The organism is Streptomyces piniterrae, assembly GCF_005048155.1.
In the GTDB taxonomy this organism is placed as follows: Bacteria; Actinomycetota; Actinomycetes; order Streptomycetales; family Streptomycetaceae; genus Streptomyces; species Streptomyces piniterrae.
Genome location: NZ_SUMB01000004.1, coordinates 56,485 through 114,155 on the forward strand (window position 1 = coordinate 56,485; position 57,671 = coordinate 114,155).

Sequence of the window (57,671 nt, forward strand, 5' to 3'; positions counted from 1 at the left end):
CGAGGCAGGCCGATGGGATTGGGGAACGGCAGCACGTTCGCCTCCACCACCTGCCGGGCGGGGCCCTCCAGGGCGGCGAGCAGCGCGTCCGCTGTGCGATCGGCGAGGGGACGCAGAAGCCGCGCGGCCAGGCGGTCGGTGGTCTCCTCGATCCGGGCACGTTCCTCGCCGCCGTGAACAGTGGCTCGCGCCTCCGCGTCCAGCAGGCCCCTGGAGCGCAACCGGTCCTCGGCGGCCGCCCACTCCTCCTCGCTCCAGCCGCGGTCCAGGCGAATGCCGTCCCGAGGAACCCGGTCGGTGGCGGCGGCCATCACCAGGGCCTCGCAGCCGTCCAGCCCATGGTCGGCCAGCGCGGCGGCATGCGCGTCGCCCCGGAACTCGCGTAGACACGTGGTCAGTTGCCACAGCCGCTCGACCGGATCATCGTGGTCGCACCTTGCGCGGTTGGCGGCGAACAGCGGTCGGGCGAGTGGCGGCGCGTCCTCCACCATGGCCGCAAGCGGTGCGGCCAGCTTCGCGGCGTGGTCGTCGATACCGGGAACAATCGCTCGCAGCGCCGCCGCGGCCCGTCCGGCCCGTTCGTCGACGATCTCCTCCGGGGCGACGGTGGACCAGGCGGCGGGCAGGGCACGCGCCACCATGCCTGGTGCGAAGACGGCGAGTACGGCGGTCGCGAGCGAGGATTCCACCGCTCCCATGGGTGCCAGGCGGGCAGCGAAGTAGCCCATCCAGAAGCCTTTGAGGCCCAGGGCTTTACCCATCCCGCGGCACTGTTCATCGAAGTAGATCACTGCATGAAGTGGTTCGGTACGCTGCCACAGCGTGCGGGCTCTGAGCTCCATGCCCCCGGAGGTTACCGTCAGGTATGTGTCGTCCGCTGCGGTTCGGATCTCCGGGGCCGCGAGGACGGCGAAGACGAGCCAGGACACGTGAGAGCTGAAGGTGGATACCGAGCACCGGCACACGGCGATCCAGCTCCCCGAGGGGCCCTGGTGGGACTGGGAGGTCATCGCCTGGGACACCGGCCAGTCTGAAGCGGTATGGATTCCGGTGCATCGGACCCGAGCGCCCACGCGAGCGCCCAGACCGGGTCCGGGGGCGCAGGGCGCAGGACTCCCGCAAGAACCACCCCGACTGAGCGCAGCCGTCAACGGGTGACCTGACCAGCGTTTTCACAACACGGCCTGGGTGCCGGACCGGCTCGCACAGGAGCCACCAGCACACCCAAGGAGCTGCCCCGGCTCTCGTCATGCGGGCTGATCGGACGCGGTCGCGAGCACCCGATCGGGGCAGTTCCGCCGTACGGCGGCCGCGCTTCCCCGGCCGCCGGGTGGCCGCCCGCCCATGCTGTCCGAGTCCCGGGCGTCCCCCACCCGGGTCCGGCCTACCGAAGGACAGCTCGAAGCATGGCAATCACCACCACCGACCATGCGGTGCCTCACAAATCCCAGCTCCCCCTCAACAGCGGCCAGACCGTGAACCTCTTCGTGCGGGAGCGCGACGGGACGCGGCCGGGCGGCGACCGGACGGCCGTGCTCATGGTGAACGGCCGCAGCGTCCCGGTCCTGCCCGGCGCCGACCTGGGCACCGGCAAGTACAACTGGATGCTGTCGCTGGCCAAGGCGGGCTTCGACGTGTTCGCCATGGACCTCCAGGGCCACGGCCGCTCACCCCGGCCGGATGTGATGCAGCAGCCCTGCAACACCTCCAAGGCCCAGCAGCAGGTGCTGCTCGGCGGCAACCCGCTGACATCGGTATGCACCCCGGTCTACGACCGTCAGCTCGGCGATTCCCGCAGCGACTGGTCCGAGGTGCACACCGTCGTCGAGTTCATCAAGAAGCGGCACGGCGTCTCGAAGGTCGCGCTCATGGGCTGGTCCGCGGCATCCCTCGCGCTCGGTCCGTACGCCATCCAGAACCCGAAGAACGTGACGAGTCTGTTCCTGCTGGCGCCGGTGTTCGGACCCAACTACCAGGCGAGCGCCCCGGGCACCGACTGGGATCCGCCCTTGCCGCTGCCCGTGTCGGGCAGCACCGATGCCAAGTGGGGCTTCCCCATGAATCTCCTCAGCCGGGAGGGTTTCGAGAGGGCCTGGAACAGGGAGCTGGGCTGTCCCGAGCAGCGGGAGGAGGGCATGGTCGACACCGTGTGGGACGCGATCATGGACAGCGACATTTTCGGCAGCAACTGGGGCGCCAAGAAACATGGGGTGCCGCAGGGAGTGCTGCGCTTCCGGAACGCCTTCTGGTGGGGCTGGAACAAGACCGGGGTGAAGGTGAAGAAGATCCTCGGTAACAAGGTGCCGGTGCTCATCATGTACGGGGAGCACGACAGGACGGTGAACAGCGCAGTGGGCGCCGACCCGTTCCTTTCGGTGCCGGAGCTCTACAAGGCCATTCCGGGCAAGCGCAAGCTGATGTTCAAGGTGGCCTGCTCCGGCCACCAGCTGCAGTGGGAGCCGGCGTCCGCGCATCTGCACCGGCTGTCCCGCAAGTGGCTCAAGCACACCGCTGTCGACGGGCACACCACCGGCAGCTTCGAGATGGACGAGGACGGTGACTGCACCCCCGTGCCCTGACCATCCATGGCAGGCCGGGATCTAACCGGGGAAACGGGCGCCCAGCTCGTGGAGGAAGGCCACAGCTGTCCGGGTTCCGCGGTGGAAGCAGCTGATGGAGAGTCGTTCGCCCGGGGCGTGCATCCGATCGTCGGGGAGGGCGAACCCCATGAGTACGACAGGCAGGTCGCGCCGGCGTGCCAGTTCGGCCACGACCGGGATCGTGCCGCCGGAACGGAGCAGCACGGGGCGGCGGCCGAAGCCCTGCCGGAGGGCCGCGACCGCCGCCTCGACAGCCGGGCCGCGGGTGGGCAGTTCGACCGGCGGTGCGGCGGACAGGCGACGCAGGCGGACCCGGACTCCGGCGCGGGCTGTCGCTCGGAGGTGCTGCCGCAACGCTTCCTCGACCACAGCGGGATCCTGGAAGGGGGCCAGGCGCACATTGATACGGGCGGTTGCCGAGGAGGGCACGATGCTCTGCCTTCCGGGGCCGGTGTAGCCGGCTTGCAGACCGGTGATGACGCAGGCCGGCCGGATCGTGGTGCGCTCGTACGCCGACCATCCGGGCTCAACCGTTCCCGGGCCCGGCCGGTGGGCGCGGGCGAGGGCCAGGAGTTCGTTGTCGGACGGTCCGGACCGGGCCGATACTCGGCGGGCGGACTCGGTCAAGGCTCGCGTTCCCCATCGTAGTTGCGGCAGCGGCGTGCCGTCGGCCAGGTGGAGGCCGGCGACGATCCGGCACAGCTCGCGGGCGGGGTCGGCCAGCGCACCGCCGTAGGTTCCGGAGTGCACGTGGGTGGTTGCCCCGTTGACGGTGAGCTCCAGGTTCAGCGAGCCCCGCAAGGAGACGGTGAGCGCCGGCGTGGTGGCGTCGCGCATCCGGGTGTCGCTCACCACCGCGACATCCGGCTGCCATCGGGCCCAGTGCCGGTCCAGAAAGGCCGGCAGGTGCGGGCTGCCGGCCTCCTCCTCGCCCTCGAAGACGCAGCGGACGTTCACCGGGAGGCGGCCGACTGAGGCGAGCCAGCTCTCCACGGCGGCGACGTGGGTGAGCAGTTGCCCCTTGTTGTCCGAGACGCCGCGTCCGACGAGCAGGTCGCCGCGCCGTGTTGGGCGGAACGGCGGGCTCGACCAGGCGGCGAGAGGTTCGGCCGGCTGCACGTCGTAGTGCCCATAAATCAGCAGGGTGGGGCGCCCCGGCCGGTTTCCCCAGCCGGCGGTCACCACTGGGTGACCGCCCGTCGCCACGACGCGGGCGTCCTGCAGCCCGGCGCGGCGTAGCCGGCGGGCCAGCAGCCGGGCCGCCCGCCGGACATCCGAGCGATGCGCCGGCTGGGTGCTGACGCTGGGGATGGCGGCCAGTTCGACGACGTCGTCCAGGAAGCGGGCCCGGTGGCGATGGGCGTACCGGAGGGCGGCGGCCAGCGGGGCGGGCGTCCCCATGCGGGGCACCACCCGGGTGGGCTCATCCCAGGTCAGCGGCGGGGCGGGCCGCCTGACGCCGGTCACCGGCGGTGGGCGCGGGGCAGCGAGCGCCCGGAGGCGGGCCGAGCCACAGCCACGCCCACTATCGCGGCACCCGGGTGCGGGGGCGGCGGTCCGCCGGCATTCCACTGCCCCGGTACACGCCGAGTCCGCCCCTTCGGCTGTGCGCCGGCCGAGTGCTGCGCCGGGGGACGGCGTCGGCGCCCGCGGCGACACCGACGGGCCGGTGCCGGTCCCAGGGCAGCACCCGCTCGGCCTCGGTCCTGTTGGCGAGGCCCAGAGACTGGGCGGAGGTGATCCATTCCTCCGCGCTCTCGGCGATCTCCAGCAGCAGGGTCTCGAACTCGGCCCTAGTGGACTCGAGGATGTGCGGTGCGGCGAGCCAGCGCATCACCTGGCGTCCGGTGACACCCATACGCTGGCGCGGCGAGGTGACCAGCCGCTGGTCGAAGTAGCGGATGAGGACTTCGTCGACCACATCCCAGGCGTTGTCCGCGCCGAACAGCTTCTTCACGTCTTCGGAGCCGAGGATCCGGAATGCCTCGTCGAGCAACTGCATGACTTCCACGCGCAGCACGTTGAGGTGGCCGTAGGAGGTGAACTTCAGGTTGTTGCGCAGGTCGAGACCGGCGCGGCGGACGATCGCGATGCTGCCGAAGCTCGGGTCGTATGCGCGCATCCGGATCACGTCCGAGATGCGCTTGTCCCGCCAGAACAGCGCTACCTGGTTGTTGAAGTGGGTGAACAGCGTGTGGAAGTCGGTGTTGGGACGGGAGCCCGCCGCGCCCGCGCCGCGCCCGTAGCCGAGGATCCGCCGGTAGGCGGCCATCCGGTCCTTGCGGGTGTAGCGCAGCACATCGCGCCGGTCGAACTTGTACAGGCCGAAGGCACCCGGTCCGTCCGACAGCCGCAGCGCGCCGCCCTGGAACAGCTCCTGGAGTTTCTGCACGACCTTGAACACGCCGATTTTCTCGTGTTGGTAGAGGTAGTAGAGGTCGCCGACCGCGTGGACGCGCTCCGAGGCGACTGTCTCGTCGTAGGCCTCGACCCCCGACGGCATACGTGTCGCGCCCAGCTCCTGTGCGGCCTGCGGGCCGAGGCCGGTCAGCTGTGCCAGGCCTCCGTCGGGTGGCGCGGGTTTGGCCTGGTCGGACTTCTCGACGTTCTGGAGCATGTCGTCGAGTTGCTTGACCAGCGCGTCGCCGAGTTGTGGATTGACGGTGAGTTCGTTGGCGAGGCGGCTGGCGACCTGCTGGCGCAGCGCGGCGACGCGGTCGTAGAGGTCTCGGTACTCCTGCTCGGTGGCCATCGGGTTCTCCTTCGTCCCGGGTGCCGGTCGGTGGGACGGGCCGGCTACTTCTGCTTCGGGCGGCGGGCGGGTGCCTACGCGTCCTTGTTGGCAGCCTTCTTGGCCGGCTGTTTTTCGGCGGCTTTTTCTACGAACACATGGATCCAGTCGTCCACCTGCACCGGGGGCCAGGAATCGCCGGGCCTGCTCTCGTAGACCGCGAGCTCGTAGGGGCCCGGTGTCAGCGGGTATTCACGATTGTGCTTGCACAGGTCGAACTCGACCCGCAGCTGCCCCGAGCTGTCGTCGCACGACTGGGGTGTCCCTTCCAGGATGTCGCCGCCGGGCTCGAGGATGGCAACTTTGTGCAGGCCGGGCAGGAAGCCCGATCCGGTCAGCAACAGCTGCTCTTCGCGCCCGAGTTGGAGGACGTTGGGTTTGGCGTTGGCGATCCTGACCGTGATGTGTCGGTGCACGGTGCGTGCGGTGTCCCGGGCCTGGCGGAGGTACTGGTACAGCTCCAGGACGGCCATCTGGACACGGGCGGAGTAGAAGCCGGGCGGCTTGTGGCCTTCCGGATCCATACAGACGACGATCCGGCCGTTGCCAGACGGGTAGGCGCTGAGAATGTGGCATAGCAGGAGCCTGGACAGCTGGTCGAGTACGGGGGAAACAGCCATTTCCACCGCATCCTTGCCCCCGCTCTGGATGACCTTCTTGGCCTCGTGCGTCGCGAATTCATGGATCCAGCGCAGCAGGCCTTCAAGGGTGAGCGAGGTGTCCTTCAGCGGGATCGTCTGCCGTTCGCCAGCGTTGAGGTAGACCGAGTCGAACGCGGACCACACCGACTCCACCTGCCCGCTCACCGCGGCGAGCTCCTGGGAGAGCAGGACCAGGGTCGTGCCGAGGAAGCCGCCGGTGGTGCCCTGCCCGATGATCTGGGGACGCTGCTGCTTCCAGCTCGCATGGAGGGAGAGCACCCAGTCCTGCAGGGTGAGGAAGCTCGTCTGGATGCGTTCCTCCTCGATGGTGTTGACGTTGTCCCCGGTGAGTCCGAACTGCTCCCTCAGGGCCGCGAGATGGCTGCCTGCCGGAAGGCTCTTGGCATCGGTATACGCGTACTCGCTCCCGTTTCCGCATCCGGGGCTGCCGGCGACCGACGGCAGACCGGTGAGCAGCGACAGCAGGTTGTCCACGCGCTCGGGCCTGATGATCGGTGATTCCAGTTCCCTGAGGAGTTCCTCGAGTTCGTGGCGCACCAGGGAGCGGAACGCCTCGGCGTCCTGCACGTCCGGGTCGACCCGCAGCGGGACGAGGGAGTCGAGCAGGGGCAGCGCGTCGCGCACCGCGGTACGGGCTCGTGCGGCGAGCGACGCCTGGCCGCCGGTGACCTGGCCCAGATCCGCCTGTACGGCGTGGCCGCGCGGGGTCCAGACGGCCTCGTTGTGGCCCTCGACGCGTTTGAGCTGGAAGCTCCCGGTCAGCGCCGCGACGAATCCCTCGACGTCCTGGCCGCGTGCTCGCCAGCCCAGTACGTCGCTGATCGTCTGCTCGGCCAGCCGGCCCAGGTCCCCGTCAGCCGATCCGGTGGTGGCGCCGGGCCGGACCTCCTGGGTCAGCACGGGGAACGGGGATTCGCCTTCTGCGATGTCGATGCAATTCGGGGGTTTCGCGTTCATCTCGACCTCCCTCAATGGGTCATGACTACGTCGTCGGTCGCCGCGTCGGCCAGCTCACCCAGGCAGCGCAGCAGGATCGTGTCCACCGCCCGCAGCGGCTCGGCGCAGCGGGCGATCCCGGCCCGCAGCCCGTGGGCCCACGCCTGCCACTCGTGGCCGGACTCCCGGCGCGCGGCGCCCTGGACGGCGCGGAGCACGGCGCCGACGGCCCCGAACGAGCACAGGTCCTCGTAGTAGCGGCGCCGCATCCGATCCAGCGGGCAGGCCGCCTGGGACAGCGCATGCCCCGGGGCCGGGCGGTCCAGCTGTGCGAGGGCCTCGTCGAGATCGCCCCGGCCGTCCGCGATCACCTCGGCGATTCGGTCCGCCGCGGCCAGCCCGGCGCCGGGCGGGCGGTCCTCGTCGGCGGTTACGGCCAGTTCGCGCCAGGCGGTGTGGAGCCGCTGCACCGCTGCGCGGAGTTCCTGGACTTCTCGGGTGAGACTCATGGGGTCACCGCCTCGCCAGTTCGCTGAAAAAGTTGCGCATGAGCCGCTCGTGGCCCGCCAGGCCGCGGTCCGCGGCGAAGCGCACCGCGCCGATGAGGAAGCGCTCGGGTACCACGCCGGGGTCCACTCCGCGGGCCAGCCGATCGGCGGCCTCTTCGACCATCGCCTGCTCCTTCTTCTCGAACCTCAGCACCGACGCGAGAGTCCGGTTGCCCAGTGACGGGAACGGGGTGTAGCAGACCGCATCCACGACGGCCGGGACAGCGGTGGGCGCGGTGCGCAGCAGTGCGGCCGGGATGGACGAGCGGGCGGGGTTCGGGTAGAGCCGGCGCCACATCCGCTCGTACTGCGCCGCACGGTCGGTGAAGCCCATCCGTGCCAGCAGATGTGTGGAGAGGAATCCGCGCAGGTACGGGGTGGGGTGGACGCCTCCGGGCACGTAGCCCAGGGACAGCTCGGGCGAGCGCCCCACCACGTCGAACAGCGACCCGACGATCTCCGGCCCGCCCAGCAGCAGGCCGGAAAGGTCGGCGTAGATCTCCCGGTTCCAGTGGGTCCAGGTGGCTGTCACGCCGGGTGGGAGGCCTGCCGCACGCAGCCGGGCCTGGATCGCTCGCGGGACGGTGTGTTGAAGTCCCAGGTCATTCTGCAGGTTGTGGCTGATCTCGTGCAGGACCGCGCCGAGCGTCCAGGGGTTGACGAGCCGGTGGTAGGGCAGCTGGATGAGCGGGAACGGGTTGAGCCGGCGGCCCAGCCGGCGCAGCGGGATGCCCCGGCGGAACGTGGCAGGGGAGAACCCGGTGCGCATGTAGCTGAACGGCGGTGGCGCCGGGATGGACCGCGCGGTGCCCAGTCCCAGGTAGGCGTACTGGTAGCAGTCCAGCGCGATCCGGTCGCAGCCGAGCAGCCATTCGGCGTACCGCGACTGGCGTTGGCCGAACAGTTCCAGGTAGAAGTCCCAGATCCGCTCGGTGGCGCGGACCCAGTCGTGCGCCTTGGACTTCAGGCGCAGCAGCTCGGTCAACTGCCGAGGGGTGGGCTGCTCGACGGCGGCCTCGGCGGCTATGCGGACGGCGCTCGTCATCGTGGACAGCGGGCGGCGCAGCGTGGACAGCAGCTCGTTCACCGCCTGGATGTGGCCCTCGCTCGGGGCCTGGTCGCCGGTGCCGAACTCCGCGCGGGTGAACGGTCGCAGCGCGGCCAGGTGGCGTTCCACGTTGGTGGCCTGGCTGGACAGCCAGGGACGCAGTGTGGGCTGGGCGGCGAGCAGGCGTATGGGCTGGGGCCGCCGAACGGGCCGGGGCTGCCGTCCGGGCGCGGGCGACGTGAGGGCGTACCGCTTCGGTGCCGCCCGCGTGGCGGTCCCGTGGGCCGCCGCCGCGCTCCGCCTGGGGCGGGACGCCTCGGTCCGCCGCGTGCGTGTGCCGCGGTCGTCAAGCACGGACACGTCGACGCCTGGGGGTGTGGATCGGCTCCAGGTGCGGGGACAGGGGGCCGCAGCGCGGCGTCCCCTCCCGGAACCGGGCATGGCGGCGCTGGTCGAACACGCGGACCGCATGTCTGGCGCGGCGCCGAGTGGCCGGAGATCCGAGCACCCGTTGGCTCATCCGGGCCAGTGTGCGCACAGCCATGTCGCCGCTGAGCGGTCGGCCGCTCTGTACCTGGTCGGCCAGGCTCTGCGCGGTGCGCTGGAGGATGACCGGGACGGTCTCCACCAGCCGGCGGGTCGCCGGATCGCGGCGCAGCTGTCGGGTCATCCGGGCGGCGCCACGGATGAGTTGAGGCGCGTATCGGCCGACGAGTCGGGCGGCGCGGGGCACGAGCCGGGCCGCGAGCGGCACCATGGCTCCGATGAACGCCTCCGCCTCGGCCTCGCTCTCGGCGCGGCTGGCGGCTCGCCCCAGATGAGCCATCAGTTCGGCGTCGGGGTAGATGCGCCGGACGGGGTTGACGAAGCCCTCCTCCTCGGTCTCGGCCTCCGCTTCGGCTTCGAACTCGAACTCGTACTCGCATTCCCGTTCGAACTCGCCCTCGGCTTCGCCTTCACCCTCCCCCTCCCATTCGGCTTCGTACTCCCCCTCCCACTCGCCTTCGAACTCGCCCTCCATCTCCTCTTCGAATTCACTCTCGAACTCATCCTCGAATTCGAGCTCGCCCTGAACTTCCGGGTAGCGGGTCATGTTTTTCAGCCTCCTCAAGTCACTGGCAGTCCGCGGCGGCACTCAGCGCATTCGCCCTGGTACGCCCCCGGGCGCGCGGGTGATGGTGGCGGTGCGCGTCGTCGGCCTGGCGCCGCGCGGCACCCGTACGTCGGTCACCACGCGGACCAGCCGGCTGGGCCGGCCACCACTGCCGGGCACCCGCACCGGGGTGACCACCCGCATGGTGGAGGCGCCGGCCCGCCGGGGCACGGCCCCTCCGGGCCGGACAGGGAGGGTCCGGGTGCGGACGGGCACGCCGCGGGTCACCCCGCCCGGACGAAGGCCGCGGGGACGCATTCCGTACGACGCGCCGCGGGTCGAGCCGTGGGCCGCGCCGCGCAGGGCGCCGCGGCTCTGGACGGAGCCGATGCCGCGCTGGTTGCGGAGCAGCGCATGGCGGCAGCGCCGCGGGCTGCCCAGTACGCGGGCGGTGTGCACGGCCATGGTCCGCGCCGCGGTGGCGGGCGTGATGCCGGCGCCGCGCCGCGCCCTCCGCAGCAAGGTGCGGCCGGTCTCGTCCACCAGAGTCGGGACGATGCGGATGAAGGGCCTGGCGCCGCTGCCGTGCAGCACCCGGGTGATCACGGCGGCGCCGCGCACCAGAGCGGGGAGAACCGACTCCAGCGCCGCACGGTCTCTCGCCGACAGCGAGCGTACGGCCGCCGCTCCGGCCAGCGCCTCGGCTTCGGCCTCCGATGCCGCGGCGGAGGCCTGCGCCGCCATGAGTTCGGCAGCGGCCTGGCCGGCCGTGAGCGGTTTGTTCGCGGCCTCGCGGTGGGCCGCCTCAAATTCGCCCTCGTCCTCCAGCTCGCCTTCCAGCTGGGAGGCGATGGCACGGGCGGCGAGTCCGGCGGCCGGGCCGCCGACGGCGGTGGCGACGAGCGGGCCGGCGGTCTTGGCGATGGTTCGCAGAATGGGAGCCGCCCGGCGAATCATCCGGCCGACTCTCCTGAAGAACTCCTCGCCCTCGTCCTCGTACTCGGCTTCGAGTTCGTACTCCTCCTCGCCTTCCCCCTCGCCGAGCAGGCTGCCTGCCGCGCGCACCAGGCCGCCGAGGAACTCCTCGCCCTCCCCCTCCTCCTCGTACTCGCCTTCAAGCATGGCCTCTAGCTCGTCTTCGAACTCGCCTTCGTACTCGCCTTCGAGTTCCTCCTCGGCTTCGAGTTCGTACTCCTCCTCGCCCTCACCGAATCGGCCGACCCCGGCGCGCAGGGAGCCACCGTGGAACTCCTCGCCCTCCTCCTCGAGTTCGTACTCTTCCTCGCCCTCCCCCTCGCCGAGCAGACCGGTGACGCCGGAGACAACCCTGTCGAGGAACTCCTCGCCCTCCGGAAGTGCCTGAATGTCGTGGTGTCGCGCCATGGCGGTAATTCCTCCCTGCAGTCGCGATGTCACCGCCAGTACACAAGAGGGAGGGCGTCGGCGTAAGTCGCACCTTCTCCGTACCGTATTCGTGCTACTCGATTCAGGTTCCGCCCGGTATGGAGATGCGACGCGTCGGAGGCTCGGTTAGAAAGATCCACAGTGGCCGGAACAGATGGCGGCCGTCGTCTCGGAGAGTCTCGTATGCCCGACATCGTGACCACATCGCCCCTGGCCGGCAAGGGCCCCCGGGCCGCCATGACAGGGCGGAACGCCGGCATGTGCCCATCCTCGGAACAGGTCGAACCGGAGCACGACGTGCTGGTTCGGAATCTCGTCCTGGAGCTGGCACGCAGAGGGGCGGAGCTGGACCCCGCAGGCTCCGCCAGTGACGGGTCCGGGCAGCAGACACTGCTGGACGTCGAGGTGGGCGAGGTCCGCTGCGTACTCACCAGGAACCGGGCGAGCGACCACCGGCCCACACCCGCACAGGAGCTGAGCCCGCGAGAGATGGAGATCGCCCGACTGGTCGGCATGGGGCACACGAACAAGACCATCGCCGCGGTCCTCGACATCAGCCTCTACACCGTCTCGACCCACCTGCGGCGGATCTTCGCCAAGCTCGGCGTGTGCACCCGTGCGGCTATGGTCGCGACGCTCTCCGGTGACCTGGACCGACCCGACAGCCCCTGAGTGACGCCCAGGCCACTCGCACACCGCACTCAGGCGACGAGCCCCTCAACTGAGTGCCGACAGAAGTGGGCTTGATCCGCCTCGACAGACATTTGGCGGGCATCCGAGTCCAAGTCCAGGGGGCTGACTCCCAAGGCCCGGCCATGCGACACCGGCCCGGCGAACCTTCCCGGGGCTGCTGTTGATCTGCGGAAAAAACCTCTCCTGATCCGCGGCAAAATCTCCCCGAGCAATTGCCCGATCCACCAAGTCGCCCTCCAGGCAACCCAGTTGGGGCCTCACCCCAAGAGTGGAACCATTCCGTCGGGTCGAGTTCATCTACGGGTCCCTGGTGCACCGGGCCTCCGTTCGCGCGCCCTCTCTAGGTTCCTTGACCGGCCGACTGTGACGCCGGCCACAGCACTCATCGAGGAGAGTGGTAGCACGTGTCCAGAACCATGAAGAGGAATGCCGTCCGCGCATCGCTCGTCACCACCGCACTGGTCTCCGTGCTCGCGGGTTCGGGGGCCGTCGTGCCGTCGGCCGCCGCGCCGAAGCCCGACAACAGCACGACCGCGGCGAACGCAGTCCTGGCCGACGAGGTGCTGGTCGGCGCGGGCGACATCGCCAACTGTGGCACCGCGGGTGACGAGGCCACCGCCAACCTGCTGGACGGCATCGCCGGCACCGTCATGGCCATCGGCGACACCGCCTACCCGGACGGCACCGCCGCCGACTACACCAACTGCTACAGCCCGACCTGGGGCCGGCACAAGTCCCGCACCAAGCCGGCGACCGGCAACCACGAGTACCACACCTCTGGCGCCTCCGGATACTTCAACTACTTCGGTGCCGCCGCCGGTGACGCGTCGAAGGGCTACTACTCCTACAACCTGGGCTCCTGGCACGTCGTCGCGCTGAACTCCAACTGCTCGATCGTCTCCTGCAGCGCCGGCTCCGCCCAGGAGCAGTGGCTGCGCAACGACCTCGCCGCCAACACTCAGCCGTGCATCGCGGCCTACTGGCACCACCCGCGCTACACCTCCGGCTCCAGCCACGGCCCCAACACCGCCGTCAAGCCGCTCTACCAGGCGCTGTACGACAACCATGCCGATGTGGTCGTCACCGGTCACAACCACAACTACGAGCGGTTCAACCTGATGGACGCCAACGGCAACCTGGACACCACGAACGGCATCCGGCAGTTCGTGGCCGGCATGGGCGGCACCGGTCTGGGCGGCTTCGGCACCATCCAGCCCAACAGCCAGGCCCGCAACAGTGACACGTGGGGTGTGCTGAAGCTGACCCTGCACGCCGGCAGCTATGACTGGCAGTTCGTACCGCAGTCCGGCAAGACGTACTCCGACAGCGGTACCAACTCCTGCCACTGACCAGCAGTTCCTGTGGGTGCCCTCCCGGCCGGCCGGGAGGGCACCCTTCCTCGGCGCATCCCACACATCCCGCGCATCCCGCTGCCAGTGGCCGTCACACGCCCCGGTACACACCCCGGAGGTTCGCCCACCCATGTATCTGTCCTCGATCGGCCGACCGGCCGCCGGACGCACCGACTCCCCTGATCCCGCCGAACGCTCGGGCAGACGCAGGCTGCGTGTGGTCGGCGCGAACGTGTTCGCGCTGGGCGCGGTCAGCCTGGTGACGGATGTCTCCGCCGAGATGGTCGCGGCCGTCCTGCCGGCCTACCTGGTCTTCGGGCTGTCCATGAGCCCCTTGAGCTACGGCGCGCTCGACGGGATCTATACGGGTGCCACCGCCGTACTGCGGCTGGTCGGCGGATATGTGGCCGACCGGACCCGTCGCCGCAAGACGGTGGCCGGCATCGGTTACGCGATGTCGGCGGCGGCGAAACTCGGACTGCTCGCCGCCGGACGCTCGGCCGGTGCGATCGGGCTGGTCATCGCCTTCGACCGGACGGGCAAGGGGCTGCGGACAGCACCCCGCGACGCGCTGATCACCCTGTCCACCCCACCCGAGTCGCTCGGCCGTGCCTTCGGGGTACATCGAGCCATGGACAGCTTCGGGGCATTCCTCGGCCCGCTGGTCGCACTGGCCGTGCTCGCCGCCGCGGGGGCGGGCTCCTTCGACGCGGTCCTGTTCACCAGCTTCTGCATCGCGGTGCTCGGCGTGCTGCTGCTCGTGCTCTTCGTACGCGACCGGCACGACGCCGCCCCTGGCGCGACCGGAACCACGGCCGTCTCCCCGCGTGCCGTAGTGGAGTTGCTGCGGATGGCTCCGGTGCGCAGACTCACCGCGGCCGCCTGCCTGCTCGGCTTCTCCGTCATCGGTGACGGCTTCGTGTACCTGCTGCTGCAACGACGCGAGGACCTGGCCCTCGGCTGGTTCCCGCTGCTTGCGGTGGGCACCAGCCTCGTCTACCTCCTGCTGGCCGCCCCGATCGGGGCGCTGGCCGACCGGGTCGGCCGGCTGCCGGTCGTCCTCGGCGGCTACGCCGCACTGACCGGGGTGTACCTGCTGCTGTTCGGCCCGTTGCACGGCTGGCCGCTGCTGATCCTCGTACTGGGCCTGTACGGCGTTTTCTACGCCGCCACCGACGGTGTGCTGATGGCCCTCGCCGGTCCCGTACTGCCCGCGGGGCTGCGGACCACCGGCATCGCACTCATCCAGACGGGGCAGGCGCTGGCCTACCTGGCTTCCTCGGTACTGTTCGGGCTCGCCTGGGAGTTGTGGGGCCCAGAGTCCGCGAGCCATGTCGCCGCTGCCGTCGTCGCCGTCGCCGTACTGGCCACTGCACTTCTGCTGAACGTCCGGTCCGACAACGGATCCGACAACGGACCGATCGCTGGCGACGGCGCCGGAGCGACCGTTTGAGCGAGCACACCGTCCCGGGTACGGCCCACATCTAGGAGTTCCAGTTCTCCTCCGCCTGTACGCCCTCGTGACCGACGGGAGGCCTACGCGGCGCCGCTCGGCGCCAGCACGCGCTCGACGAACCAGACCAGACCGATGACGCCTACAACGACGGCCACGCAGACGTGGGCGACGGTCGACCAGGAATACCGGCGGCGCGTCAGCAGGAGCAGCGGGAACAACAGCAGAACAATCGCGAGCTGTCCCAGCTCGATGCCGAGGTTGAAGCTCAACAGTGTGACGAGCAACCGGCCGCCGGAGTCGTCGGTGAAGCTCAGCGCCCCGGCGAAGCCCAGCCCGTGCAGCAGGCCGAAGCCGAACACGATGAGGGTGCGGTGCCGCGACTCGCCGCGCGCGATGTTCTCCACCGCGACATACACGATGGACAGTGCGATCAGCGGTTCGACGATCTCGGACGGAACCTCGACCCACCCCAGCGCGGCCAGGGCGAGCGTCACACTGTGCGCCACGGTGAAGCTGGTCGCGAGCCGGACAACGCTGCGCCATCCCTGCGCGCCGAGCAGGAGGAGCACCAGGAAGAGCACGTGGTCGACGCCGAGCAGGATGTGGTCCAGCCCCATGAACACGAACCGGCCCATCGACGGCAAGAAGCCCGTCTCACCGGCTTGTGATTCGCGTGGCCCGGCGTCACTCTGGCCGGCTTGCGATTCGCGCGGCTCGGCGTCGCTCCGGCCGACCCGCAGTTCACGATGGCCGGAGTCGAAGACATCGCTCCCGCCGGAGCCGCCGAGTTCGTAGTCGACCATGTTGGTGTGCTCCGCGCCGATGGCGTCCGCCTCGGAAAACACCCCGTAGCGCACGGTGAACCCGCCGCTCGCCGAGCCCGGACAACGATAGGTGAGATGCAGGCCGGCATAGAGGAACTGCTGCCGCTTCGTGATGCCCGTGTCTTCGAGTTCGGCGGCACAGGATTCGCCGTCGTGGGCGACGGTCAGGCGGGCCGCGAGGTACGACGCAAGCTGTGCGCGGTGAGACTCGAGAAATGCCTCGCGCTTGGCGTCCTTGGCTCCACGCGGGAGCTTGCCGAGGTCGGCGGCCTTGGTGAGGGTGTCGTAGTCCAGTTCCAGCTTGTAGCGCACCAGTGACCCGTCCTGGCGGATCGTGGACGTACCGTCCGTCGTCGGGACATGTGCCGAGGCCACCGAGCTCGTCAGCGACATCAGGATTCCGGCGAGAACTATGGCCCCCAGCGCGACCCGGAGCACGCTGAGCATTCGGCGGGAGGTGCCTCGCAGGTCTGGTGGCGGAGCCCAGATTGTCATGCCGAGGAGCAGAGCGCCCCGAGGAGGGGAGCGCACATCGTGCGTATTTCCCGGTCTCGACGGCTGGTTGAATTCTTGGCGGTCCGCGCGGCGACCGGCCCCCGGGGCAGATGGCCTCCTGGTGGCTGCTCACCTCACCTCGCCGCTCATGAGGTAGCGAGGGAGGAGATGGACCACCGTCGATCGTTCAACCACCGGCCATCCTGTGACCCACATCTCATCACCGGGCCGTCCGCCGGCATCCCTACCTTCCGTGAAGCCCCCACGACGTCAAAAAGCGGAGGGCTTTCGCATGTTCAGACACCGAGCGGCCAGGGCTGCGGCGACGGTCGCGGCTGTCAGCACAACGGTCCACACGACTACCGACACCGAGGTGACCGTATGAGCGAGCAGACCACGATCGACGCCGAGACGCCGCAGCAGAGCCCGCCGCCCGCGCCGCCCCGGTTCGGGCGAGCCGCTCGCATCACCACCACGGTGGTCGCCACCGTCGCGCTCGCCGGTCTCGCGATCGGCTACGTCCACTTCAAGGGGTCACCGGAAGGGGCAGAGGCCCCCGCCACGGCACAGGCCGTGTCGCTGGCGCCGGGCCCGCGTCTGCTCACCCTGATGAGCACCGGGCAAGTGACCACGACAGACAAGGGCGACCCGGGCGGCACCCGCGCAGTGTCGAAGACCAAGTGTGACCGCATCTACGCCGCATCGAGAACCGTCGCCTGCCTCTACGCCGACGGGACGCTCGGCACCGTGACGATGCGCATTCTCGACGCGGACCTGAGGGAACGCAAAGCCATCCCGGCCAGCGGCATTCCCAACCGGGTCCGCGTCTCGAACAGCGGCCGCATGGTGTCCTGGACGGCGTTCGTCGGCGGCGACAGCTACGCCACCCTCGACTTCGCCACCCGCACCGGGATCTACGACACCAAGACGGGAACCCTGTTCAAGACACTCGAAACCTTCGCCGTCACCAAAGACGGCAAGCCGTATCAGTCGATCGACATCAACTACTGGGGTGTGACTTTCACCGACGACGACAACACCTTCTACGCGACCATGTACACCAAGGGCCACCGCTACCTGGTCCAGGGCGACTTCGCCGCGCGAACCGTCCGCACCCTGCGCGACCACGTTGAATGCCCCTCGCTCTCGCCCAACGGGACCCGGATCGCGTTCAAAGCACCCATCAACGGCGACTCGACCCGGGGCTGGCGGCTCTCCGTGCTCGACCTCGCCACCAACCGGGTCACCCGCACGGCCGAAACCCACAGTGTGGACGACCAAGCAGCCTGGCTGGACAACTCCACCCTCGCCTACGCCCAGCAACACAGCGACGGCACCAAAGACCTCTGGACCGTACCCGCCGACGGCGCCGGCAAGCCAAGGCTGCTGCTGCGCAACGCCCACTCCCCCGCCGCGCTCGGCTGATCACGCCCGACTGCGTCAAGGTGCTGCGCATGGACGAGCTGCCGGTTGAGGAGGAGACACATCGGACTGCCGAGGTGCCGCTGATGTATCTTCCACGGCACCGTTTCCGTCGCCGCTGTTCGTCTCCGGCTTTCGGTCGTGACCCGCCGGACAGCCGCGGAATCGCGCCAAAGGCTCCTCGGCCTCTTGCCTCGCATCCGTCAACGCCCGCGTTGGCCGATCGTCAAGGGGACGTTGATCGAGGCTCCTTAACGTTTCCGGCGCATCGATCGCCGATAAACCGCGAGGTGAAGTACGCATGCTGTTCCGCACGCGAGGCAAAGGCAAGGTCTCTTCCTTATACGCCGGGGTGAACACGCCCCGGCGGCGGACCGCGGTCATGGCCGGGGTGCTCGTAAGCGTGTCCGTGGTGGCGCTGGGGCCCGCTTCCGCGGCGCCGCAGGGTTCCGGGGAACCGACGAAGGCCGCTGCGCAGGCGGCTCCGGCAGCCGACTCGGCGCGTGAGCACTGGCAGCCGCCAACACACCGGGACGGGGGCCCCGGGGATCCCGGGACGGAGCCCGGCAAGATCAACACCGACTACCTGATCAGCGAGGTGTCGCCGGCGCAGTTCAGGGGCTACTGGTACCAGTCCCACATCAACGGGGTCAGTGTCACGTGGGTGGCGCCCTCGGGGCGGGATCCGTACAACACCTGGGACTGGATCGAGATCCTGGACAGCAACGGCAAGCGCGTCACGTGGGACTGGGCCTGCGGCAACGCCAACTGCGGCGCGTACGGCTCGACCCTGATCGACGCGAAGCTGACGAAGGGCGCGGAGTACAGGGCCCTCTACTACAGCGACGGAGGCCGGGTCACCAAGGGCACGCTCCAGGCCGAGTTCGAGTTCTGGGCCTGACATGGGAGACACAGAAGAGATGACGCGAAGGGTTGACCGGGCCGAACGGTTCACACGCGGGCCGGTACGGCGGCGATTAGTCAGCGCGGCCGTGGTGGTCTCGGTCCTTGCGGGCACGCTGGGGGTGGGTGGGGCAGCGGTCACCTACGGTGCATCGGCCTCGCCCGGGCAGGGTCAGAGCATCCAGGCCACGTCACAGGAGCAGGCGCAGCCGAGGGAGGGGACGGAGGACGAGGAATTCGCCGACCTCTACACCCGCACGGTCGCGAACGTCCGCAATGCCATGCTGGGGGAGCAGAGCGTCCGACGGCCCGGGGCCGGTCACCTGATCCAGAACCCCGACCCCGAGGTCATGCAGTCGATCAACATCGGACGGTTCGCCGAGGACGAGTTCATCGGGGGCCGCATGGTCCGAGGAGTCTTCCGCCGGTCCGACAACTATCTGCTCGGGTTCTACGTGGAGAACAGGGACGCGACCAGCCGCGTCCTCTACACGTTCACCGAGCGGGTGAACGGCCGCACGCGGGACATGGTCCCGGAAAACCTGTTCCCGCGCGTCCGCAGGGAGCACTTCGGCTGGGGCATCCAATACCGGGGCCTCGAGGCGATCACTGTCAGCCGGAGCCGCCTGCGGGATGCGGTGCTCGAGATCTACCATCACGACCCGAACACGAGCACCCACACGATGGAGGACAGTGTCCAGGCGCTGGCCGTGGCCCTGGCGGAGGGGGCGCGATTCCAGGTGATTCCCGCGCAGATCGCCCAGGCCATCCGCGGCAGGTCGGCCTGGACCGTGGGCGGCCACGCGAGCGAGATCAGGAACTGGGACCACGGGTCCCAGGCAGTCCTGCAGGCACGCGCCGCCGACCCCACCGGTAATGGCGAGGTGTGGCAGCAGCGCCGTCAATACGCCTGGAACGGGGCCCAGGTGCTGCTGACCGCGCTGGATCTGGCCCGCCGGCTCTACTTGATCAAGCCGCCGACGAGGAAGGGCTGACGTTCACGGCACCACACAAGGTGCTCGCCAGGAGGGCTGCCGCCGTGTTCCACCGCGATCCGTCATGGCCAGGCGACGGCGCAGCCCTCCCCCCCCCCCCCCCCGAGGGCACCGGGAATGCCGGCCGTCGACTCGTGCGCCGTCGGCCTGTCGCCCTCCCTCATTTCGTTCGCCTTTATGGTGAGTACGACTGTCCCCTGACGTCCCCGTTCGAGGAGGCCGGCTGACATGGTGACCGTCCTCGGCGTCGACGCGTGCCCGGCTGGATGGCTGGCGGTCCGGCTCCACGACGGCCGCTTCGCGGAGGCGCGGGTCGTTGCGACCCTGCGCTCCCTGCTGGCCGGAGCCGCTGCCGGCAGTGTCGCGGTGGTGGCCGTGGACATGCCGCTGGGGCTCCTCGACGCCGGGTGGCGGCGTGCGGACACGGAGGCGGCGGCCCTGCTGGGACCGCTGCGGAGCAGCGTCTTCCGGGTGCCGCCGCGCGCCGTGTGGCAGGAGGAGGAGTACGACGGCGCGCGGATCCGGTGCCGTGAACTCACCGGGGCCGGGCTGAGCCGACAGACCTGGGGGCTCGCGTCCAAACTCCGTGAGGCGAACGCCTGCTTGGCGGAGCCTGGGGGCGACCGGCTCTACGAAGTGCACCCCGAAGTGTCGTTCCGGGCCCTGGCGGGCGGGACAGCACTGCTGTCCCGCAAGAAAAGTTGGGCGGGGCAGATGGCACGGCGCTCGCTGCTCGCCGCGGCCGGCATCGTCCTCCCTGACGACCTGGGGGACGCGGGGCGCACCCCGCCGGACGACGTGCTGGACGCGGCCGCTGCCGCGTGGACGGCCCACCGGATCGCCCGCGGCCGGGCGCACTCCCTCCCGGATCCGCCCGAGCACGATGCGGGCGGGCGCCCGGTCGCGATCTGGTACTGAGCGGCCACTACGCCGGGTCAGGGGTCCGGGTGTGGTGGTCCAGCAAGCGGGTGAGCAACTGCACGAACTGGCCGCGTTCGGCCGGGCTCAGCGGCGCGAGCAGTTCGTCGTGGAGGTCGTCCAGGACCTTGTCGAGGCGACGTAGGTGACGGCGGCCTCGGGCGGAGATCGTGATGACGTTGCGGCGCCGGTCGTCGGGATCCGGCGCCCGCTCGACGAGGTCACGCTCGGCCAGTTCGTTGAGCACTCCGACCATGTCGCTGCGGTAGATACCGGTGCGCCCGCTCAGCGTCGCCTGACTGCCCGGCCCGAAATCCTGCAGTGAGGCGAGCACGGCGTAGTGCCATTTGCGGGCGTCGACCTGAGCCAACCCCTCGTTGATCAGCCGGTCCGACCGTGCGGTCAGCTGCGACAACAGTCGGCTCGCCCGTCGGCGCAGCCTGTCGGGCGTCTTGGGCGCGCCGTCGTCGGGCAGGTCCGCGGCTTCGGCTCTGGTCATGGCGCCCATCCTACTCATTGCGTTAGTCCGACTAACGATGTACCGTCGCTCCCGCCGAAAACGTTAGTGCCATAAACGTTTGTGCCGTTAACGTTAACTCGGTGAACTCCAAGGAAGGAAGATTCGCTATCCCCACGAAGACGCTGCAGATTCCCACCACGGACGGCCAGGCCGACGCCTTCGCCGCCTTCCCCGACCACGGCGATCGGCACCCAGGGGTGCTGATGTACGCGGACGCCTTCGGCATCCGGCCCGTGCTGCGGGAGATGGCCCGCGAACTGGCCGGGCACGGGTACTACGTACTCGTCCCCAACTTCTTCTACCGGCACGGCCCGGCCCCGGTGATCGAACTTCCCGAGCACATCGGGGAAGAGGACCGGCCGTCGGTCATCGCCCAGGTGATGCCCTTGGTCGAGGCGCACACCACCGAACGCATCCTGAGCGACGCCGACGCCTACCTCAGGTTCCTCACCACCCAGCCCGAGGTCGACGCCGGGCCGGTCGCGGTGACCGGCTACTGCATAGGCGGCCTCCTCGCGATGCGCACCGCCGCTGCCCACCCCGGCCAGGTGGCCGCCGTCGCCGGATTCCACGGTCCTGTCGGTGCAGACGCGGCCGACAGGGACCGCCTCCTCGCCAAGCTCACCGCCCAGGTCCACCTCGGCCACGCCGAAACCGACCTGACGCCCGAGGCCCTCGGCGAGCTCAACCAGGCCATGGACGCCGCGGGTGTCGACTACACCTCCGAGATCTACCCCGGCACCGTCCACGGCTTCACCATGTCGGACACCGACGCCTTCAACCCCGCTGCACTGCAGCTCCACTGGGACCGCCTGCTCCCCCTCCTCGACCGCACCCTGGCCAACAACTGACGCTCCGGCCCGGAAGCCGAGCCCGAAGGCCACGGCTCCGCAGCCCGTAGCTCACGCGAAGATCGTGGTTCTCTCGGCTCGCCTCGGGGCCAGGAACTACTGTCGCGGGCATGGTCGAACACGATGCCCTCAGTACCACCCGCGAGGGCTATGACGCCGCTGCCCTCACCTATGCGCAGCTGTTCCGCGACACGCTGCGTGACAGTCCCCTGGACCGCGGCATCTTGGGTGCCTTCGCCGGGTTCGTAAGTGCGAGTGGGAACGGTCAGGTCGCGGACCTGGGCTGCGGGCCTGGCCACATCACCGCTCATCTGGACGAGTTGGGGCTGGCGGCGTTCGGCGTTGATGCCTCTCCCGCGATGATCGAGTTGGCTCGACAGGCCTATCCGGGCCTGCGGTTCGACGTGGGCTCGATGGCCGCGTTGAACATCGATGACGGCGTGCTGGGCGGCGTACTCTCCCGTTGGTCCATCATCCACACTCCGCCGCAAGAACTCCCCGTCATCCTGGCGGAGTTCCATCGCGTGCTGGCGCCTGGCGGCCACCTTCTGGTCGGCTTTTCGGCAAGCGATGATCCGTCTCACCCGACGCAGGTCTTCGATCACACAGTCGCGCCGGCCTATCGGTGGTGGCCTGATCACCTTGCGGCGATGCTGCGCAAGTCCGGGTTGGCCGAGGTGGCCCGGATGGTTCGCGAGCCTCAGCCCACCGACCGGCGGCAGTTCCAGGAGGTTCAACTGCTCGCCCGTAAGGCCTAGGCAGGGGCTGTCGCAGTCGATGGCTGGTCGAAGTCATGACTGATCGAAGTCGATGACTGGTCGCCGGTGCGGTTGGCCGGCCGGGGTACGAACGGACCGCCTGGCCGGGTGCCGTGTTTCAGGCACCCGGCCAGGTCCTCCCTCGGTTACAGATACGGGCGGGTGATCAGCTCAATCGCATGACCGGCGGGGTCTTTGAAGTACACGCCTCGACCGCCGTGCCCGTTGTTGATCTCGCCGGGGCGGCTCATCTGCGGATCGGCCCAGTGCTCGATGTCGCGGTCACACAGCCGCCGATACGCGCGGTCGAACAGCTCGTCGTCGAGCAGGAACGCGTAGTGCTGCATCTGTATCTCCACCGGCGGCTCGGCGAACTGCAGCAGCACGCCGTCGGCGAGTTGGATGTTGGTGAACGGGCCCCAGGACGGCGCTTCTGAGAGTTCCAACAGCTCTCGGAAGAACTGGGCCGACTCGTTGCGGTCCTTGGAGGCGATGATGGTGTGGTTGAACGTGGCTGTCATTCGGTTGACCTCATTGTTGTTCGACACGGAAAACGGACTCGCGGTGCGCGAGTGCCGGGAGGTCCGCGTGCCGAACTGAGGGGGTGCGTTCTTTGCACCCGCCGTGCGATCAGCCGTCCACCGGGTGGCCAATCTGTGTGTGGCGTATCGCCGGTCCGGTGTTCACGTTGGGTGACTTTACTTGATCGGGTTGGCTATCACAACAGGAGAAGAGTTGTTGTGGGGCGCCGGCGGTAAGGCCGGCGCGGGGGGCGACTTTCAGGTGCCGTGCTGCTGGTTCGGGCTGCGAATCATCGACATCAGCAGCTGGTGGGTTTCGCCGTCGGCGGCCACGACAAGTCCACGGCCTGCCTGTCCGATCGGGGCTCCGTCGATTCCGGTGACCACGCAGCCGGCTGCCCGGCACAAGGCGATGCCGGCGGCGAAATGCACGCTCGCAGACAGGTCGCCGCCGTCCGTGACGTAGGCGGCGCGCTTGCCGGCGGCCACCCAGGCCAGCGCCAAAGTCGTGGACACGACCCGGGGTCGGAACCGTTCGACGAAGTCGGGGTGGGCCAGCAAGTCCACAGCACGGAAGCCGGGTGCGTTGGGGAACGGCAGGTCCAGATTGACATCCACGAGTTGGGTGGCGGGCGTGGGGAGCAGCTGGGCATCGGCACCGTCGTGCCGCACCCAGGCCGTCTCACCGTCGGTGAAGAAGGCCTCGCCGCTGAACGGATCGGCCACCGCCGCCGCACCGCCGCGCAAAGCAACATTGACGGCCACCAGCATGTTGCCGACGGCGTAGTTCAGCGTGCCGCACAAGGGATCCACCAACCACTGGCGCGCTGCGTCAGCGGCACCCTGCTGCCCGGCCTCTTCACCCAGCACAGCGTCATCGGGTCGGGCCACTTGAATGACGCTGAGGATCGCCTTCTCGGCCTCCACATCGGCGGCGGTGGCGAAGTCCCCGGCACCCTTGTCGATGCGGGTGAGCCGCCGGCCGTACATGGTGCGCACGACGTCCGCGCCGGCACACGCCGCAGCTATCGCGACATCGGCATCATCAAGGCTCGCATACGAGTTGATCACGCAGGCAGGATATCGACGGCGTAGTTGAGGCACTGCACTCCCACCGCGATGTCGAAGCGCCGGTCGACGGGCCGCAACTGTCCCACGTCACCGAGCTGGTAGTGCACACCCAGCGGTTCACACTGCACGATCTCCCGCGCTGCGGCGACCACCGCCACCGGGCCAGGAAGCGCCCGGCCAAGTGGCCGCTATCGTGCGTTGCGTAGCTGGAGAACGTATGTCGCAGTGAGTGCAACGGCACGGTCCTCGTCATGTGACAGATCTGCGAGGGCATGTGACGCCGTGGTCCCCGGGATATCCGCGAGCGCCTGTGTCAGCCTTCGACGTGCAGACGCTTCAGTGGTGCCGTGGGCGGTGCCGTGGCCGAGGCAGTCGACGAGCCTGGTAGCGATCTGATCCGCCAACGCGGGATCACGCGCCAACGCACTCAGTGCATCCGCTGCGTCGGCGTCGTTCGTCTCCTCGACGATCATGTCGATGAGCGTGGGGACCGCGTCGGCCACGCCACGTGAACCGAGCTCCAGAGCTGCGTACCTGCGGACCACGATGTCGGAGTTCGTGAGGGCCTCCCGCAGCAGTGCGGTCGCCTCGCCGTCCGGAATCTCGGCGATGGACCGGACGGCACGTTTCCGTACCTCGGCTTCTGGTGAGACGAGGCCCTCCGCCAGCAGTGCCAGTCCGGCAACGCCCGATTGCGCCAGGGCCCATCGAAGGGCTCCGGCGACGTTCGGGTCCGTCTCTCTCAACGCTGCCTCGACCAACGCTTCCACCGGCACCGGAACCTCTTCGACTGAGGACAGGGCCGCGCGCTGGCGCTTCCCGGCGCTCTCCGACCCCAAGGCCTGGAGGAGTGCGGTGATCTGGAGGACGTCCTCCCAGTCGGCCGGTTCCGCGGCACCGATCCGACTGAGTCGTGTGAGCAGCACCGTCTCAGCCGCAATGCGTTCTCGCGTCTGACGGATGAGGTCGTCGACGAGCTCCGAGGGCTTGAAGCCGGGATCATCCAGCGCGCACCCGACGTCACGCAGCGACAGCCCCAATGACCGCAGGCTCTCGATATGGAAGATGCGCCGGATGTCGTCGCTGGAGTACTCCCGATAGCCGGCCTCGGTACGACCCGTTGGCCGCACCAGGCCGAGCGAGTCATAGTGCCTGAGCATGCGGGCGCTGACCCCGGACCGTCGTGCCACATCACCGATCAACACTGCCTGTTACTCCTCCTGGCTGGTCGTGCCGAGGGCCACGATGCGCTTCGCTTCCTCGATCGCAAACTCGAATCCGGCATCCGGGTTGCGCAACAGTCGTTCCGTGGCGATCGCGTGCGTGCGCGGGCGAGGGTGGGGATCCGTCATCGCCGGGCGCAGGATCGGCAAAATCACCTCACCGAGCGCGATCAGCGCACGGCTGAGGCTCAACTGTGTCTCACGCTCGCCGCGCCCGAGCTGCGTCGCCAGCACTCGGGCCAACTCGGCTTCGTCATCCTCAGGTACGAGTACGACCGCCGCTCGCCATGCGCTCCGCGCCACCTCGTCGTCGGCGTCGGTCAGGAGCGCCCGTGTGATCGCCGGCCACGCCCGCCGATCCCCGATCTTCGACAGTGTGTGCAACGCCTGGCTTCGTGCCTGCGCACGTTCCGAGCGGAGTTCGTCGATGAGCTTGGGGACCGTCATTGATGATGAGTGGCGGGTGAGTGCCCACGTGAGCATTTCCCGCCCGTAGAATTCGGGCTCGATCGCGCATCGTTCGATGAGTTTGTCGATGAACCGCGGGTCGGGGGTCGTACCGACCGCCAGCGCTGCCCGCAGCCGTACAGACGAGTTGCTGTTCTCCAGCGCCTGGAGAGCTCGCATCGTGTTCGTGTCCTCTTTCGGCATGGTCATCGGGACCACCTCCTTGGCCACAGTGAAGACCTTGTCACTGTGTCAAGGTCAAGCGGGGCAGGCCGTGGGATGCGCCGGGCACCCGCTCTACCCACCGCCGCCGCCCGGGGACCCGGCCATGCGGGAACTGCTCCGGGTGCGCGCCAGGCGCGGTGAGCAAAATACCCCTTTTCACCCTTGTAGCCGGTTTGCCCTTATCTGCTCGCTGGAAGGCAACCCCGGGTACCCAGATCCGGCAGCCTCCGCACGGAGGCCGGGGACCGAGGAGAGAGGAAGGAGAGCGGACATGAGTGCATCGCAGCCCAACGGCCACAAGCGCTTGAGCGCCAAGGAGGTCTCCCTGCTCATGGAGGGCGGGGAGATCGGCGCCGACAAGCGGGCGGGGGCCCGGGGGGCAACCGCGTACTTCATCGAGCCGGAAAAGCTGCAGAAGGAGGTCGAGCTCCATGTGTGTATGGGGCTGAACTCCTGCAAGGGACACGGCGTCGACGGCACCGGCGACATGGCCGGCATGGGGCAGTGCGCGACCGTCTTCCACGTCTGCCACGGCGATAACGAGTGTCGCGGGCAAGGCGGTTGCGGATACAGCGGCAGCGACGCGGAGCAGGCCAAACCCGGCAATCAGGAGTGCCGCTGGAACGGCAGCTGTGCCAGCCCCATCAATGAGGGGAGGGTGCATGCCGCCGGGCCCTATCGCGGCACGAGCGTCTGGAAACGGGCCCGCAAGATCTTTGAGGAAAGGATGTACGCGGCCGGCAGACCCTTCGGCCCCTCCCCCGGCGAAGGTTTCGCCGACAACATGGTGCCCCGGTACGAAGAGAAGCGGAAGATTCCCAAGTGACCGTGCGCGATGCCCCCGCAGGGGAGCCCGCGCCACGGCGCCCCACCGCGTATCCCTTGCCGGAATGCGACTTGGGGTTCGGCCTCGGGCTGCGCACCCCGCACCTGCGGCACGTGCTGACGCACTGGCCGCAAGTGGACTGGTTCGAGCTCATCTCCGAGAACTTCCTCGACTCGGGCGGATATCCGCGCTACGCGCTCGACCGGATCGCCGAGCGCTATCCGGTGGTCATGCACGGCGTCTCGCTGTCGATCGGCAGCACCGACCCGCTCGACCGCGACTATCTCGGCCGGCTGCGCCACCTGGCCACCGCGACCGGGGCGCGCTGGGTCTCCGACCACATCTGCTGGACGGGGGTGGCCGGGCTCAACACCCACGACCTGCTTCCCGTCCCGTTCACCGAGGAGTCCCTGGCCCATATGGTCCGCCGCGTGCGGACCGTGCAGGACTTCCTGGAACGTCCACTCGTGCTGGAGAACCCCAGCAGTTACGCGGAGTTCACCGGATCGGTGATGAGCGAGTGGGAGTTCGTCTCCCGGCTGGCCGCCGAGTCCGGCTGCGGGCTGCTGCTGGACGTCAACAACGTCTATGTCTCGTCCGTCAACCACGGCTTCGACCCGGAGGCGTACGTACGGGCGCTGCCGCACGACCGTGTGGTGCAGATCCACCTCGCCGGCCACACCCACCTCGGCACCCATGTCGTCGACACCCACGACCAGCCCGTGGCCGATCCGGTGTGGCGGCTGTACCGGCTGGCGACCTCCCTGACGGGGCCGGTCGCCACCCTGCTCGAATGGGACGACCACATCCCGCCCTTCCCCGAACTGCTCGACGAGCTGGCCAAGGCACGCCGGTACACCGGCGCCGCGCGCGACGAGAGGGCGCGGGTGCTCTGTGGCTAGTCCGCCGGTCACCCTGGTCGACACCCAGCGCTGGTTCCAGCGCGCGGTCCTCGACCCCGGTGGACCATCGGATTCCATCGACGAAGTCCTCACCCGCTCCGAGGAGTTGAGCGCACGGCAGCGGCTCGATGTCTACCGGCGCGGCTACCGCCTGCGGCTGCTGGAGACGATGCGCGGGCTGCACCCCGCCCTACGTGTCCTGCTGGGCCCCGACCTCTTCGACGACTTCGCGCTCGACTATCTCGACGCCTACCCGTCCCGCTCGTACACCCTCTTCCAGCTGGACGCCCGGTTCACCGATCATCTCGCCACCCGGCGGCCCGACCGCGACCTGCCGGGCGGCCGGCGCGAGGGCTGGGTGGATGTGATCGTCGACCTCGCCCGCTACGAGCGGGCCTTCGCCGAGGTCTACGACGACCCCGGTCCGGCGACCGCCCCGTTCCTGCGGGTGCTGCGGGTCTGCGCGCCCGTGCACACCTACCACGCCACGGTCCGGCACGGCCTGCCCGCCGAACCGCCCGCACTCGGCCCCGACCCCGTGCACCTGGCCCTCTCCCGGCGTGACTACGCGGTCGTCACGAACGAACTGGAGCCGGACGCCTACCGGTTGCTGTCGTCGCCGCTCGCCGAGGGCCGCCCACCCCGTTCATGACTCTCGTCGAACCCCGTGAGTGAAGGAGCCCCACGATGGCCACCGAAACCCCCGTCAAGGAACTGGTACCGCCGGTCATGGCACTGGCACCGGTGAACCCCGCTGAAGACCTCGACGATCTCGGCCAACTCCAGAACCACCTGATCCAGGCCGCCTACCTGGAGATGTCAACGGTCCCGATGTATCTGTACGCGATGTTCTCGATCGAGACGCGCGGTTACTCCCAGTGGGACCCGGGGATGGGCGCCTTCCGGCTGATCCGCAGCATTGTGGTCGAGGAGATGCTGCACCTGTCTTTGGTCCGGAACCTCCTGGTCGCCATCGGCGGCCGGCAAAAGATCAAGTTCTACAACCAGGACTTCATGCCGAAGTACCCGTCACTCATGCTGCATCGCTGGCCCGAGCTGATGTTGCATCTCGGTCCCTGTACCAAGAAGTTGGTCAAGGACGTCTTCATGGAGTTCGAACTCCCGAAGCAGGATCTGACCACTCTCGAAGCGGTCCCCGACGGCTGGTACCGGACCATCGGCGAGTTCTACGAGGGTGTGGGCAAGCGTCTTGCCGCCCTCGACAAGAGCACCAAGAGTGCTATCTGGAATCGCGACGAAGCGAAGTACCAATACGTGGACGCGTACTGGAACAAGGACGGCGGTGGCGGGCCGGTTCTTGTGCACGACCTCAAGAGCGCACAGGACGCCATGAAAATCATCGTGGAGCAGGGGGAGGGCATCGACCCCAAGAACCCCTCGGTGCCGATCAACCCGCTCAAACCGACTCCCGGACTCGACGAGTTGCCGCACTACACGAAGTTCAAGCGGATCGCCGACGGGGTCGAACCGCTGGGGTTCGTGTACAACCTGCCCACCGACCCGAAAACCGCGTACTACGACGAGGAGACGGAGCCCGAAGCCCATAGCATCAACAACCTGTTCAACGCCGCGTATTGCTACACGATGCACATGCTCGACGTCATCTACGACACGTCGTGGGAGGGCATGGAGGCGAACAAGGAGAGCCTCCGCTACCACTTGGAGCGCACCTTCATCTCGCTCATGCAGGGCGTGCTGGTGACCGTGGCCGAGACCATGGTTGCCAGCCCGCTCAACGTCACCACCACGATTCAGCAGAACGCGGCGCCGACGTTCGAGTTCTACCAGTTGCCGGAGACGGAGAAGAAGGCGCACCTCATCAAGCTGTGCGAGGAGGCCATGCACTACTTCCCGCAGCTCGGCGGCGACAACAGCGCGCTGTGGCTGCTGAACAAGATGCCGGACGTCTGATCCCTGGCATGCGCTGATGGGTCCGCTACGGTCCGGGGCGGACCCATCAGCGTTGTTGCGCCTCGATCGAGTGACCCGATCAGGTGCTGTGCGGGGTGCGCAGGGCGAGGATGGCGATGTCGTCGTGGCCGTCGCTGGGGTGGTTGTCGGCCAGCGCCTGCACGAACTCCTGCAGGGGTAGTGCGGCGTGGGTGATGGCGAGTTCGGCGAGGGCGGTCAGACTCTCGTCGATGGTGTGGTCGGGGTGTTCGATGAGACCGTCGGTGAAGAAGACGACGGTGGCGCCCGCAGGCAGGGGGTGGGTGTGGTCGGGGCGGCCCTCGGCGGTGTTCACACCGAGCGGAAGGCCGGGTTCGGCGTCCAGGTATTCGACTTTCCGACCAGGTGTGATCAGCAGCGGTGGCATGTGGCCTGCGGTGCTCCAGTGCAGTGTCCAGCTGCCCTCGTGGGGTGCGATGAGGGCCAGGCAGGTGGTGGTGACGGGGCTGTCGCCGGTGGCGTTCAGGGTGCGGTCGAGCTGGGCGAGGACAGCACTGGGCGGAGTACGGAGGTCGAAGAGCAGGGCTTGGAGCATGCTCCGGGTGGAGGACATGACAGCGGCCGCGTGCAGGTCGTGGCCGACCACGTCGCCGATGACGACGCCAACCGCACCCTCCGGCAGCTTGATGGCGTCGTACCAGTCCCCGCCCAGAGGGTTGGGCTGAGCCGAGGGCCGGTAGACCGCCGCGGCGGTGAGGGGCCGCAGGTCGGGCAGGGTGGGCAGCAGCAGGCGTTGGAAGGTTTCGGCGCTGTCGCGGAGCTCCGCGAAGAGGCGGGCGTTCTCGATGGCGATGCCGGCGGCGCCGGCGAGCGCGACGACCATGTCCTCGTCGTCGCGGTCGAAGCGACGTCCGTCGTGCCGGTCGGAAAGGTAGAGGTCGCCGTAGATTTGGCCGCGGACGCTGATCGCGACCCCGAGCAGGGTGCGCAGGTGGGGGTGGCCGGGCGGGAAGCCGACGGAGGCCGGATGGGAGAGGATGTCATCGACCCGCAGCGGTTCCGGGTTGCGGATCAGGTGTCCCAGCACACCGAGGCCGTGTGGGAAGTTCACCCCGGCCAGGGCTCCTCGCTCCTGCTCGGACATGCCGACGGGGATGAAGTGTTCCAGGTACTCGCCGGACTCGTGCAACACGCCGAGCGCTCCGTAACGGGCGCCTACCAGGCTCATGGCGGTGGTGACGATGCGGTGCAGCACCGCCGTCAGGTCCAACTCCCCACTGATCGCCAGGACTGCGTTCAGCAGGCCATGCAGGCGGTCCTTGGCGACTGCCAGTTCCCGCAGTTCTTCGCTGACCTGGTGCAGCTCGGCGTCCAAACGCTCCACATCGGGAACGCGCGGCTTGTCCGGCTCCTGCCCTTCGGCCATCACGAGCGCCTGGACCGGTGCTCGTTCTCGTTGGCCTGCAACCGGTAGGAGTCGATGCCGGTCTGGTCCAAGGGCCGGGAAAGCAGCTTGCCGCTCATTTTCTCCAGGTCCAGACAGCCGACCCCGCCCAGGCAGCAGAGCAGATCGACCGAGCGGTACATCCCGGCCTCCTGACACGACCGTGATCAAACAAGACCACAGCGTGACACGGCGAAACAGCCCAGCCCCGCCATTGATCCGAGAGCGGCATGTCACACCCCGATTCCCAGTGGTCGGCCTCTCGACCGAATCGCACCCCTTGCCGGCACACGCCTGCGTCCTCCTGCCCAGCGGCGCCGTTCCTGGTCCCACGGGCTCCTGGGACGCTCCAGGACGGGTCGCCCATGGCCCTATCGCGCATACTGGAATGTATGCCGCATATGGCCGGACTCTACGAGCGAAGCGGCGAGCTCAAGGTCTTGCGGGGTGCGATGGATGCGACCCTCGGCGGCCATGGAGAAGCCGTGATGATCGAGGGTGCGCCCGGAATCGGTAAAACCAGTCTGCTGGCCGAGGCCAAGCGGCTCGCCGTTTCCGCTGGTTTTCAGGTGGCCAGCGCGCGAGGATCGGAACTCGAGAGCGATTTCCCCTTCGGTGTGGTGCGGCAGCTTTTCGAACCGCTCCTTGCGCGGATGGAAGCGGAAGATCGGCAGCGTATTTTGTCCGGCACCGCCGGCCAGGCGGCGATCGTACTGAGGAGAGTGGTTCCCGAACGTTCCCTGGGCGGCGATTTCTCCATACTTCATGGGCTGTACTGGCTGACTGCGGATATCTGCGAAAGGCAGCCCCTGGCCATTACGGTTGACGATCTGCACTGGTCGGACATCGATTCACTGAAATTTCTCAGTTATCTGATGCCGCGCCTTGAGGACATCCCGGCCTGCGTGGTGGGCACGCTGCGGCAATTTGAAGTGTTCGCCCGGTCGAATGCACTCGACCAGATTGTCACCGCACCGCCCTCGGTACTCGTTTTTCCGTCCAAGTTGAGCGCCGAGGCATCGACCGCGCTCATCGTCGGTGAATTCGTGAAATCCGGGGCACCCGAACCGGAGGACGAGGACTTCCTCTCCGCCTGCTGGTCCGCGACCGGCGGGAACCCCCTCCTGCTCAAGGAACTCACCGAGGCACTCACCACCGAGCACGTCGAACCCACCGCCGCGCACATCCCGCAGGTCTACGCTCTGGGCCCGCGCGCCGTCGCCCGGCGGGTGGCGATGTGGATGCGGTGCCTCCCCCAGGGCTGTGCCCCACTGGCCCGGGCCATCGCGGTGCTCGGGGACGGTGCGGAACTGAGCCATGCGGCGGAGCTCGCGGGGCTTGACCGGGACGATGCGATGCAGGCCGCGAAGAGCCTTGAGCACGCCCGGATCCTCTACACCCTCCCGTCGGACGAGATGAAGCCCCGGATGGGATTTGTGCATCCGCTGGTGCGGGCCGCCGTGTACGAGGAGATCACCCCGGCCGACTGCCACCGCGCGCACAGGACCGCCGCGAGCCTGCTCCGAGACTCCCAGGCCGAGATCGAGAGAGTCGCCCTGCACCTGCTGCGTACGCTGCCCTCCGGTGACGCCGAGACCGTGACCATGCTGTGGTCGGCGGCGCGAAGTGCCCTGGCCCGAGGCTCGCCGGAGACCGCGGCGAAGTATCTGCGCCGGGCTCTGGCCGAGCCCCCGACGACCGCGGACCGGCTCGACCTTCTCTTCGAACTCGGCAACGCCATGCGGCGGGTGGACAGCGCGGCAGCCGTTCAGTACCTCACCGAGGCACACGAAATGGCCCGGCCGTCGCGGCAGCGCGTCGAAATCGCACTGGCCCTCGGCGACGCATTGCTCGCGCTCCGGCACTCCGAAGAGGCCCTGGCCGTATGGCAGCAGGCCCTGGCGATTACGGCGCCCGAGGACACCGAACTGCTCTACCAGCTGAATGCCTGCATTCTCTCGATTCCGCTCTACGAACCCGGCCGCCCGGATCTGCGTCAGGACATCCTCAGCCGCGTTCCGGAACTGCGCTCCCCCAAACCGAGCGAGAGTATGGGCGGCCGGTACCTGGACTGCGTCATCGCCGGCCATGACGCCGTCATCGGCGACCCGCGCGCGGTCGTACGGGCGCAGCGCGCGCTCCACGAGGACGCGCCGGCCCGGCCGTCCGACGGACAGAGGTCGCTGTCCTTCGGCTGGCTGGCCCTGATCAGCGCCGACCGCAAAGAGGTCCTGGCCAGTCTGGACGCCGCGGTCGAGCTGGCGCACCGGCAGGGGTCGGTCAACGATCTTACGGGGGCGCTGACTTACCGTGCGATGGCATGGCTGTACCGGGGCAATCTCGACGAGGCCGCCGCGGACGCCTCGGCGGCGGTGCACGCCGTCGAAACGTCCTCGCTGGGGCTGCGCCGGCTGGTCCTCGGCCCCGTTCAGGCCGAGGTGCAGATTGAGCAGGGCGCACTGTCCCGTGCGCAGGCCACGCTGGAGTGGACCGGAGTTCCCGATCCGGCGCCGCTCACCGGGCTGATGTACTACGTGCTGTACAGCCGGTCTCATCTGCTGCGCATCCAGGGACGCACTACGGAGGCATTCAACGCGGCGCTGGCGGCGGGCCAGTCGTTCAGCGCGGCCGGCGGGGACAACCCCGCCATCGTCCCCTGGCGGTCGGAAGCCGCCCTGTGCCTGCATCTGCTCGGCCGGGACGAGGAGGCCAGGGCCCTGGCCGAGGCGGAGCTGAAGCTGGCTCGCTACTGGAGCGCGCCCCGAGCCCTCGGCCGCGCGCTGCGCATCGCCGGCACACTGAGCGAGGGCGGCGCGGATGTCAGCCTGCTGCGCGAGGCCGTCACCCGGCTGCAGGGCTCCCCGGCCCGTCTGGAGTACGCCAAGGCGCTGGCGGATTACGGGGCGGCACTCCGTCGCCACGGAGTGCGGAACCAGGCGCGGACCTCGCTCAGCAATGCCCTGGACATCGCCGAGGCCCGTAGCGCTGTCCCGCTCGTCCAGCAGATCCAGGACGAGCTGCATGCGGCCGGGATCCGCCCGCGGCGCCATGCGGTCACCGGTCTGCAGTCGCTGACGCCGAGTGAGCAAAGGGTCTACGACCTCGCCGTCGCCGGACGTACCAACAGGGAGATCGCCCAGCAGCTGTTCGTCACGGCCAAGACCGTGGAGGCCCACCTGTCCAACGTCTACCGGAAGGTCGGCGTCACCAGCCGACGCCAGCTCGGCGGGCTTGCGGAGCAGGCCGACGCGGCGGAAGAACCGGAGTGACTCATGTCCGCGGCGCCCGATGCGAAGCCGTCCGGATCCCCGGACGTACCGCAGGGCGGATCGCGCGGCAGCCGCGGAATGAGGTTCGCACCCCGAATCTGGCACAAGCTGCTGGCCATTTGCATCGCGCTCATGGTCCCCCTCGGGCTGGCCACGTTCTACCTGGTCGACCAGCAGAACAGCAAGATCGATTTCGCTCGCACCGAGCTGAGCGGCGTTCAGTACCTGCGTCCCGTAAGCGCATTGGTGCAGGACGTCTCGGACCGCCGTGCGTTTCTGCACCGCGAGCTCACCGGAGAGCCCGTGCCGAAGAGCCGGGTCGCGGCGGCCGACCGCGCCGTCAGTGAAGGGTTCACGGCGCTCACGAAGGTCGACCGACGGCTGAGGGAGCCGCTGCGAACGACCGTCGCCGACCTTTCCGCGAAGGGCAAAGGCCGGCTGGCGCCCTCGGCTCTGCGTCATGACTGGGCGCAGCTGTCGTCGGCTCCGTCCGACGTCCGCGCCGACGTGCCGCGGTACACCCGTCTCATCGGGAACCTGCTGGCGCTGGGTTCGTATGTCGGAGACACCTCGAAGCTGATTCTCGACCCGGACCTCGACACGTACTACACGATGGCCGGGCTGCTGCTCCGTGAGCCCCAGATGATGAACCAGCTCTATCAGATGGCGGACACGGGAGACTCGATCCTGGTCCAGGGCGGCACGTCGACCAGTGATCGGGTACGCATCGCCTACGACACCACGGTGCTCGGCCAGAACCTTCTCCAGCTCAACAGCGATCTGAACCGGGCCTTCGAGTCCACCTCCGCCGCCGGTCTCCGCCCGACGATCCAGCCCCTGCTGGCCAAGGCGAACTCATCGGTTCGTGAGGTGACCGGCACCGTGAACCGGCAGTTCACGAGCGGTGGCCGGAGCGATGTCTCGCGGGCGGCCTGGTCGGCGCAGACCGCCGGCGCCATCCGGGCGAACTCGGATCTGTGGAAGGCCCTGTTCGACCAGGAAGACCAGTTGCTGAACTCCCGCCTGGACCACTTCTACGACCGCAACCTGCGGGTCCTGACCAGCATCGGCGCAGTCCTCGCCGTGATCATCGCGGTGGCCGCGCTGCTCTCCCGGCGTATCACCGGCAATCTGGCGGCCGTGGTGCACGCGGCGCAGGCCCTCGCCACGGGCGACCTCACACGTCGCGCGACGGTACGGAGCCACGACGAGGTCGGCGCGATGGCCACCGCCTTCAACGTCATGGCCGGGAGGCTCCAGGAGAGCTATTCCGCGGTCGAGGAGGAGGTCCGTCAGCGCACCTCGGAGCTGCGTCAGAAGACGGAGTCCCTCAGGCTGCTCCAGCATGTGGCGTCCGCCGCCAACGAGGCGGAGACCTGGGAGGACGCGACGCGGACGGTCCTGGATCTGGTGTGCCGGCACATGGGGTGGCCGGTCGGCCACGTCTACCTCGTCGAGTCCGGGTCCGGTTCGTCCGGCACCGGCCGCCCCACCCTGGACTCGGAGCTCACCGCGTCGCCCCTCTGGCACGTCGATGAGGAGAACCTGCGGGTGCCGCTGGACGAGATCGCCACGGCAGCCGGGCTGTACGAGCCGAAGGGCCTGCCGTCCGCCGTGCGCGCCACCGGCCGACCCGCCTGGATTCGTGACATCACGGCGGGCTCCTCCGGGCTCGGCAAGGTGCCTGCCGGGGTCGCGGAGCGTGCCGGGGTGACCGGCAGGATCGCCGTCCCCGTCGTCATTCGGAAGGATGTCGCGGCGGTTCTCGACTTCCTCACCCCGGAGGCCATGGAGCCGGATGACGCCTTGCTGCGGCTCATGCTCAACGTGAGCACCCAGCTCGGACGGGTACTGGAACGGTCCCGCGCCGCGGCGGAGCTCCAGGCGTCCAAGGAGGCGGCGGAAGTCGCCACGCAGGCCAAGAGCGCGTTCCTCGCGACCATGAGCCATGAGATCCGCACGCCGATGAACGCGGTGATCGGCATGACCGAAATCCTGCTCGACACCCCACTCAATGCCGAGCAGACCGAGTTTGCCCATATCATCCAGAACAGCGGAAACAGCCTGCTCACCATCATCAACGATATCCTTGACTTCTCGAAGTTCGAGGCCGGGAAATTCGATCTCCGACTCCAGCCGCTGGAGCTCCGCCAGTGCGTGGAATCAGCCTTCGACTTCGTATCCCCGATGGCGGCGGAGAAACGGGATCTCGATCTGGCATACATCATTGATCCGGAAGTTCCGGAAGAAATTATCGGAGATATCGACCGACTGCGCCAGATCATCATCAATCTGCTCAACAACGCCGTGAAATTCACGGAGACCGGCGAGGTCGTCCTGAGGGTCGAGCTGGCCGACTCGGAACCGGAAACCTCCGGGGAGCCGCCGGAGACGGTCCACGCGCCCGGTTCGCAGGCCGCGGACGACGTCGTCCGGCTGCACTTCTCCGTGTGCGACACCGGAATCGGAATGGCCGCGGACCGCCTGGGACAGCTGTTCCGGCCCTTCGAGCAGCTCGACACCTCCACCACGCGGCGTTTCGGCGGAACGGGACTCGGGCTGGCCATCAGCAAGCGGCTGGCCGCGCTCATGGGCGGCACGATGTGGGTCGAGAGCGAACCGGATGTGGGGTCGACATTCCACTTCACGGTGGAGACCCGAAAAGCGCCCGAAGCCATGCGTACCAGCCAGGCGGCCTGCCGTGTCGAACTCCGAGGAAAACACCTGCTGGTCGTGGACGACAAAGCCACGAACCGGATGATCCTCACCCACCAGGCGAGTTCCTGGGGGATGGTGGTACGCGCCACGGGATCTCCGCAGGAAGCCCTGGAGTGGGTCCGGCAGGGCGATCCGTTCGACATCGGAATTCTGGATATGCAGATGCCGGACATGGACGGCGTCATGCTCGCGGAAGAAATCCGCCGCCACCGGAGCAAGGAGGAGTTGCCCTTGTTCCTGCTGACCTCCGTCGGCCGGCCGATGACGACGCAGAGGAGTCTCGCGGAATTCTCCGGGTACCACACCAAACCCATCCGGGCGGCCGAGCTCTACGCGGACCTCTGCCGCACGCTGCTCGGCGCCGGGGCACCCGTCGAGAGGCCCCGCGCGGAGCGGCGGCCGGAGGTGCAGGAGGGCGGCCCCGCGCCCCTGCGCATCCTCCTGGCCGAGGACAACCTGGTGAACCAGCAGCTGATCGTCCGGATGCTCCGGAAGATCGGCCACTCGGTGGACACGGTCGGCAACGGAGCCGAAGCGCTGGAGTCGCTGCGACACAAGCTCTACGACGTGGTCCTGATGGATGTGCAGATGCCGGTGATGGACGGTCTCGACGCCTCCCGACGGATCCACCGGTCGCTGCCCGCCGCGGAACGGCCGTACATCATCGCCCTCACCGCCAATGCGATGAGCGAGGACCGCGACGCCTGCATCGCTGCCGGCATGGACGACTACCTGAGCAAGCCGCTGCGCGGCGTCGAGCTCGCCGCGGCACTCGGCCGTGTGCCGCTCGGTCCCCCGGCGCCGGGTCCGGAGGCGGCGCAGCCCGCACGTAGCCCAGGGGCCACAGCGCCCGCACGCGGATCGGCAGCGGCGCCGCCCGTACCCGGCCCGCAGACCGCGCCCTCCGTGCCGGAGGCCGGCTCCACCACGGAGCCGTCAGCAGCCCCGCCCGTCCTCGACACACCCACCTTCCAGCGCCTGGTCGGCTCCTTCGGTGAGGAATTCGTCAGCCAGCTCGTCGATGCCTTTCTGGAGGACTCCCCCGAACTGATCGAAAGTCTTCGCCGCGGCCTCGACGAGGGGGAGGCAGGCGAACTGCGTCGAGCGGCTCACACACTCAAATCGCATGCACACACCTTTGGATTCCCGCGGCTCGTTCAGCCGTGCCAGGACGCGGAGGAGCTCGGCGCCGGCGGGGATCTGAGCGCAGCAGCACCGCTCGTGTCCAGAATCGAAGTGGAGTACCGCGCTGCGAGAGACGGGCTGGTCGCACAGAGAGCGGAGCTTGGCCATGACCGATAGAAACGCTGGGCCCGACAGAAACGCCGTGACCGAGGGAAACGACGTGCCTGAGGGAAGCACCGTGCCCGAGGGAAACGCCGTCACGGACAGTACCGGCAGAAAAGGGCGCGTCCTGGTCGTGGACGACGATCGCACGAACCGCATGATGCTCACCTATCGCCTGGAAATGGCCGGGCTGGAGACCGCCACGTCCGAGAACGGGCTTGAGGCTCTGCAGATGCTGCGGGAGAGCGACTTCGATGTGGTGCTGCTCGACATCCTCATGCCGGGGATGGACGGCTACGCGACGCTCGATCTGATGAAACACGACCAGCGGCTCAGCCATACACCCGTGATCATGATGTCGGCCGTCGGCGACCTGGACAGTGTCATCCGCTGCCTCGAAATGGGCGCCGAGGACTATCTGCCGAAGCCCCTGGATCACCTCCTGCTGATATCCAGGGTCAACAACATCCTCCTGAAGATCCGGCTCGAGCAGGTGGAACGGGGGCTCGGCCGGATCGCCGACGCCGTGCAGGCCATGGCCGGCGGTGCCCTCCCGGCCGGGGCCCTGGACCAGCTCACCGAGCAGACCGACTCCGTCGGCCGTCTGGCACGACAGCTTCAGCAGCTCGCGGTCGTGACTTCGGAGCGATGAGCGCACTCCGGAGCGGGTGCCCGAGATCGACGCCACGCTGCGCAGCCCCTGCTCGCCCCACGCAGTCATCCCCTTGCCCGACGCGATCATGCCTGGCAGACCGCCACCGCACTTCGTCGTCCGGTTTAGGGGTCGCACTGGGGGATTCCCCCGATGACCGCCGCGCGGTGCCGGTCCACGCTGAAGGCATACGTCAGCTCCCCGTCACAGTCGATACGACGAATACGACGGAAATGAGAGGTGGGGTGGACGTCATGCCCCGGGGTCCTCGTGCGCACGCCACAGCCCTACCGAGGGCACCAGCGGAGCCCGTGGGGCCTTCGGACTCCTCCGGCCACCCGCTGCCCCACCGAGAAACGAGCGCAGACAGATGTTGCCGCAAGAAGGAATCCTCGTTCGGCAGCCGCAGCCCCATCGATCCCAGCCGCCCGCTGGAGCGGACTCCGCTCGGCTGGACCACATCGTCATGACCACCGTCGCTCGCACACCCTGTGATGCCGCAATTGATGCCGTACGCCGTGGCGTACTGCTACCGCTGTGCCGACTGCTGGGGCGGCTTGCGGCGACCACCGCCGCACGGGTCGGTCAGCTGTCCCGGTACCTGAGGAAGACGCGCGGCAATGTGGTCTCCCAGGCACTCGACTCCCATGTACGCGCCGTGCCCCAGGCTCGGCGGATCATCCGGACCGAGCTGGCCCGATGGGGACTGCACGAGCATGTCGAAATCGCCGAACTCCTGGTCAGCGAACTGGTCACCAATGCGCTCCGGCATGCCTGGGGCCCCATCCACCTGCGTATGTCCCACTCCCCCGACGGCCGGACGCTGCGCTGCGACATCGCCGACGGCAGCCCCGCCACCCCGCCCGCATCCCGCCCACCGGCTCGCGCCGACGAGGAACACGGCCGAGGACTGCACCTGGTCGACCAACTCTCGACCCGCTGGGGCGCCCGGCGCACCGCCGCGGGGAAAACCGTCTGGTTCGAACTGCGCACCCACGGCAGGGCACGTCGGCCGGAGCGTCTGCGCCGGAGATTCTTAACCGGCCGCGTCTCTGACCTACCGCTCCTGACCCACCGCTCCTGACCTACCGCTACTGACCTACCGCTACTGACCCACCCGTCCATCGACGCACTCACGCAACAGGTCGGCGTGCCCGCAGTGCCGGGCATACTCCTCGACCCTGTGCACCCACAGCTCCCGAACCGCGATCCCATCCTTCGCGAGACGCTCGCTCAGATCCGGGTGCTCGGCCAGCGCGGCGTCCATCGCGGTCTGCTCCCGCTCCAGATCGGCGAACGCGGCGTCGACCGCGGCCTGCTCGGCGATGGCTCCGTGGAAGTCCGCGTCACGCTCGCCGTACAGCTTCGGCAGCGGATCAGCGTCGTCGATCCAGTTGCGCCAGTCCCGTTCCACCTCGGCGAGGTGCCGAACCAGGCCGAGCAGCGACATCGTCGACGGCGGAACCGACCGACGGGCCAGTTGCTCCGCATCCAGACCCTCGCACTTCATGCGCAAGGTCATGCGGTACCCCGCCAGGAAGTCCTGAAGCGTCGCAAGCTCGCCCTCCGGACTGGCACCTTCACGGGGGTCGTTGTCCGGGTCAACCCACATGTCGGGGTAGACGGTCGCCTCGGTCCAACGTGCGGGTTGGTCATTCATGCGTTGCATGCTCGTCCGTGAGAGCCAAGCTCGCTACTGATTTTCGGCTCGGGGTGAGGTCGTGCCCGTTCGTGTGGGCAGGTACATCGTCTTCCGACAAGGCATGGCCGAAGAGCTCCAGCAGCACCGGGAGACCGGCATGACGCTGCTGGTCTCCCGCCCGCCTTCGGACTGACAGCTGCCCCTTCCTGGCCATGGACTCACGACCGCGGCTCTCGCCCGGGTTCCCGCAACCTCGATATCGGTGGATTCAGGCCGTGGCCATGCGCGGGCTGCCTCCTGGGCGGGGGCCGATGAGGACGCGGGACAGCAGGCGTGGGTCGGCCAGTGTCAGCGGCCCCGCGGTCATGTGGAACATGCCGGAGAAGGCGGTGTAGAGCCGCGGGTCCTGGGGGACGGTGTCGATCAGGCGGTTCATGAACCAGTTGCCTGCCTTGACGGGCCAGGCGGGCGGCGACTTCTCCCAGGCTCGGTCGGGGGTGGTCGCCATCAGCCATGAGGAGGCGGTGACGCGGGCCAGCCGCTTCTGGAAGGCCTGCCCATCGAGGGGAGTGCCGGCGCGCCTGTTGCCGAGCATCTGCTCCAGGAGGCGGGCCTCGAGGGCGGCGACCGTCATGCCCTGGCCGTAGGCGGGGTTGAAGGTGCACACCGAGTCCCCCAGCGCGATCAGCCCGTCGGGCCAGCGGGCGAGGCGGTGGTAGGCGATCTTTCGGTTGACCGTACGGGCGTAGCGGCGCACGGCGGATGTGGGGGTGAGGGAGCCGATGGTGTCGGCAATGGGACCGCGCAGTGTTTTGGCGAAGGCGAGGAAGTCGTCGTCGTTGTGGGGCAGTTGGGTTCCGTTGGCTCCGTGCAGGGTGACGTGGAGTGCGTTGTTCTCGATCTGGATCGCGTAGCAGCCCTTGTGGAAGTCGGGGGCCCGCAGGGGTTGCAGCAGGCCCCTCCACGAGGGCGGGGCCTGTCCATCCGGGTAGGAGTAGGTGCGTGAGGCGTAGCCGACCTGGGCATCGACGGTCGTCGTACGGGGGCTGGACAGGCCGAGGGCGGCCAGCCATTGCGGCAGGTGGGAGGAGCGTCCCGAGGCGTCCACCACGAGGTCCGCGGCGATCTCCTCCGCGTCGCCACCATCCTTGCCCTTGACGCGCACCCCCGTGACCTTGCCAGGCGCGGCCGTGCGCAGGCCGGTGACGGTCAGTCCGTCCCGTAAGGTGACGGGCTTCAGTGCCGTCACCCGTTGGCGGAGAACATGCTCCAGGAGAGGACGGGAAAAGGTTTGGATCGGCATGCCCATCGTGGTAGGCGGTGGGGTGCCATTGGGCAGCACGGCACACAGCCCTTCGCCCCAGTCCCATACCGGCGCACCGGCCTGTTCCAACTCGGCTCGCAGCCCCGGGAAGTACCCCTCGAACACTTCGGCTCCGAGGGCCAGAAGACCATGGACATGGTGTGCCTGCGGCACACCGGCCCTGGGTGTGGACGCACTCGGAAGCGTGTCGCGTTCGATGACGGTGACGACCTCGAACCTGTCGGCCAGGACACGGGCGGCGGCAAGACCCGCCATGCCCGCCCCGATCACCACCGCGTGCCGAACGTCCGTATCCATCGGCATGCTGCTACTCCCTCCCTCTGCGGGCCGAACCCCGCTGTTCCCGGGCCCTTCCCTGCCCCGGTCGGCCAACAGGTATTCCCAAACGTGTGATCCGATGGGCACGTTCCATAATCAGGGTGATAGTGCCCCGGGTTGGCGGGTGGCTCGCCCCGGCCGTGGGCCTGGTCGTCGCGGCCATCGAGAAGTTCCTGGTGGTCTCGCTGCACCGAGCCGGGAGCGCGAGCCACAAGCAGGCAGCGCAGTGTGAGCTGATTGAACTGACAGCAGAAAGGAAGCGACTGCCGCCCGCTGGCGGCAGTCGCTGTTCCGGCCGGGATGCCTGCTCCGCGCTATCCGTAGCCCTTGGGCGGCCTATTGGGGTCGAACTGCTGAACCTTCGAGGCGAGGTTGGAGCCGTCGGCGGCGACGCCGAGCTTCTTGTGGACCAACCGGATTGCGGCGGCGATCGATGCCACCGGGTCGTAGATGTTCACCGATGTACCAGCAGCGTGGTACAGGGCGAACGTCTGCGGAATGCACTGCATGACACCTCGGGAGCACTGGAAGGGAGCCAGCGCACCGTCGATCTTCTGCGGCGGCTTATTGCGCCGGTAACCGTCACCGAAGTCGTGGACCTCGCTGAAGCCGGCGGGCGTGATGGCGTTGCTGTCCCACAGATTGCAGGCGTTGGGGTTGCCGGACGATTCACGCGCGGCGGCGGTCTTGATGCCCCTTATCCAGTTGTTGTTCGCGGGGACTCCGGCCGCCGTGCACGCCGCCGTGATCCAGTCGCCCAGGGCACCGTCGCTCGTGTGACGTTCGAATGTCACATCGTTCGGGTCGATTTTCTCCGACGTGCTGATGCCCGTGCCGTCCGGCCCGCCCACGGGCATGGACCCCACACGCACCTGGAACAGGCCGGAGCGCTCTCCGAGTTCCCTCAGCGACCACTCGCCGGGCGTCCCGGTGGCATCGCTGCCGGTGAGATCCAGCACCGTACGGCGAAACTCGTCATAGAGAGCCTGTGTGGCGTGCTCGAATATCCCGTTTGGGTCGGCCACGTCCGTGTGCATGACCTTCTCCAGGCCCTCCTGCACCAGAGTCACATCGGCCTTTGTACTGGCGGCCCCGGCAGGCTGGGCCTCCTCTTCCTGGGCACTGTGCGTTGAGGCCCACGTCACCTGGTTCAGGCCGACCCAAGGCAGCGCGAGAGTCGGCGTCGAGCCGGATCGTACGTTGAACAGCCCTGACAGCGTGCCCAGTTTGACCAGCGACGTCGTTCCGGGGGCGCCGGTGGCGTCCGCCCCGGTGTAGCCCAGCTTTTCCTTGCGGAATCTGTCGTAGAGCTTCTGCGTTCCCGCTTCGAAGACGCCGTGCGGGTCGTCCGGTGCGACGCCCATGACCTTCTCCAACGCGTCCTGCACCAGCCCCACATCGTCGGCGGGGTCGCTGTTGCCGGGCTGCGCAGCCTGCTCTTCGGCCGCGGAGTGGGTGGCCGCCCAGATGAGTTGGTTCGACGACACCCAAGGCAGCGCCGGCTCGGTCGGCGGCATAGGGGACGGAGCAGCTATACCGGATGCGGCAGTAGCCTTGTACGTGAAGCCGGGCTTGTCCTTCAAACCGGGATCGGCGGTGACGACGCCCTCGGAGAAGGCCGGCAGCCCGTAACCGTAGAGATAACTGTCCCTGCGCCGACGTGTTTTGGTGTAGACGCCGTTTCCCTCGGCCGAACCACTGGCGTTGGTGTTTCCTTCGATGGTGTACACGTGGTCCGTGTCGTATTTGTAGACGAGACCGACGTGCGCCCCTCCCCCGGAGCCGAAGAACACCTGCGCCCCGATCGCGGGATAGAACGAGAACCTGCCCCGGTTCTTGTACCAGCTGACGCCGGTCGCGCAGGAGGCGGTGACCGGAGCCAGGCTCTTCACATCGGCCTCCTGGAAGGCCCAGGACTGGAACGTTTCGCACCATGCCTGGTTCTGTGACCACTCCAGCCCGTGGACAGCGGGTGAATACTTCTGGTGGTTGTCGTAATGGCCGTTCGAGAACCGTTCGCGGTACCCCACCTCGGCCTTCTCGACCTGGATGAGGGTGTCTGCCTGACTCATGTGCGCCCCTTTCTCGCACTCCCGAAATCCCCAAGTCCGCAATCCAAAGATCAAGATCAAAGGCCAATGGTCAAAGGTCAAAAATAGAAGGCTTTAGGAAGCGGAGAGGAGATCGCCTCGGTAGCCATGGGGAGGGCATATGGGCCACGGGAATGTCATGAGGGGAGCCCCTGGCAGCGCGCCTGAACCAGGCTAACGCCGCTGGTGTAACGCTGCATCTTGAACTTGCGGACGGGGCGTGCTCCTGCATGTGCCGTGCGTGGCCGGTCGGGCTTGGGCTCCCGACGCCAAGGGCAGCAGGATGGAACCGAATCCACTCGCGGCCCGTACCCCTAATGGGCTCCCGGCCTCCCCTCATGATTTGAAGCAGCTGCAGAAGTTACCCGTCCAGTTGCCGGGGCGGCTCGGCGCGGGCTGCCTCGGGTTTCTGCTGATCGGCGACTTGGTCGGCCAGCAGGCGTAGCGCGTCGGTCGAGGCGGCGTCGTTGGGTGTGTAGACCTCGAGCCGATGGTCGGGGCTCTCGGGCTGGAGCCACACCTGATAGTCGATGTCGACGTCGCCGACGGTCGGGTGTTGCAGGTGCATGGTGCCCACGGTGCAGTCCGCGACGTCGCCGTTGGCCCACAGTTTGGCGAAGTCCCGGCTGCGCATGGCGAGTTCGCCGATCAGTTCGGCCAGCCGGGCGTCGGTGGGGTACCGGCCCGCGGTGAGCCGCAGATAGGCGACGTGGATTCGGGCGAGTTCGGCCCAGTTGCGGTGAAGGTCTTGGGTGAGGGGGTCGAGGAAGAACATCCGGGGGATGGACGGCCGTCGCGCCGGGTCGTGGGGCGCTGTGAAGTCGATGTGCTCGGCGACGAGGGCATGTCCGGTGCGGTTCCAGGCCAGTACGTCGCCGCGGCGGCCGAGCACGACGGCCGGCGTGCGGTCTCCCAGGGATGCCAGGAGCGAGAGCACCCGTTGATGCGGCCGTTCCGGGCGGGGGCGGACCAGGTGTGAGGTGGTGGGCTGACGGGCCAGGTTGTGCAGGTGGACCGTCTCGGCCGGATCGAGCTGGAGCACGCCTGCGAGCGCGTCGAGGACCTGTTGGGAGGCGGTGCCGGCTTGGCCTTGCTCCAGTCGCGTGTAGTAGCCGGCGCTCACGCCGGCGAGCTGGGCGAGCTCCTCGCGGCGCAGCCCCGGTACCCGGCGGGTGGTGCCGTAGGTGCGCAGTCCGACGTCGGCAGGCGTGATCCGATTGCGGCGGGTCTTGAGATAGGCCCCGAGGCTCTCCAGTTCCATGACTGCGAGCGTAGGTGCCGTGGTCGGTTTCCGGGTGTCCCTGCGAGGTGTACCCATGACGCGGGGATGGTTGCCGGGCGGATGGCATCGCACCGTCGGATGCATGAATGCACAGCGTGTTCCCCACACACAAGCACAAGCAAAGGCACATGCATCGCGTGTTTCTCCTTCGCCTGGTCTGCGGGCGTGGCTCGGCCTGCTGGTGGTGCTCGGTCCGGTACTGCTGGTCGCGATGGATGGCTCGGTCCTGTTTTTGGCGATGCCCCAGATCTCCCAGGCGTTGTCGCCGACAGCCGATCAGGCGTTGTGGATCCTGGATGCCTACGGATTCGCCGTCGGGTCCCTGCTCATCGCGTTCGGGAACATCGGCGACCGGTATGGGCGGCTGAAGCTTTTGATGACCGGTACGGCGGTGTTCGGCGCGGCCTCGGCAGGAGCGGCGTTCGCCCCCGGTCCGGAACTGCTGATCGCCTGCCGGGCGTTGATGGGTGTGGCGGGTGCCACGCTGCTGCCGTCGGCGCTGGCGGTTCTCAGTGAGCTGTTCGCCGACCCGCGCCGGCGGGCGAAGGCGATCGGGATCTTCGCAGCCACCTTTGCCGCCGGCTTCGCGCTCGGCCCGGTTGTCGGCGGACGGCTGCTGAGCAGCTTGTGGTGGGGCTCGGTCTTCCTGATCAACCTCCCCGTCGTCGTACTCTTCTTGGTGCTGGCCCCGGTCCTGCTCCGTGAGGTACGTGCCGCACGGGCGGGCCGCATCGACGTCCTGAGTGTTCTGCTCTCCGCCGCAGGCATCCTGCTCACCGTCTATGCGATCAAGCGCGCTGCGGCGGAGGGGCTGACGGCGACCCCGGTGGCCACAGGGATCGTCGGCATCGTCGCACTGGGCTGGTTCGCCCGGCGGCAACTGCGCCTGGAACACCCGCTGATCGACTTCAGCCTCTTCCGCGACCGGGTGTTCACGATCGCGGCCATCACCGGGCTGCTACCTCTGGCCGCATGGTCGGCGATGGCCTACCTCGGCGGTATCTACCTCCAGTCCGTCCTTGGACTGGAGGTCCTGGACGCGGCTCTCGTCGCGCTCCCGGGCGCGGCCGTGCTCACCGTCACCTGCATCGTCACACCGGCACTGGTCGCGCGTACCGGTACTCGGACGGCGCTCATCAGCTGCCACTTCCTCATCGCCGCAGGTCTGCTTCTGCTGCTGGTCACCCGCGTCTCCGGTGGTATCGGCTGGTACGTGGCATCCACCGTCATCGCTGGACTCGGCTACGGCATCTCCTTCAGCGTGGTCGCCGACACCGCCGTGGCCGCGGTTCCCGCAGAACGCGCCGGGTCCGCGGCAGCGATCGCCGAGACCAGCAACGAGATCGGCAACGCCCTCGGTATCGCGCTCCTCGGCTCGCTGGCCGCCCTGGTCTTCCGGCTCCAGGGGCCCGGCATCGCCGGTACCCTCGACGAAACATTGCAGGTCCCCGGCCTCACGGCCACGGTCATCGACGATGCGAAGTCGGCCTTCGTCACCGCTCTGCACATCGCCGCCGCTATCGCGGGCCTCCTCCACGCCGCACTCGGCGTCTTCGCCCTGCGGCACCTGCCCGCGCCCGGTAGGCGCAGGCGAGGTGGTGCTGGAGGCGGGCATGGCGGAACTGGTAGACGGCACCGGCCTGGCGGAGCACACCCCGCTGGTAGGCGTCTTCGAGGAAGGTGACGACGGTCCAGGGCAGCCGGCCGGTCAGCGGCAGCCAGATCCGGGCGAAGACCGCCCACTGGCCCCAGGCGGTCAGGCTGAGGGCGTAGCCGAGGGCGCCGCCGAGTCCGCTGATGGCGCCGAGTTTGAGCGAGGCCGTGAGATTCCAGACGAGTGGGCCCAGGACCGCCGGCACATGCCGGATCACCACCCCGGATCCAAAGCCGACCAGGAGTCCGAAGGCGGGTGCCCAAACGAGGAATTGGGTGGCGACTGTGCGCCAGTTCGTGCGCAGCAGGCCGACCGGATTGACGGCGGATCGGATGTCGAGAGGGGTTTCGAGGAGAGTGAGGAGGCCGAAGGCGGGGCCGGCTCCCAGCGCGAACACGAGTCCGTAGATGATGCCGTCGTCGAGGCCGATGACCAGGGAGGTCGGGAGGCTGAGGTGGAAGAAGACGCCGTTGAGCACGCCACGTGCGAAGCCGTAGCCGACGCCGAAGATGAACCCGCACAGCAACCCGAGCCCCAGTCGGGCCAGGGCTCTCCGTCTGGTCTTCCCTTCCTTGCCGAACGTCCGCTCCTTAGCGAGTGTCCGCTCCTTACCGAATGTCCGCGCGTCCCTGCCGGACAGCCGCATGTCCCTGCCGGTCAGGCGCATGCGCACGCCGGACGGCTGCACCGGCGCGTCCTTGGCCGCCACCAGGAACCAGTACGCGATCCCGAAGATGAGTCCGGAGAGGAGTCCGGCCACCATCCCGTCCGCGAGCTGGAATTCGAGCGAGTCGAAGAGGCTGCCCACGACACAGTCGACGAGCCCGATGGTCAGACTGATCGCCAGCGCGGTCACCAGCGTGCGTGTGGTGCGACGAAGCCCGCACCCCAGCCGCCACCACTCCAGGTTGGGGGTGTCGAGCCGGGTCAGGTGGTGGGCGAGGTACCCGAGCCAGTACTGGGCGCGTTCCGGGTCGTAGGTGCGGCGCGGCCTGCTGCCCGGACGGTGCTCGGGCCGAGGGCGGTAGACCGTGGCGGTGAAGTTGTCGAGGAGGTGGTCCTCCAGCTTCTCGGCGCTGCCGAATCGCCCGGTGTCCAGGAGCGAGGCCGGGTCGTTGTCGGGGGTGTCGCTGTAGACGGCGCGGGCCAGCGTGACCATCAGCGGAGTGGTCAGCACCGCAGCGAGGTTGGCAGCGCCCTGGCTGTGCGGCCGCTCGCGCAGCTCGCGCAGCACCGGGTCCCAGGCGGTCGCCGCCAGGCCACCGCCGCGAGCCTTGCGCGTGGTGCGCGGCAGGTAGTCGGCCAGGTCGCCCAGGGTGAGATCGGTCAGATCCACCGCGGCGGCGGAGGTGAGCACATCAGTCTCCGCCACGGCCGCGGCGTACTCGGACGGACGGCTCGTCAGCAGCAGTGGCATAGAGGTGGCGTTGAGTGCCTCCAGCGCGGGACGGCGCAGACCGCTGGCGATCTCGTCGAAGCCGTCCAGTACGGGGAGCACTCGACCGGTCTCGACGAGTACGGCGGCCAAGCTCGACCCGCCGGGCCCCGGGACGGCAAGACCGGGGTGGTCGCGCGTCAGTTGCGCGGTCAGCCAGTCCCGGAAGGTGATGGCAGTGGGATCCCACGAGCCGATGCTGAAGATCACCGGTACGGCTTCGGCGCGGGCCCTCGACTTGAGGTGGTCGAGAACGAACCGCACGGCGAGAATCGTCTTCCCCGAGCCGGACCGGCCCAGCACCACCAGCCGTCCGGACGGGATCCGTCGGTACACGCCCACGATCTCGTCCAGTCGCCCACTCAGGTCCAGCGGGCCGGGCGTAGCGCCGGCGGGCAGCCGACGGATGTTGGCCCAGTGGTCGATCAGCTCCTCGGGAGCTGGCCGCCAGCGCACCGGCAGCGGGTAGGGATCGTGGACCTGCCGTTGCTCCTCCTCGCGCTGCCAGCGGGCAGCCACCGCCTGCGCGAGCTGCTCGGCGACGTCGGCCAGGGTTTCGTGCAACGCCGAGCCCGGCTGCCCCGGCGCCGGTTCGACACGGCCGGCTGAGTCGTCCGGGTGGACGGCTGAGTCGTCCGGCTGGTTCCCCTCCCCGGTCCGGCGGATGGCCGCCGCCAACAGTTCCTCGCGTTCCTCGGGGCTCAGCCCGAGGGCGTCGGCCAGCAGCCGCACGGTGGTCACCCTGGGGTCGGCGCGCTCGCCGGTCTCCAACCCGCGGATGGTGCGTACGCCCACTCCTGCGCGCTCTGCCAGGGCCTCCTGAGTCATCTCCGCGTTGTGCCGCAGTTGCCTTAACAGCACATTGAACTCACCGGTCACAGGTCACGGCCTTCCCCCGCCATGTGTCTTTCCAGGCTCTTCCAGGTTCTTTCCCAGGTGTCTTTCCCCAGGTGAGGGACTCTAGCGCGGCCACCGGCCGGATACGGCCGGTCTGCTGGCCTGTCCGTTGACCAGTGCCGGGGCCAGCGTCGACGGCATCCACTCAGACCGAACCGCCCAGTGCCAGGGAGCCGCGATGCCGACGACCGCAACCACCCGCCAATCGACCGCAACCACGCTCACGCATCAGGAGCACGAGGTGCTCTCCGCGGTCGGCTGTGGCCTGACGGACGCCGAGATCGCCGCCGCTCTCGCCATCCCCGAGGACGCTGTGGCCCGTCACCTCGCGCGGGTCCTCGGCAAACTCGCCCTCCGCGACCGAGCCGCCGCCATCGTCCACGCCTTCGACTGTGGCCTTGTCGCCCCGAGCCACGGACCTCAGAGACAGGCGGCAAGCCGCAGGCAGGCGACAGGACACAGCGGGCAGGCGGCAGGTCACAGGCAGACGGCAGGCCACAGGCAGGCGACAAGCCCGGTACCGCGGGCCGTCGTCCGCCGGGCGTGCGCACCCCAGTTGCGGATCTCCGTACTCGGACCTCTGCAGGCATGGCTCGACGGACAGCCCGTGGACCTGGGGCACCTCCGTCAGCAAGCCGTGCTGGCAACGCTGGTGCTGTGTCCGGACCGGACGGTCAGCCAGCAGGAAGTGCTCGACGGAGTGTGGGGGATGGAGCCGCCGATGACGAATGTGGTGCCGGTGTACATCTACCGACTCCGCAGGATCCTGCGGACCGGGAACGGTCCGCACCCGGTGATCCAGCGGGACCGGTGTGGCTACCGGCTGGCTCCCGGCTCGGTCGAGGTGGACGTGACACACATGGAGGAACTGGCCACCGCGGCCGGGGCGGCTGAGAGGGCCGGCGAACTGGCCGAGGCGGTCCGCGTCTGCTCCCAGGCTCTGGACCTGTTCCGCGGGGAGTTCCTGTCCGGCCTGCCCGGACCGTTCGCCGAGTCGGAGCGGCTGCGGCTCACCGAGCGCAGGCTCGCCCTCGTACAGCGGAAGCTGGACTGGCAGCTGCGGCTGGGCCGGCACGCCGAGGTGGTCGCCGAGCTGTGGGCCTTGGCCGCGGCGCAGCCGCTGAACGAGCCGGTCGCGGCGATGCTCATGCGGGCGCTGTACCGGAGCGACCGACAGGCCGACGCGTTGACCGTGTTCGACCGCACCCGCCGCCGCCTGGCCGACGACCTGGGGGTGCCTCCGGGGCAAATGCTGCGGCAGACGCACCAGATGATCCTGCGCGGGCACGACGCCGCGCCCGGCCTCGCCCGCACCAGGTCGTGACCCGCCCGATGCCGTGCTCGCGCGGGGAGGAGCTGCTGCTGGCGAGGATCTCCGCAGCGGCCGGTCGCGAGCACATCGGCCGGCGACGTGCCACCTACGTGGGTGCCGCGCACACACCCCGGACAGATGCCGTTCCGGTCCGGTGGCTCCGGTGCCTGCTGGCCTTCGCCCGGTACGGCCGGTCTTCCGCCACGAGGACGGGCGCGAACGCACGACTGGACCTGTACGAGCACGGGCTGACGGTTGCCGTCGGCGGGCGGATCCACGTGGTCCGCTACGACACCACCTCGGTCTTTCAGAAGGGCACCCGACAACACCCGCACGACTCGGTCGCCCGCCCTCCGCACCACTCGCACCTCCGCACCACTCGCGCCTACGTGCTCACCGACGTCGAAGGGCAGCGGGTCGTGTTGCTCGGCAGGTCGGAGGACAGCGGCACGGAGGAATGGGTGCCCGCCATCCAGCGAGCCGTCACCCGTGCCCAACTGCCCCGCGCACTGGCCGCACTCGAAAGGGGCGAGCGACTGTCCTTCGGGGACGTCTGGCTGACCCAGGAGCAGGTCGGGTCGGGAGTGATGTCCGCGCGCTGGCCGCAGGTGCGGCAGATCGACGTCGACAAGGAGGCCATCAGACTTCACACCGACGGCAACTGGCACACCCTCATGCCCACGACGTCCACCGTCCCGAACCTCTTCCTCTTCTGCGCGCTCGTTGAACGCCTGCGAGCAGACGGCATGCCTCCGTGACGAGTCAGCGGCCATGCTTGAGGTGGAGTGGGTTGGGTGGGTTTGGGTGGGTTGGGTCGCGGGGAGGGAGACCGGTCACGACCCTGTGTGTGACAGGGGCGCAGATGGCACAGCCTCCCCGCGATGCTTGATGTTGACGGCCGCAGCCTTCGCCACTGCCAAGGGGTTCAGGAACCGCAGCGGACCAATCAAGCGCGACGCAAACAGATACATGTGCCGCGCCATCGATTCATCGCGTGCTGCTGCCGAGAACATCAGCCGCTCCCCGGGGTTGAACGGACGGGCCTTGGCGAAGTCGGCGGCCACATACTGGTGACCGCGCAGTCGGCGCTGGTGTCTGCGTGCGTACGCCGCGAGTGACCTGTCGAGGTCGCCGTGCCCGGTTGCGGCCGAGGAGACCGCCTCTGCCAGCCATTGCGCGGACTGCAGGGCCCACCCACACCCCACTCCCCACAACGGATCGCCGGTCAGGGCGGCATCGCCGACCAGCGCGACCCCCGCTGCGGTCGGCTTCCGGCTGAGAAGCGGGTAGTTGACCGTGCCGATGATCTTCGAGATGCGCTCGGCGGAGTCGATGGGCGGTGCCTCGGGCAGGGCCCGGACGAATTCGAGGAAGCTGCCCTCCAGGTCTTCCCGGAAGGCCGGCAGCCGCTTCTTGTCCGGAAGCACCGCGACGACCGTCACCCCGTCGTCGTTGGGAAACGCGTACGCCATGTCGGGCTCGAGAAACCAGGCGTGAGCGCTCCCGCCGGGCAGCGGAAGGTTGCGGAAGTGCGCGAGGTAACCGAACCGTGTGTTCTCGTGCAGCCGGGCAGGCACCCCGGCGAACTTCGCCACGGCCGAGTCCTTGCCATCGGCGCCGACCACCAGCCGGGCCCGGATCTCACGTTCGCCCTGTGGTGTCGCCGCGCGCACCCCCACGGTTCGCCCGGCCTCCCGTACCAGCCCGGTCACCTGGTGACCCAGGAGCAGATCGACGCCAGGGGTCTGGGCCGCATCGGACCTGATCATCGGGTCGAGGGTGCTGCGCCGAATGTTGTACCCGTACGGCAGCTCCGGACCCGCCGGCGCTGCCCTCGGCTCGATCCAACCCCAGCGGGTGTACCAGCGGGCATGGTTGCGGACGGCTCCCGCCTTTTCGAGAGCGGGGATGAGGCCGAGTTCGTCCAGCACCGGGTAGGCGTTTGCCGAGATGGAGTGGGTGCACAGCACCTTGTACGCCTCGGGGTCCGAGCGGCGTTCCAGCAGTGCGACGCGGACACCGCGTCGAGCGAGCAAGATCGCCGCTGCGCTGCCGGCGAGGCTGGCTCCGCTGATGACGACGTCGTAGTCGTATCCCGCGCTCTCAGGCTTGGTCACGCGCTGATCGCCCCCTTCGGGGTGTGGTGCCGTTGGTGGGAGTGGTGAGTGGTGCCGTAATGCCGTGGTCCCGTGGTGGACCACTGCTGTCAGGAACATGATCAGTTGTCAAGAGTTAGGGATCGGATGACGTGTGATCAGGCTGCTGCGGTGGCGTACTCCGTGCGCTCGCGGGCGGGGCGACGGCGGGCGGGATGGCGGGGTGGCGGCCCGACGCCACTCACTTACACCACTCGCTCACACCACTCACTCATGGCTCTACACGAGCGCCGTCTCGGCGCGGGCGGCGAAGTCCAGCACGGCGTGGGCACCGAGAGACCAGGCCCGGCTGGTGGGGCGGTGCAGGGTCTGGACGAACAGAACCGAACCGTCCGGACGTGGATCGATCGTCAGTCGGCATGCCACCTGCCAGGTGTACTGCCGGTCGAGCCCGGCCGTGGCGGGCGTCAGCGCATGGGCCAAATCGAGCAGCCGGGCGTCCCGGTTCAGGCGGTCCGTGACCGCGGTGTCTCCGTCGAAACGTGCGGGGACGGAGCCAGGGGCTGCACCGAGACCGAGTTCGATGTGGGAGGGGACCCGCGGCGCCAGGGGCACGGCATAGAGGAGGTGGCCCAGTCCGAGGCTACGGCGGATCCCCGAGCGCCCGCCCATCACCGAGGCGCGCAACTCGAATGCCCTGGGGGTGGGGGCGTCGACGTAGACATAGCAGCGTGTCGGCGCGGGCATTCCGCTGAACCGCTCGCGTGGCGGTAGCAGGCTGCCGGCCGGGACACCGGCGCTCTCGGCCGACAAGGTAACGGCCAACGGCGGTTCCCCAAGCCCGAGTTCGTCGCCCAGGGCTGCGGCGATGTCGGCGGCAACCTTCTCCGGATGTGCGTTACGGCCGGCCCAGATGGCGGCGGGCATCGCGGTCCCCTCGCTCTGTCAGGAAAGTCCGGCGGCTTCCTGGCGGACTCGCGCCGCCTGGTCCCCCTGCCCCATGTCGGCCAGCAGTTCACTCAGGCGCCCCAGCGCCGCCCGCCGTTCCGCATGGAAACGCCCCGGCCGGACCCGGGTGAGCTCACGCCAGAGATCGGCAGCCTCCCTGGCCTGTGCCAGCGCCTCCGCCTGCCGGTCCTGAGCGGCCAGCTCATCGCGCCTGTCGTCCAACTCCCGGGCCTGACGCAGCAGGATCTGGCTGCGATCTTCCACCGGAGCCGGCGCGGCGGCCTCCTCTCGGGCGACCCGCCGCCTGCGTGCAGCCATGCTCATAGCTCCCACCAGGGCAATCAGCACACCGGTGACGACCGCAGAAACCAACTTGTACAACAGATCATCCATCGGGGTCCCCGTTCCTTGACTGGGTTCGCGCACTCACGGATACGCGTCAAGGACACGGATGCGCGACTGGCTGTTCGGCTCGTTGCCTGCCAACCATCACGGGAGGCCCTGAAATACCGATGAAATCTCGATGGGCACGGGACGGGAGGCTGGCGTGGTGGAGAGGCCTACGTGATGGGCCGGGGGGGGCTCCCGAACGGCTTCGGATCGCGTCGCCCAGCAGCTCAGCCGGTGATGAAGTACAGCTTTCCCATATGGCTGGTGGCGCCCTCGGTGTGCCGCACACGCAGCGACGACATGTTCAAGCCGGCGATCCCCCATGGGTCGGCCTCGCCCAGGGCCAGGGCGACGAGCGCCCACCAGTCGATCTCGTTCGGCTCGTCATCCAGATCGACGTAGGCGTCCATGTCGTCCAGCATGTCCCTGGTGATGCCGAGGGAGGACAGGACAGCTTCGGGGTCGCCGGTCACGTCGAACGGTTCATCCCCGGGCCAGCCGGAGGCATGGAACATGGTCCCGTCCGGAAGCCACACCAGATCTTCGGTGTGCTCTGCGCCGCAGTGCGCAGAAGCACGCCCCACGATCCGGGCATCGGGGAACCGCTCACGCAGTCCCTTCGCCTCATACAGCAGCGGGTCGTCGTTTCCGTTATCAACCCAGGCCGGGTCACTCGCAAAGAGGACGCCGCCCCACACTCCGGCCTGCACGATGTCCAAGTCGGCGCGTGTCTGGAAGTTCGGCCCACTGGATCCGGGGTGCTGGCCCAGGTCTTCCATCACGGCGTCGACGGTGGACAGAGAGCAGGCGAACTTGGCTGCCAGTGCAGGGTTGTTGGCCGGAAAGTCCGCCACGTCGATAGTGAAGGGCGGCTGCAGGACGGTCAGATTGCAGTGGGCCATGGACCCGTGAACCATCGTGTCGGCGGGTATGGTCCAGAAGCTGTTGTCGGTGGTCACCGGCGCCACCCTAGCGGCGGGGCGCGGTTCTGTGCCGGGGACCAGGACACGACGCCGACCCGCCGGGTGGGACGCTGCTGGCGCATTCGGGGGGACGCGTAGCGTCGACCCTTGAGCCCTTGTTTTGCTCAAGGCGTCCAACGCTGTGGCATGTGCAGAACTCGCTATCGCGGCCTGTCCGAGACCAGCCTCCAACACCAGCTCACCGAGCAGCGGTCAAAGACTTGATGGCCTCGGCCTCCTTACAGCTTCGCCGATCTCGGATGGCCAAGTGGGCCTGAACTGAGCAACGAAATCGGCGAAGTCCTCGCACAAGTACTTCGGATCAGACGGCTTCAGCCGTACCTGCTGGTGATCGCTGTGTACCCACCAGACCTCGAAGTCGGTCACGGTCCCCTCGACAGGCCAATCCTCGGTTCGCCGACGAGGCAGAAGCACGACGTCGACAAACCCTCCGACACTGAGCCCAATGTCCACGAAGACACCGATCGCCCCGGGCCTGGGCACCCGGACGACAGTGCCCGTGAAGACCTGACCGAAGCACAGCTCACCTTGCACTCGTTCCCACTCTGCTTGCGTCACCACTCACGCATCCTCGCACCTCAGCACCGGCCTGGGCAGGAGAGAGCCCGGTGCGCTCTGCAACTCGCACCGGCTCAAGATCTGAATTCACCAACGGCGTTTGGGAGGCGGGGCGTTCGTCGCTGGAGCGAGTCATGCGACCCGGAAGCCTTCGGCCGACGCAGCAGGCTCAGAGGCGGACAGATGTATCCGCTTGGGCAGCAAGAGCGGGGTGGCGAGCAGGAGAACGCCTGACATGGTGATCGCGGTGAGTGGGCTGGTGAGTGTGGCGAGAATGCCCCAGATCACTATCAGGGCGGCTTGTAGGAGTTTGTTGATGGCACTCCAGGTACTGAGGATCTGGGCGGTGTGATCCGCGGGAGTCCGTTGCAGGCGCTCTGTTGCGTAGAGGGGATTGAAGATGCCCATGCAGGTGATCAGCAGCCCCTCGATGATGATCACGGTGAGGAGTCCGGGGATGCCGGGACGGACGAAGGCGAGGCCGAGGGGGAAGAGCGATCGCAGCCAGCCGGAGACAATCAGGACCCGGTGCCGGCCGTAGCGGGTCACGAGGTGTGCGGAGAGGCGGGCGCCCATGAAGCCGCCGAGTGCCGGGATGCCGAAGGCAAGACCGTATTGCCAGGCCGGGAAGTGGTACTGCCCCAGCAGGAGGACGGACAGGAGCGGGGCGGTGGCCATGATCAGGCCGCCGACCAGGATTTGGTTGAGGAACAGGCGCCTCAGTGCGGGGTCGTGGAGGATGAACCGCCAGCCGGCAAGAAGGTCGGCTCCGCGCAGCCCGGTGGCCCGGTCGCGGGGTGCCGCGACGTCGCCTCCGCGGATGCGGAGGACCCCGAGCGCGGACAGCAGGTAGCTGAGGGCGTCGGCCATGACAGTGATGACCGGGCCGAGTAACCCTATGAGTACACCGCCGAGGGGCGGGCCCGCCGCGGTCGCCACCCAGCTCGTGCCCTCGAATCTCCCGTTCGCCACGAGGAGGTGATCGCTACGGACGAGATACTTCAGATACGCGCCGGATGCGGCGGTGAAGGCGATGCTCGCGGTCCCTGAGATGATCGAGACGACCAGCAGTTGGGCGAATGAGAGCAGGCCCAGGACGTAGGCGATCGGGACGCTTGCCATCGCGACGAACCGGATCAGGTCCATCGCGATCATCACCGGACGCTTGGCCCGGTGCTCGACCCATGGCCCGAGCGAGAACGCGACAATCGCGGCGACGGCAGGCCCGGCCGCCTCCAGGAGCGACACCGCGAATGCCGGCGAGTGCAGCACTCGTACTGCGATCAGCGGGAACGCGCCGAAGGCGATCCACGTACCGTATGTACTGACGGCGTAGGCCGACCACAGCCAACCGAAACTGCGCCCCAACTGCACACGCATGCGGCCCCCTCGTGACAACCGATGTTCGGGTCTCCGCATCACATCGGCCGCACCTTCGCGGGGTCAAACAACCGACTCCCGGGCGAGCCACAACCATCAGTTGGGCGTGCTTATGCTGGATCGATGGATACCGAGGCGGTGCGCTCGTTCGTCCGCGCGGCCGAGCTCGGACAGCTGCGACACGCGGCCGACGAGCTCGGCGTAACGCAGCAGGCCGTGTCGAAGCGGATCGCGACCCTTGAGCGCGAACTCGACGTCCGGTTGTTCACCCGCACCGCCCGAGGGGTCGAGCTGACCCTCGACGGCCAGGCCTTCCTCCCCCACGCCCGGAACATCATCACGGGTGTCGATCGCGCCATCACCGCGATCAGACCGGGCTCGCGGGCCCTTCGGATCGACGTTCTCGGCCTGCGATCCGCGCAGGCGGTCGTCCTGCACGACTACTGGCGGTCGCATCCCGAAACCGACCTCGACGTGGTGACCCTAAAGGTCAACGACCCGCGCATGGCGGTCGCCGCCGTCCAAGCAGGCGATATCGACGCCTCGTTCCGCTCGGTCACCGACCCGGCCACACTGCCGCGCGACGTGCGGATGATC

At 68.5% G+C, this 57,671-nt stretch carries 48 protein-coding genes and 2 pseudogenes (2 of these 50 only partly in view); 23 read left to right on the forward strand and 27 right to left on the reverse strand.

The annotated features are described in order from the left end of the window. Positions 1-842, reverse strand: the 5' portion of a protein-coding gene (locus FCH28_RS12895) for an SCO6745 family protein (RefSeq protein ID WP_136740024.1). 10 nt of this gene lie to the left of the window's left edge; 842 of the gene's 852 nt are visible here — the first part of the coding sequence; it begins with the start codon at positions 840-842; its stop codon lies off the left edge, out of view. 564 nt (positions 843-1,406) lie between these two features. Here FCH28_RS12895 and FCH28_RS12900 point away from each other — a divergent pair. Further along, positions 1,407-2,579 carry an alpha/beta fold hydrolase gene (locus tag FCH28_RS12900; RefSeq protein WP_187363827.1) on the forward strand — a complete coding sequence of 391 codons (1,173 nt, stop codon included), beginning with the start codon at positions 1,407-1,409 and terminating at the stop codon, positions 2,577-2,579. 21 nt (positions 2,580-2,600) lie between these two features. Here FCH28_RS12900 and FCH28_RS12905 read toward each other — a convergent pair whose 3' ends face one another. The 7 genes from FCH28_RS12905 to FCH28_RS38510 form a co-directional block, all read right to left on the reverse strand. Then, a complete protein-coding gene (locus FCH28_RS12905) occupies positions 2,601-4,001 on the reverse strand; it encodes a M20/M25/M40 family metallo-hydrolase (protein ID WP_136740025.1) in 1,401 nt (466 codons plus the stop codon). 124 nt (positions 4,002-4,125) lie between these two features. After that, positions 4,126-5,352, reverse strand: a complete 1,227-nt coding sequence (locus tag FCH28_RS12910) for a hypothetical protein (RefSeq protein WP_136740026.1) — start codon at positions 5,350-5,352, stop codon at positions 4,126-4,128. 74 nt (positions 5,353-5,426) lie between these two features. Continuing rightward, complete coding sequence (locus FCH28_RS12915; RefSeq protein WP_136740027.1) at positions 5,427-7,010, reverse strand: hypothetical protein; 1,584 nt, start codon at positions 7,008-7,010, stop codon at positions 5,427-5,429. A gap of 11 nt (positions 7,011-7,021) precedes the next feature. Continuing rightward, a complete protein-coding gene (locus tag FCH28_RS12920) occupies positions 7,022-7,498 on the reverse strand; it encodes a hypothetical protein (protein WP_136740028.1) in 477 nt (158 codons plus the stop codon). A 4-nt stretch (positions 7,499-7,502) separates the two neighbouring features. Continuing rightward, a complete protein-coding gene (locus FCH28_RS12925; protein WP_136740029.1) occupies positions 7,503-8,945 on the reverse strand; it encodes a hypothetical protein in 1,443 nt (480 codons plus the stop codon). After that, positions 8,932-9,678 (reverse strand): hypothetical protein, encoded by a 747-nt coding sequence (locus tag FCH28_RS12930; RefSeq protein ID WP_136740030.1) that lies wholly within the window; start codon positions 9,676-9,678, stop codon positions 8,932-8,934. Before FCH28_RS12930 ends, FCH28_RS12925 begins: the two co-directional genes overlap by 14 nt. Positions 9,679-9,720: 42 nt before the next feature. Beyond that, entirely contained in the window at positions 9,721-11,061 is a 1,341-nt protein-coding gene (locus tag FCH28_RS38510; RefSeq protein WP_187363828.1) for a hypothetical protein, read from the reverse strand. 216 nt (positions 11,062-11,277) lie between these two features. Between FCH28_RS38510 and FCH28_RS12940 the strand changes: the two genes are divergently transcribed. From FCH28_RS12940 to FCH28_RS12950, 3 genes are all read left to right on the forward strand, one after another. Beyond that, positions 11,278-11,754, forward strand: coding sequence for a helix-turn-helix transcriptional regulator (locus tag FCH28_RS12940; RefSeq protein ID WP_246102737.1), 477 nt, complete (start codon positions 11,278-11,280; stop codon positions 11,752-11,754). A gap of 425 nt (positions 11,755-12,179) precedes the next feature. Beyond that, a complete protein-coding gene (locus tag FCH28_RS12945; RefSeq protein ID WP_246102739.1) occupies positions 12,180-13,124 on the forward strand; it encodes a metallophosphoesterase family protein in 945 nt (314 codons plus the stop codon). 133 nt (positions 13,125-13,257) lie between these two features. Continuing rightward, complete coding sequence (locus FCH28_RS12950) at positions 13,258-14,580, forward strand: MFS transporter (RefSeq protein WP_136740031.1); 1,323 nt, start codon at positions 13,258-13,260, stop codon at positions 14,578-14,580. 83 nt (positions 14,581-14,663) lie between these two features. On the opposite strand, the gene FCH28_RS12955 is transcribed toward FCH28_RS12950, so the two are convergent. Then, positions 14,664-15,845 (reverse strand): HupE/UreJ family protein, encoded by a 1,182-nt coding sequence (locus tag FCH28_RS12955; protein WP_169314137.1) that lies wholly within the window; start codon positions 15,843-15,845, stop codon positions 14,664-14,666. 438 nt (positions 15,846-16,283) lie between these two features. On the opposite strand from FCH28_RS12955, the gene FCH28_RS12960 reads away from it, so the two are divergent. From FCH28_RS12960 to FCH28_RS12975, 4 genes are all read left to right on the forward strand, one after another. Further along, complete coding sequence (locus FCH28_RS12960; protein ID WP_246102743.1) at positions 16,284-17,327, forward strand: TolB family protein; 1,044 nt, start codon at positions 16,284-16,286, stop codon at positions 17,325-17,327. A 349-nt stretch (positions 17,328-17,676) separates the two neighbouring features. After that, complete coding sequence (locus FCH28_RS12965; protein ID WP_246102745.1) at positions 17,677-18,225, forward strand: hypothetical protein; 549 nt, start codon at positions 17,677-17,679, stop codon at positions 18,223-18,225. A 19-nt stretch (positions 18,226-18,244) separates the two neighbouring features. After that, the gene (locus tag FCH28_RS12970; protein WP_169314138.1) at positions 18,245-19,222 is read left to right on the forward strand and encodes a ribosome-inactivating family protein; all 978 of its coding nucleotides are present in this window, start codon (positions 18,245-18,247) and stop codon (positions 19,220-19,222) included. A gap of 228 nt (positions 19,223-19,450) precedes the next feature. Further along, positions 19,451-20,140 carry a DUF429 domain-containing protein gene (locus tag FCH28_RS12975; RefSeq protein ID WP_136740035.1) on the forward strand — a complete coding sequence of 230 codons (690 nt, stop codon included), beginning with the start codon at positions 19,451-19,453 and terminating at the stop codon, positions 20,138-20,140. 7 nt (positions 20,141-20,147) lie between these two features. Here the strand turns inward: FCH28_RS12975 and FCH28_RS12980 are convergent, their stop codons facing one another. Further along, positions 20,148-20,639, reverse strand: coding sequence for a MarR family winged helix-turn-helix transcriptional regulator (locus tag FCH28_RS12980; protein WP_136740036.1), 492 nt, complete (start codon positions 20,637-20,639; stop codon positions 20,148-20,150). 128 nt (positions 20,640-20,767) lie between these two features. On the opposite strand from FCH28_RS12980, the gene FCH28_RS12985 reads away from it, so the two are divergent. Next, positions 20,768-21,511 (forward strand): dienelactone hydrolase family protein, encoded by a 744-nt coding sequence (locus tag FCH28_RS12985; RefSeq protein WP_136740590.1) that lies wholly within the window; start codon positions 20,768-20,770, stop codon positions 21,509-21,511. Positions 21,512-21,621: 110 nt separating this feature from the next. Then, positions 21,622-22,269, forward strand: coding sequence for a class I SAM-dependent methyltransferase (locus FCH28_RS12990; protein ID WP_136740037.1), 648 nt, complete (start codon positions 21,622-21,624; stop codon positions 22,267-22,269). 146 nt (positions 22,270-22,415) lie between these two features. Here FCH28_RS12990 and FCH28_RS12995 read toward each other — a convergent pair whose 3' ends face one another. The 5 genes from FCH28_RS12995 to FCH28_RS13015 form a co-directional block, all read right to left on the reverse strand. Further along, complete coding sequence (locus FCH28_RS12995; RefSeq protein ID WP_136740038.1) at positions 22,416-22,790, reverse strand: VOC family protein; 375 nt, start codon at positions 22,788-22,790, stop codon at positions 22,416-22,418. Between the two features lie 258 nt (positions 22,791-23,048). Next, on the reverse strand, positions 23,049-23,861 hold the full coding sequence (locus tag FCH28_RS13000; RefSeq protein ID WP_136740039.1) for an inositol monophosphatase family protein: 813 nt from the start codon (positions 23,859-23,861) through the stop codon (positions 23,049-23,051). Further along, complete coding sequence (locus FCH28_RS13005) at positions 23,858-24,019, reverse strand: class I SAM-dependent methyltransferase (protein WP_136740040.1); 162 nt, start codon at positions 24,017-24,019, stop codon at positions 23,858-23,860. The genes FCH28_RS13000 and FCH28_RS13005 overlap by 4 nt, the downstream gene beginning before the upstream one ends. Before the next feature lie 30 nt (positions 24,020-24,049). Then, entirely contained in the window at positions 24,050-25,066 is a 1,017-nt protein-coding gene (locus FCH28_RS13010; protein WP_136740041.1) for a HEAT repeat domain-containing protein, read from the reverse strand. 6 nt (positions 25,067-25,072) lie between these two features. Then, complete coding sequence (locus FCH28_RS13015; RefSeq protein WP_136740042.1) at positions 25,073-25,741, reverse strand: HEAT repeat domain-containing protein; 669 nt, start codon at positions 25,739-25,741, stop codon at positions 25,073-25,075. A 286-nt stretch (positions 25,742-26,027) separates the two neighbouring features. On the opposite strand from FCH28_RS13015, the gene FCH28_RS13020 reads away from it, so the two are divergent. Genes FCH28_RS13020 through FCH28_RS13035 form a run of 4 tightly spaced genes read left to right on the forward strand, consistent with a single transcriptional unit; the run spans position 26,028 to position 29,416 of the window. Beyond that, positions 26,028-26,582, forward strand: a complete 555-nt coding sequence (locus FCH28_RS13020) for a hypothetical protein (RefSeq protein WP_136740043.1) — start codon at positions 26,028-26,030, stop codon at positions 26,580-26,582. Then, positions 26,579-27,484 (forward strand): MNIO family bufferin maturase, encoded by a 906-nt coding sequence (bufB, locus tag FCH28_RS13025; protein ID WP_222852415.1) that lies wholly within the window; start codon positions 26,579-26,581, stop codon positions 27,482-27,484. Before FCH28_RS13020 ends, bufB begins: the two co-directional genes overlap by 4 nt. Next, the gene (locus tag FCH28_RS13030; protein WP_136740044.1) at positions 27,477-28,136 is read left to right on the forward strand and encodes an HvfC/BufC N-terminal domain-containing protein; all 660 of its coding nucleotides are present in this window, start codon (positions 27,477-27,479) and stop codon (positions 28,134-28,136) included. Before bufB ends, FCH28_RS13030 begins: the two co-directional genes overlap by 8 nt. 35 nt (positions 28,137-28,171) lie before the next feature. Next, the gene (locus tag FCH28_RS13035; RefSeq protein WP_136740045.1) at positions 28,172-29,416 is read left to right on the forward strand and encodes a ferritin-like domain-containing protein; all 1,245 of its coding nucleotides are present in this window, start codon (positions 28,172-28,174) and stop codon (positions 29,414-29,416) included. A 79-nt stretch (positions 29,417-29,495) separates the two neighbouring features. Here the strand turns inward: FCH28_RS13035 and FCH28_RS13040 are convergent, their stop codons facing one another. Together FCH28_RS13040 and FCH28_RS38080 are read right to left on the reverse strand one after the other, a co-directional pair. Then, entirely contained in the window at positions 29,496-30,821 is a 1,326-nt protein-coding gene (locus FCH28_RS13040) for a PP2C family protein-serine/threonine phosphatase (RefSeq protein ID WP_136740046.1), read from the reverse strand. Beyond that, on the reverse strand, positions 30,821-30,982 hold the full coding sequence (locus tag FCH28_RS38080; RefSeq protein WP_169314139.1) for a hypothetical protein: 162 nt from the start codon (positions 30,980-30,982) through the stop codon (positions 30,821-30,823). The genes FCH28_RS13040 and FCH28_RS38080 overlap by 1 nt, the downstream gene beginning before the upstream one ends. Positions 30,983-31,291: 309 nt before the next feature. Here FCH28_RS38080 and FCH28_RS40055 point away from each other — a divergent pair. From FCH28_RS40055 to FCH28_RS13060, 5 genes and pseudogenes are all read left to right on the forward strand, one after another. Further along, positions 31,292-31,687 (forward strand): annotated as a pseudogene (locus FCH28_RS40055) (AAA family ATPase); the annotation flags it as partial. Positions 31,688-31,714: 27 nt separating this feature from the next. Next, on the forward strand, positions 31,715-34,108 hold the full coding sequence (locus tag FCH28_RS13045) for a LuxR C-terminal-related transcriptional regulator (protein ID WP_246102750.1): 2,394 nt from the start codon (positions 31,715-31,717) through the stop codon (positions 34,106-34,108). Positions 34,109-34,111: 3 nt separating this feature from the next. Then, positions 34,112-38,128 (forward strand): response regulator, encoded by a 4,017-nt coding sequence (locus tag FCH28_RS13050; protein ID WP_136740048.1) that lies wholly within the window; start codon positions 34,112-34,114, stop codon positions 38,126-38,128. Then, complete coding sequence (locus FCH28_RS13055) at positions 38,118-38,765, forward strand: response regulator (RefSeq protein ID WP_246102899.1); 648 nt, start codon at positions 38,118-38,120, stop codon at positions 38,763-38,765. Before FCH28_RS13050 ends, FCH28_RS13055 begins: the two co-directional genes overlap by 11 nt. 466 nt (positions 38,766-39,231) lie before the next feature. Continuing rightward, a complete protein-coding gene (locus tag FCH28_RS13060; RefSeq protein ID WP_169314141.1) occupies positions 39,232-39,849 on the forward strand; it encodes an ATP-binding protein in 618 nt (205 codons plus the stop codon). Positions 39,850-39,870: 21 nt separating this feature from the next. On the opposite strand, the gene FCH28_RS13065 is transcribed toward FCH28_RS13060, so the two are convergent. From FCH28_RS13065 to FCH28_RS13080, 4 genes are all read right to left on the reverse strand, one after another. Further along, positions 39,871-40,434 carry a DinB family protein gene (locus tag FCH28_RS13065; RefSeq protein WP_425471922.1) on the reverse strand — a complete coding sequence of 188 codons (564 nt, stop codon included), beginning with the start codon at positions 40,432-40,434 and terminating at the stop codon, positions 39,871-39,873. Between the two features lie 241 nt (positions 40,435-40,675). Beyond that, entirely contained in the window at positions 40,676-42,034 is a 1,359-nt protein-coding gene (locus FCH28_RS13070) for an NAD(P)/FAD-dependent oxidoreductase (RefSeq protein WP_136740052.1), read from the reverse strand. A 329-nt stretch (positions 42,035-42,363) separates the two neighbouring features. Then, positions 42,364-44,181 (reverse strand): transglycosylase SLT domain-containing protein, encoded by a 1,818-nt coding sequence (locus tag FCH28_RS40060; protein WP_136740053.1) that lies wholly within the window; start codon positions 44,179-44,181, stop codon positions 42,364-42,366. 319 nt (positions 44,182-44,500) lie between these two features. Then, positions 44,501-45,400, reverse strand: a complete 900-nt coding sequence (locus tag FCH28_RS13080; protein ID WP_136740054.1) for a helix-turn-helix transcriptional regulator — start codon at positions 45,398-45,400, stop codon at positions 44,501-44,503. 202 nt (positions 45,401-45,602) lie between these two features. Between FCH28_RS13080 and FCH28_RS13085 the strand changes: the two genes are divergently transcribed. Next, positions 45,603-47,105 carry an MFS transporter gene (locus FCH28_RS13085; RefSeq protein WP_246102752.1) on the forward strand — a complete coding sequence of 501 codons (1,503 nt, stop codon included), beginning with the start codon at positions 45,603-45,605 and terminating at the stop codon, positions 47,103-47,105. Between the two features lie 1,411 nt (positions 47,106-48,516). Here FCH28_RS13085 and FCH28_RS39865 read toward each other — a convergent pair. Continuing rightward, a pseudogene (locus tag FCH28_RS39865) lies at positions 48,517-49,338 on the reverse strand (helix-turn-helix transcriptional regulator); the annotation flags it as partial. Between the two features lie 247 nt (positions 49,339-49,585). Between FCH28_RS39865 and FCH28_RS13095 the strand changes: the two are divergent. Together FCH28_RS13095 and FCH28_RS13100 are read left to right on the forward strand one after the other, a co-directional pair. Then, positions 49,586-50,731, forward strand: a complete 1,146-nt coding sequence (locus FCH28_RS13095; RefSeq protein WP_136740056.1) for a BTAD domain-containing putative transcriptional regulator — start codon at positions 49,586-49,588, stop codon at positions 50,729-50,731. Next, on the forward strand, positions 50,728-51,477 hold the full coding sequence (locus FCH28_RS13100) for a DUF6585 family protein (RefSeq protein WP_246102755.1): 750 nt from the start codon (positions 50,728-50,730) through the stop codon (positions 51,475-51,477). Before FCH28_RS13095 ends, FCH28_RS13100 begins: the two co-directional genes overlap by 4 nt. Positions 51,478-51,552: 75 nt before the next feature. Here the strand turns inward: FCH28_RS13100 and FCH28_RS13105 are convergent, their stop codons facing one another. The 5 genes from FCH28_RS13105 to FCH28_RS13130 form a co-directional block, all read right to left on the reverse strand. Further along, entirely contained in the window at positions 51,553-52,836 is a 1,284-nt protein-coding gene (locus tag FCH28_RS13105; protein ID WP_136740057.1) for an NAD(P)/FAD-dependent oxidoreductase, read from the reverse strand. A 258-nt stretch (positions 52,837-53,094) separates the two neighbouring features. Further along, entirely contained in the window at positions 53,095-53,742 is a 648-nt protein-coding gene (locus tag FCH28_RS13110; protein ID WP_136740058.1) for a hypothetical protein, read from the reverse strand. An 18-nt stretch (positions 53,743-53,760) separates the two neighbouring features. Beyond that, positions 53,761-54,156, reverse strand: a complete 396-nt coding sequence (locus FCH28_RS13115; RefSeq protein WP_136740059.1) for a hypothetical protein — start codon at positions 54,154-54,156, stop codon at positions 53,761-53,763. Between the two features lie 224 nt (positions 54,157-54,380). After that, a complete protein-coding gene (locus FCH28_RS13120) occupies positions 54,381-55,112 on the reverse strand; it encodes a DUF6333 family protein (RefSeq protein ID WP_246102757.1) in 732 nt (243 codons plus the stop codon). Between the two features lie 714 nt (positions 55,113-55,826). Beyond that, positions 55,827-57,074 carry an MFS transporter gene (locus FCH28_RS13130; protein WP_136740061.1) on the reverse strand — a complete coding sequence of 416 codons (1,248 nt, stop codon included), beginning with the start codon at positions 57,072-57,074 and terminating at the stop codon, positions 55,827-55,829. 123 nt (positions 57,075-57,197) lie between these two features. On the opposite strand from FCH28_RS13130, the gene FCH28_RS13135 reads away from it, so the two are divergent. Next, positions 57,198-57,671, forward strand: the beginning of a protein-coding gene (locus FCH28_RS13135) for a LysR family transcriptional regulator (RefSeq protein ID WP_136740062.1). It continues 501 nt past the right edge of the window; only the first 474 of its 975 coding nucleotides appear in the window; its start codon is at positions 57,198-57,200; its stop codon lies off the right edge, out of view.

What these genes read in the sequence shown, in the direction of transcription:
- FCH28_RS12900 (WP_187363827.1), top strand. Translation starts at nt 1,407, where the DNA reads ATGGCAATCACCACCACCGACCATGCGGTGCCTCACAAATCCCAGCTC.
- FCH28_RS12905 (WP_136740025.1), bottom strand. Translation starts at nt 4,001, where the DNA reads ATGGGGACGCCCGCCCCGCTGGCCGCCGCCCTCCGGTACGCCCATCGC.
- FCH28_RS12910 (WP_136740026.1), bottom strand. Translation starts at nt 5,352, where the DNA reads ATGGCCACCGAGCAGGAGTACCGAGACCTCTACGACCGCGTCGCCGCG.
- FCH28_RS12915 (WP_136740027.1), bottom strand. Translation starts at nt 7,010, where the DNA reads ATGAACGCGAAACCCCCGAATTGCATCGACATCGCAGAAGGCGAATCC.
- FCH28_RS12920 (WP_136740028.1), bottom strand. Translation starts at nt 7,498, where the DNA reads ATGAGTCTCACCCGAGAAGTCCAGGAACTCCGCGCAGCGGTGCAGCGG.
- FCH28_RS12930 (WP_136740030.1), bottom strand. Translation starts at nt 9,678, where the DNA reads ATGACCCGCTACCCGGAAGTTCAGGGCGAGCTCGAATTCGAGGATGAG.
- FCH28_RS38510 (WP_187363828.1), bottom strand. Translation starts at nt 11,061, where the DNA reads ATGGCGCGACACCACGACATTCAGGCACTTCCGGAGGGCGAGGAGTTC.
- FCH28_RS12950 (WP_136740031.1), top strand. Translation starts at nt 13,258, where the DNA reads ATGTATCTGTCCTCGATCGGCCGACCGGCCGCCGGACGCACCGACTCC.
- FCH28_RS12960 (WP_246102743.1), top strand. Translation starts at nt 16,284, where the DNA reads ATGAGCGAGCAGACCACGATCGACGCCGAGACGCCGCAGCAGAGCCCG.
- FCH28_RS12970 (WP_169314138.1), top strand. Translation starts at nt 18,245, where the DNA reads ATGACGCGAAGGGTTGACCGGGCCGAACGGTTCACACGCGGGCCGGTA.
- FCH28_RS12975 (WP_136740035.1), top strand. Translation starts at nt 19,451, where the DNA reads ATGGTGACCGTCCTCGGCGTCGACGCGTGCCCGGCTGGATGGCTGGCG.
- FCH28_RS12980 (WP_136740036.1), bottom strand. Translation starts at nt 20,639, where the DNA reads ATGACCAGAGCCGAAGCCGCGGACCTGCCCGACGACGGCGCGCCCAAG.
- FCH28_RS12990 (WP_136740037.1), top strand. Translation starts at nt 21,622, where the DNA reads ATGGTCGAACACGATGCCCTCAGTACCACCCGCGAGGGCTATGACGCC.
- FCH28_RS12995 (WP_136740038.1), bottom strand. Translation starts at nt 22,790, where the DNA reads ATGACAGCCACGTTCAACCACACCATCATCGCCTCCAAGGACCGCAAC.
- FCH28_RS13015 (WP_136740042.1), bottom strand. Translation starts at nt 25,741, where the DNA reads ATGACCATGCCGAAAGAGGACACGAACACGATGCGAGCTCTCCAGGCG.
- FCH28_RS13020 (WP_136740043.1), top strand. Translation starts at nt 26,028, where the DNA reads ATGAGTGCATCGCAGCCCAACGGCCACAAGCGCTTGAGCGCCAAGGAG.
- FCH28_RS13035 (WP_136740045.1), top strand. Translation starts at nt 28,172, where the DNA reads ATGGCCACCGAAACCCCCGTCAAGGAACTGGTACCGCCGGTCATGGCA.
- FCH28_RS13040 (WP_136740046.1), bottom strand. Translation starts at nt 30,821, where the DNA reads ATGGCCGAAGGGCAGGAGCCGGACAAGCCGCGCGTTCCCGATGTGGAG.
- FCH28_RS38080 (WP_169314139.1), bottom strand. Translation starts at nt 30,982, where the DNA reads ATGTACCGCTCGGTCGATCTGCTCTGCTGCCTGGGCGGGGTCGGCTGT.
- FCH28_RS13045 (WP_246102750.1), top strand. Translation starts at nt 31,715, where the DNA reads ATGCCGCGCCTTGAGGACATCCCGGCCTGCGTGGTGGGCACGCTGCGG.
- FCH28_RS13050 (WP_136740048.1), top strand. Translation starts at nt 34,112, where the DNA reads ATGTCCGCGGCGCCCGATGCGAAGCCGTCCGGATCCCCGGACGTACCG.
- FCH28_RS13055 (WP_246102899.1), top strand. Translation starts at nt 38,118, where the DNA reads ATGACCGATAGAAACGCTGGGCCCGACAGAAACGCCGTGACCGAGGGA.
- FCH28_RS13060 (WP_169314141.1), top strand. Translation starts at nt 39,232, where the DNA reads ATGACCACCGTCGCTCGCACACCCTGTGATGCCGCAATTGATGCCGTA.
- FCH28_RS13065 (WP_425471922.1), bottom strand. Translation starts at nt 40,434, where the DNA reads ATGCAACGCATGAATGACCAACCCGCACGTTGGACCGAGGCGACCGTC.
- FCH28_RS13070 (WP_136740052.1), bottom strand. Translation starts at nt 42,034, where the DNA reads ATGCCGATGGATACGGACGTTCGGCACGCGGTGGTGATCGGGGCGGGC.
- FCH28_RS13080 (WP_136740054.1), bottom strand. Translation starts at nt 45,400, where the DNA reads ATGGAACTGGAGAGCCTCGGGGCCTATCTCAAGACCCGCCGCAATCGG.
- FCH28_RS13095 (WP_136740056.1), top strand. Translation starts at nt 49,586, where the DNA reads ATGCCGACGACCGCAACCACCCGCCAATCGACCGCAACCACGCTCACG.
- FCH28_RS13110 (WP_136740058.1), bottom strand. Translation starts at nt 53,742, where the DNA reads ATGCCCGCCGCCATCTGGGCCGGCCGTAACGCACATCCGGAGAAGGTT.
- FCH28_RS13115 (WP_136740059.1), bottom strand. Translation starts at nt 54,156, where the DNA reads ATGGATGATCTGTTGTACAAGTTGGTTTCTGCGGTCGTCACCGGTGTG.
- FCH28_RS13130 (WP_136740061.1), bottom strand. Translation starts at nt 57,074, where the DNA reads ATGCGTGTGCAGTTGGGGCGCAGTTTCGGTTGGCTGTGGTCGGCCTAC.